At 74.7% G+C, this 57,671-nt stretch carries 46 protein-coding genes (1 of these 46 running past the window's edge); 10 read left to right on the forward strand and 36 right to left on the reverse strand.

The window, feature by feature from the left end; translation table 11 throughout:
* Positions 1 to 195: 195 nt before the first annotated feature.
* Positions 196 to 591 (reverse strand): nuclear transport factor 2 family protein, encoded by a 396-nt coding sequence (locus tag GJV82_RS08825; RefSeq protein WP_155098962.1) that lies wholly within the window; start codon positions 589 to 591, stop codon positions 196 to 198.
* 144 nt (positions 592 to 735) lie between these two features.
* Between GJV82_RS08825 and GJV82_RS08830 the strand changes: the two genes are divergently transcribed.
* Positions 736 to 1,524, forward strand: coding sequence for a helix-turn-helix domain-containing protein (locus tag GJV82_RS08830; protein ID WP_155098963.1), 789 nt, complete (start codon positions 736 to 738; stop codon positions 1,522 to 1,524).
* Positions 1,525 to 1,531: 7 nt separating this feature from the next.
* Here GJV82_RS08830 and GJV82_RS20725 read toward each other — a convergent pair whose 3' ends face one another.
* The 4 genes from GJV82_RS20725 to GJV82_RS08850 form a co-directional block, all read right to left on the reverse strand.
* Positions 1,532 to 2,125: a YdeI/OmpD-associated family protein gene (locus tag GJV82_RS20725; RefSeq protein WP_318657455.1), complete on the reverse strand. Its 594-nt coding sequence runs from the start codon at positions 2,123 to 2,125 to the stop codon at positions 1,532 to 1,534.
* Positions 2,126 to 2,252: 127 nt separating this feature from the next.
* Positions 2,253 to 4,382 carry an acid phosphatase gene (locus GJV82_RS08840; protein WP_155098965.1) on the reverse strand — a complete coding sequence of 710 codons (2,130 nt, stop codon included), beginning with the start codon at positions 4,380 to 4,382 and terminating at the stop codon, positions 2,253 to 2,255.
* A 202-nt stretch (positions 4,383 to 4,584) separates the two neighbouring features.
* Positions 4,585 to 8,070, reverse strand: a complete 3,486-nt coding sequence (locus GJV82_RS08845; protein WP_155098966.1) for a GH92 family glycosyl hydrolase — start codon at positions 8,068 to 8,070, stop codon at positions 4,585 to 4,587.
* Between the two features lie 79 nt (positions 8,071 to 8,149).
* Positions 8,150 to 11,794, reverse strand: coding sequence for a GH92 family glycosyl hydrolase (locus GJV82_RS08850; protein ID WP_155098967.1), 3,645 nt, complete (start codon positions 11,792 to 11,794; stop codon positions 8,150 to 8,152).
* Between the two features lie 138 nt (positions 11,795 to 11,932).
* Here GJV82_RS08850 and GJV82_RS08855 point away from each other — a divergent pair, with 138 nt between their 5' ends.
* Positions 11,933 to 14,683, forward strand: coding sequence for a DEAD/DEAH box helicase (locus GJV82_RS08855; RefSeq protein WP_318657456.1), 2,751 nt, complete (start codon positions 11,933 to 11,935; stop codon positions 14,681 to 14,683).
* 72 nt (positions 14,684 to 14,755) lie between these two features.
* Here GJV82_RS08855 and GJV82_RS08860 read toward each other — a convergent pair whose 3' ends face one another.
* The 3 genes from GJV82_RS08860 to GJV82_RS08870 all read right to left on the reverse strand — a co-directional run bounded on the left by GJV82_RS08860 (position 14,756) and on the right by GJV82_RS08870 (position 17,055).
* Positions 14,756 to 15,181, reverse strand: coding sequence for a carboxymuconolactone decarboxylase family protein (locus GJV82_RS08860; protein ID WP_318657457.1), 426 nt, complete (start codon positions 15,179 to 15,181; stop codon positions 14,756 to 14,758).
* A 58-nt stretch (positions 15,182 to 15,239) separates the two neighbouring features.
* Complete coding sequence (locus GJV82_RS08865; protein WP_155098968.1) at positions 15,240 to 16,256, reverse strand: GNAT family N-acetyltransferase; 1,017 nt, start codon at positions 16,254 to 16,256, stop codon at positions 15,240 to 15,242.
* 142 nt (positions 16,257 to 16,398) lie between these two features.
* Positions 16,399 to 17,055 (reverse strand): GNAT family N-acetyltransferase, encoded by a 657-nt coding sequence (locus GJV82_RS08870; protein ID WP_318657458.1) that lies wholly within the window; start codon positions 17,053 to 17,055, stop codon positions 16,399 to 16,401.
* Positions 17,056 to 17,127: 72 nt separating this feature from the next.
* Here GJV82_RS08870 and GJV82_RS08875 point away from each other — a divergent pair, with 72 nt between their 5' ends.
* Both GJV82_RS08875 and ybaK read left to right on the forward strand, forming a co-directional pair.
* A complete protein-coding gene (locus GJV82_RS08875; RefSeq protein ID WP_155098969.1) occupies positions 17,128 to 17,850 on the forward strand; it encodes a VIT1/CCC1 transporter family protein in 723 nt (240 codons plus the stop codon).
* Positions 17,851 to 17,875: 25 nt separating this feature from the next.
* A complete protein-coding gene (gene ybaK / locus GJV82_RS08880) occupies positions 17,876 to 18,379 on the forward strand; it encodes a Cys-tRNA(Pro) deacylase (protein ID WP_115942859.1) in 504 nt (167 codons plus the stop codon).
* A gap of 21 nt (positions 18,380 to 18,400) precedes the next feature.
* Here ybaK and GJV82_RS08885 read toward each other — a convergent pair whose 3' ends face one another.
* Positions 18,401 to 18,799, reverse strand: a complete 399-nt coding sequence (locus GJV82_RS08885; RefSeq protein WP_024840702.1) for a YccF domain-containing protein — start codon at positions 18,797 to 18,799, stop codon at positions 18,401 to 18,403.
* A 109-nt stretch (positions 18,800 to 18,908) separates the two neighbouring features.
* Here GJV82_RS08885 and GJV82_RS08890 point away from each other — a divergent pair, with 109 nt between their 5' ends.
* A complete protein-coding gene (locus GJV82_RS08890) occupies positions 18,909 to 19,658 on the forward strand; it encodes a YggS family pyridoxal phosphate-dependent enzyme (protein ID WP_155098971.1) in 750 nt (249 codons plus the stop codon).
* 24 nt (positions 19,659 to 19,682) lie between these two features.
* Here GJV82_RS08890 and murQ read toward each other — a convergent pair whose 3' ends face one another.
* The 8 genes from murQ to cimA form a co-directional block, all read right to left on the reverse strand.
* Complete coding sequence (gene murQ, locus GJV82_RS08895; RefSeq protein WP_024840700.1) at positions 19,683 to 20,639, reverse strand: N-acetylmuramic acid 6-phosphate etherase; 957 nt, start codon at positions 20,637 to 20,639, stop codon at positions 19,683 to 19,685.
* A complete protein-coding gene (locus tag GJV82_RS08900) occupies positions 20,636 to 21,943 on the reverse strand; it encodes an anhydro-N-acetylmuramic acid kinase (RefSeq protein WP_115943718.1) in 1,308 nt (435 codons plus the stop codon). The genes murQ and GJV82_RS08900 overlap by 4 nt, the downstream gene beginning before the upstream one ends.
* A complete protein-coding gene (locus GJV82_RS08905; RefSeq protein ID WP_155098972.1) occupies positions 21,940 to 23,616 on the reverse strand; it encodes a glycoside hydrolase family 3 N-terminal domain-containing protein in 1,677 nt (558 codons plus the stop codon). Before GJV82_RS08905 ends, GJV82_RS08900 begins: the two co-directional genes overlap by 4 nt.
* Positions 23,613 to 24,446: a carbohydrate ABC transporter permease gene (locus tag GJV82_RS08910; RefSeq protein WP_225873234.1), complete on the reverse strand. Its 834-nt coding sequence runs from the start codon at positions 24,444 to 24,446 to the stop codon at positions 23,613 to 23,615. Before GJV82_RS08910 ends, GJV82_RS08905 begins: the two co-directional genes overlap by 4 nt.
* 47 nt (positions 24,447 to 24,493) lie before the next feature.
* Complete coding sequence (locus GJV82_RS08915) at positions 24,494 to 25,501, reverse strand: carbohydrate ABC transporter permease (protein WP_024840696.1); 1,008 nt, start codon at positions 25,499 to 25,501, stop codon at positions 24,494 to 24,496.
* A 100-nt stretch (positions 25,502 to 25,601) separates the two neighbouring features.
* A complete protein-coding gene (locus GJV82_RS08920; RefSeq protein ID WP_155098973.1) occupies positions 25,602 to 26,909 on the reverse strand; it encodes a sugar ABC transporter substrate-binding protein in 1,308 nt (435 codons plus the stop codon).
* A 218-nt stretch (positions 26,910 to 27,127) separates the two neighbouring features.
* Positions 27,128 to 28,177, reverse strand: coding sequence for a lipoate--protein ligase family protein (locus tag GJV82_RS08925; protein ID WP_024840694.1), 1,050 nt, complete (start codon positions 28,175 to 28,177; stop codon positions 27,128 to 27,130).
* 78 nt (positions 28,178 to 28,255) lie between these two features.
* Entirely contained in the window at positions 28,256 to 29,914 is a 1,659-nt protein-coding gene (gene cimA, locus GJV82_RS08930) for a citramalate synthase (RefSeq protein ID WP_155098974.1), read from the reverse strand.
* Positions 29,915 to 30,243: 329 nt separating this feature from the next.
* Here cimA and GJV82_RS08935 point away from each other — a divergent pair, with 329 nt between their 5' ends.
* Positions 30,244 to 30,834, forward strand: coding sequence for a hypothetical protein (locus tag GJV82_RS08935; RefSeq protein ID WP_024840692.1), 591 nt, complete (start codon positions 30,244 to 30,246; stop codon positions 30,832 to 30,834).
* Between the two features lie 72 nt (positions 30,835 to 30,906).
* On the opposite strand, the gene GJV82_RS08940 is transcribed toward GJV82_RS08935, so the two are convergent.
* Complete coding sequence (locus tag GJV82_RS08940) at positions 30,907 to 32,040, reverse strand: branched-chain amino acid aminotransferase (protein ID WP_024840691.1); 1,134 nt, start codon at positions 32,038 to 32,040, stop codon at positions 30,907 to 30,909.
* A gap of 209 nt (positions 32,041 to 32,249) precedes the next feature.
* Positions 32,250 to 33,293 (reverse strand): 3-isopropylmalate dehydrogenase, encoded by a 1,044-nt coding sequence (locus GJV82_RS08945; RefSeq protein ID WP_115942863.1) that lies wholly within the window; start codon positions 33,291 to 33,293, stop codon positions 32,250 to 32,252.
* 131 nt (positions 33,294 to 33,424) lie between these two features.
* Between GJV82_RS08945 and GJV82_RS08950 the strand changes: the two genes are divergently transcribed.
* Complete coding sequence (locus tag GJV82_RS08950; RefSeq protein WP_155098975.1) at positions 33,425 to 34,642, forward strand: ROK family transcriptional regulator; 1,218 nt, start codon at positions 33,425 to 33,427, stop codon at positions 34,640 to 34,642.
* Positions 34,643 to 34,709: 67 nt separating this feature from the next.
* On the opposite strand, the gene GJV82_RS08955 is transcribed toward GJV82_RS08950, so the two are convergent.
* From GJV82_RS08955 to GJV82_RS09010, 12 genes are all read right to left on the reverse strand, one after another.
* Positions 34,710 to 35,252: an ASCH domain-containing protein gene (locus GJV82_RS08955; protein ID WP_024840687.1), complete on the reverse strand. Its 543-nt coding sequence runs from the start codon at positions 35,250 to 35,252 to the stop codon at positions 34,710 to 34,712.
* Between the two features lie 86 nt (positions 35,253 to 35,338).
* Complete coding sequence (locus GJV82_RS08960) at positions 35,339 to 36,016, reverse strand: cysteine hydrolase family protein (protein WP_155098976.1); 678 nt, start codon at positions 36,014 to 36,016, stop codon at positions 35,339 to 35,341.
* 457 nt (positions 36,017 to 36,473) lie between these two features.
* Positions 36,474 to 37,499, reverse strand: coding sequence for a ketol-acid reductoisomerase (gene ilvC, locus GJV82_RS08965; protein WP_024842106.1), 1,026 nt, complete (start codon positions 37,497 to 37,499; stop codon positions 36,474 to 36,476).
* A gap of 105 nt (positions 37,500 to 37,604) precedes the next feature.
* On the reverse strand, positions 37,605 to 38,129 hold the full coding sequence (ilvN, locus tag GJV82_RS08970; protein WP_155098977.1) for an acetolactate synthase small subunit: 525 nt from the start codon (positions 38,127 to 38,129) through the stop codon (positions 37,605 to 37,607).
* A gap of 56 nt (positions 38,130 to 38,185) precedes the next feature.
* The gene (locus GJV82_RS08975) at positions 38,186 to 40,099 is read right to left on the reverse strand and encodes an acetolactate synthase large subunit (RefSeq protein WP_024842108.1); all 1,914 of its coding nucleotides are present in this window, start codon (positions 40,097 to 40,099) and stop codon (positions 38,186 to 38,188) included.
* Between the two features lie 368 nt (positions 40,100 to 40,467).
* Positions 40,468 to 42,336, reverse strand: a complete 1,869-nt coding sequence (locus GJV82_RS08980; protein WP_155098978.1) for a glycoside hydrolase family 13 protein — start codon at positions 42,334 to 42,336, stop codon at positions 40,468 to 40,470.
* A 73-nt stretch (positions 42,337 to 42,409) separates the two neighbouring features.
* Positions 42,410 to 42,943: a hypothetical protein gene (locus GJV82_RS08985; RefSeq protein WP_155098979.1), complete on the reverse strand. Its 534-nt coding sequence runs from the start codon at positions 42,941 to 42,943 to the stop codon at positions 42,410 to 42,412.
* An 82-nt stretch (positions 42,944 to 43,025) separates the two neighbouring features.
* Positions 43,026 to 44,006: an NAD-dependent epimerase/dehydratase family protein gene (locus GJV82_RS08990; protein ID WP_318657459.1), complete on the reverse strand. Its 981-nt coding sequence runs from the start codon at positions 44,004 to 44,006 to the stop codon at positions 43,026 to 43,028.
* Positions 44,003 to 45,745, reverse strand: coding sequence for a class I adenylate-forming enzyme family protein (locus tag GJV82_RS08995; protein WP_155098980.1), 1,743 nt, complete (start codon positions 45,743 to 45,745; stop codon positions 44,003 to 44,005). The genes GJV82_RS08990 and GJV82_RS08995 overlap by 4 nt, the downstream gene beginning before the upstream one ends.
* Positions 45,742 to 47,013 carry a cytochrome P450 gene (locus GJV82_RS09000; protein ID WP_225873230.1) on the reverse strand — a complete coding sequence of 424 codons (1,272 nt, stop codon included), beginning with the start codon at positions 47,011 to 47,013 and terminating at the stop codon, positions 45,742 to 45,744. The genes GJV82_RS08995 and GJV82_RS09000 overlap by 4 nt, the downstream gene beginning before the upstream one ends.
* Positions 47,010 to 47,801 (reverse strand): glycosyltransferase family 2 protein, encoded by a 792-nt coding sequence (locus GJV82_RS09005; RefSeq protein WP_318657460.1) that lies wholly within the window; start codon positions 47,799 to 47,801, stop codon positions 47,010 to 47,012. Before GJV82_RS09005 ends, GJV82_RS09000 begins: the two co-directional genes overlap by 4 nt.
* Positions 47,798 to 48,895 carry a 3-oxoacyl-ACP synthase III family protein gene (locus GJV82_RS09010; protein WP_318657461.1) on the reverse strand — a complete coding sequence of 366 codons (1,098 nt, stop codon included), beginning with the start codon at positions 48,893 to 48,895 and terminating at the stop codon, positions 47,798 to 47,800. Before GJV82_RS09010 ends, GJV82_RS09005 begins: the two co-directional genes overlap by 4 nt.
* Before the next feature lie 128 nt (positions 48,896 to 49,023).
* Between GJV82_RS09010 and GJV82_RS09015 the strand changes: the two genes are divergently transcribed.
* On the forward strand, positions 49,024 to 50,346 hold the full coding sequence (locus tag GJV82_RS09015; protein WP_318657462.1) for a cytochrome P450: 1,323 nt from the start codon (positions 49,024 to 49,026) through the stop codon (positions 50,344 to 50,346).
* Positions 50,347 to 50,367: 21 nt separating this feature from the next.
* Here the strand turns inward: GJV82_RS09015 and GJV82_RS09020 are convergent, their stop codons facing one another.
* From GJV82_RS09020 to ilvD (GJV82_RS09030), 3 genes are all read right to left on the reverse strand, one after another.
* Entirely contained in the window at positions 50,368 to 51,162 is a 795-nt protein-coding gene (locus GJV82_RS09020) for a hypothetical protein (RefSeq protein ID WP_155098982.1), read from the reverse strand.
* A gap of 36 nt (positions 51,163 to 51,198) precedes the next feature.
* Complete coding sequence (locus GJV82_RS09025; RefSeq protein ID WP_155098983.1) at positions 51,199 to 51,873, reverse strand: 4a-hydroxytetrahydrobiopterin dehydratase; 675 nt, start codon at positions 51,871 to 51,873, stop codon at positions 51,199 to 51,201.
* 74 nt (positions 51,874 to 51,947) lie between these two features.
* Positions 51,948 to 53,648 (reverse strand): dihydroxy-acid dehydratase, encoded by a 1,701-nt coding sequence (ilvD, locus tag GJV82_RS09030; RefSeq protein ID WP_155098984.1) that lies wholly within the window; start codon positions 53,646 to 53,648, stop codon positions 51,948 to 51,950.
* A gap of 82 nt (positions 53,649 to 53,730) precedes the next feature.
* Here ilvD (GJV82_RS09030) and GJV82_RS09035 point away from each other — a divergent pair, with 82 nt between their 5' ends.
* Positions 53,731 to 54,321: a hypothetical protein gene (locus GJV82_RS09035; RefSeq protein WP_155098985.1), complete on the forward strand. Its 591-nt coding sequence runs from the start codon at positions 53,731 to 53,733 to the stop codon at positions 54,319 to 54,321.
* 66 nt (positions 54,322 to 54,387) lie between these two features.
* On the opposite strand, the gene ilvD (GJV82_RS09040) is transcribed toward GJV82_RS09035, so the two are convergent.
* The gene (gene ilvD / locus GJV82_RS09040) at positions 54,388 to 56,253 is read right to left on the reverse strand and encodes a dihydroxy-acid dehydratase (RefSeq protein WP_155098986.1); all 1,866 of its coding nucleotides are present in this window, start codon (positions 56,251 to 56,253) and stop codon (positions 54,388 to 54,390) included.
* 315 nt (positions 56,254 to 56,568) lie between these two features.
* On the opposite strand from ilvD (GJV82_RS09040), the gene GJV82_RS09045 reads away from it, so the two are divergent.
* Positions 56,569 to 57,156, forward strand: a complete 588-nt coding sequence (locus GJV82_RS09045; RefSeq protein ID WP_155098987.1) for a DoxX family protein — start codon at positions 56,569 to 56,571, stop codon at positions 57,154 to 57,156.
* Positions 57,157 to 57,177: 21 nt separating this feature from the next.
* Here the strand turns inward: GJV82_RS09045 and GJV82_RS09050 are convergent, their stop codons facing one another.
* A protein-coding gene (locus GJV82_RS09050; RefSeq protein ID WP_155098988.1) for a peptide MFS transporter crosses the window boundary here: on the reverse strand, positions 57,178 to 57,671 show its 3' portion. Its footprint extends 1,153 nt past the window's final position; only the last 494 of its 1,647 coding nucleotides appear in the window; its start codon lies beyond the right edge, outside the window — the gene reads right to left on this strand; it ends in the stop codon at positions 57,178 to 57,180.

Genomic DNA, 57,671 nt, shown 5'->3' on the forward strand with positions numbered 1-57,671 from the left:
CGAGCACTGTCCACGACGGATTACGGGACAGCCTCTACGCGGGCTACGGCGTCGAGCCCGACCCCGAGCGCATCGCCTACTACCGCCTGCTCTGGGACCTCTCGTGACCCGTCGGGCGAGGGACGGCCGCGACCGGTCCGTCCGGCCACGGCCGTCCCCCGCGCGGTGGTCCGCGTGCGCACCGACGTCCGGTGCTCACGCGTGGTGCGCCGCGAACCCGTCGGGGGCGCGGTCGAGGAACGTCGTCACCGACGACACGAGCCCGTCGGACCGCACGTGCAGCACGTCGGTGCCCGTCGCGAACTCGCTCCCGTCGGGCGCGACGACGCGCCAGCGCAGCCGCAACCGGTCGTCGTGCAGGTCGGGATCCGTGCGCGCCTCGAAGCGGTGGCCCGCGAGATGGCCGAGCAGCTCGGTCGCGAACGCGAGCACGGCGTCGGCCCCCTCGGCGCGCGTCACCGGGGCCACGTACTCGACCCCGCGCGCGAACGTCCGCGCCGCGCGCCGGTCGCGCTCGGCCGCGTCCGCGGTGTTCCAGAACTCCAGGTAGCGCTCGACCGCGGTCGCGGTGCGCGTCGTCGTCTCGGACATAATCCCTCCTCGGGTCGGCGCCTGGTCCGCGGCGCCCTGCGGTCCGGCGGACGGCCGGAGCACCACCGTCGGGCAGGCCGGCGCACCGTGTCGATGACCTCGGAGGTAGTTGGCGCGCGTCGCCGCCGGCGGCAGGGTGGGTCCATGGCACCCGTGGACGCACCCGTCGGATCGATGCTGCGCGAGTGGCGCGTGCGGCGTCGGCGCTCGCAGCTCGACCTCGCGCTCGGCGCCGACGTGTCGGCGCGCCACATCAGCTTTCTGGAGACGGGCCGCGCACGCCCCAGCCGGGAGATGATCGACCGCCTGTGCGACGAGCTCGACGTGCCGCTGCGCGCGCGCAACGACGTGTACCTCGCGGCCGGGTACGCGCCGCGGCACCGGGAGACGCCGCTGTCCACCGCCACGCTCGCGGCGGCGCGGCGCGCCGTCGACCTCGTGCTCGCCGGTCACGAGCCGTTCCCCGCGATGGCCGTCGACGGACGCTGGGACCTCGTGGCCGCGAACTCGGCCGCGGGCGCGTTCCTCGACGACGTCCCCGACCACCTGCGCGCACCGCGCACCAACGTGCTGCGGCTGACGCTGCACCCGGACGGACTCGCGCCGCGGATCGCGAACCTCGCCGAGTGGGGCGGGCACGTGCGCCGCCGCGTGCGGCGCCAGCTCGAGCGCACGGGCGACCCGGCGCTCGCCGCGCTGCTCGCGGAGGTCGAGGGGTACCTCCCGCCGCCCGACCACGGGCACGAGGACCGCGTGGCGGCGGGCGACGCCGTCGTGCCGCTGCGGCTCGCGACGCCCGACGGCGAGCTCGCCTTCCTCTACACGATGACGGTGTTCGGGTCCCCGCGTGACGTCACGCTCGACGAGATCGCGATCGAGTCGTTCTTCCCCGCCGACGACGCCACGGCGGCCGCGCTCGGCGTCGCGCGCTGACCGCCGTCTACCGGCGCGGCTGGTGCGCGGGGACGCCCTGCTCGGCGAGCTCGGCGGTCTCCGCGACGCGGCGCGCCCGGGTCTCGGGGCGCTTCGCCTCGACGATCCACCCGAGGACCGAGCGCCGGACGCCGGGCGTGAACGCGTCGAAGCGCTCGCGCGCGCCGGGGCGGGCCGCGAGCGCCGCGGCGAGGTCGTCGGGCACGACGAGCGCCTCGGCGTCGTCGTGCCGCGTCCACGACCCGTCGGCCTTCGCCGCCTCGACGACGGCGCGACCCGCGTCGGTCATGCGACCGTCGGACTCGACCCGCGCGACGCGCTCCTTGCTGAGCCGGGTCCAGCGGCTGCCACGCCGGCGCCGCGTGAACCAGAGCGCGTGGCGGTCGGCGTCGACCGTCGCGGCCTGCCCGTCGATCCAGCCGAACGAGAGGGCCTCCTCGATCCACGGCTCGTAGCCGTACGTCGGGCGGCCGCTCTCGCGCCGCCACGTCAGGAGCCACACCCCGGGTTCGGGGTCGTCGTGGTGGTCGGCGAGCCACGCCCGCCACTCCTGCGGCGTCTCGGCGTGGACCGCCGGCCGGCCCCGGTACTCCTCGGTCACTGCGCCTCCGTCGTCGGTGAGGGCACCAGCGTGCCCGACCGGTCGTCGGGGCGCCAGGGACCGGTCACGGCCGGGGTCGACCCGGGAGGCGCGCGCCGTGGCGCGGTCCGCCTCCCGGGTCGGTCCCTCAGCCGCAGGTCGGGACGACGACGTCCCGCGTGACCTCCTGGGTCGCGCCGCCCGTACCGGTCGCCGTGACGGTCACCGGCACGTCGTCGGTCATGTCCCGCACCGCGAACGACTGGTACGCGTTGGCGCCGGGGGCCACGGCGTCGAAGGCCCTCTCCCCCGCGCCGGCGGCGAGCGCGACGGCGAGCGCGCCGTCGGACACGTTGCGCGCGCGGACCGCGACGTAGGGCGTGCCGGCGAGGCACCGCGCGGACGTCTCGACGTCGACGAGCGGTGCCGTCGGACCGCCGACGACCTCGCCGTCCACGGTGAGCGTGCCGTCGGCGTTCACGACGACGTCCGCCGCCATGGCGGCCGCGAGGTCGAGGCGCTGCCACTCGGCCTCGCCCGCCACGTCGAGCGCGTAGCCCGAGTCGAGCGCGGTCGCCGCGAGGACGAGCCGGCGCTGGTCGCCCGTGAGGTCGGGGAACGCCGTGCGCAGCAAGTCCTCGGCGCCGGCGGGCACCTGGACCTCCCGGCCCGCCTCCCCGACGCGCGGGAACCCGTAGGTCAGGCGCTGCTCGTAGACGGCGAGCGCCTGGTCGGCGGGCAGGTAGTTCTCCTGGTCCTGCGCGCACGCCGCGATCTCGTCCCCGCACGCCCGCTCCAGCACCGTGACGAGCTCGGCGCGGGCCTGCTCGAGGAGCACCCGGAACTCGGGGTCCGACCACCGGAGCTGTGCGATGTTCTGCCCCGTGATGCGGCCGCCCATGACGTCGAGCGGGTAGTGGAACCCGAGCACGAGCCGGTTGTCGCCGTACTCCGACGTGCGCGCGAGGATCTGCGGGCCGAGCTCCGGCAGGAGCGTCGCGAGCACGGTGCCCTGCGCGTACCCGTGGTTGGTGTGACCGCTCGGGAAGGAGCCGTTGCCTCGCAGGCCCTCGTAGCTGCCGGCCGAGTCGAACGCGTTGACGTGCCCGCCCGAAGACGTGAAGCCGAGCCGGACGAACGGCCGCTTGTAGTTGTAGGCGGCCTTCGCGGGCTCGTGGTTGCCGACCGACTTCTCCACGCGACCGGACAGCAGCGCCTTCGTCTTGGGGAGCCGGCCGGCCGCGAGCGCGTCGCGGTAGATCGGCCCGAGCTCGCTGCCGAGCGCGTCCGCCATGGTCTCGTAGGCGGAGCCGCGTCCGTCGGTCAGGGCGCGCTGCACCTGCAGGTCCCCGGCGACGTAGGCGTTGTTGCGCGCGAGCGAGCCGAGGTCGTTGGCGCTCGTGGGCTGGCCGGGCTCGTTGGGCGAGAGGATCTCCGGGTGGTTCGCGCGCAGGTCGGCGAACCCGCGCAGCACCCAGGTGAACCAGTCCTGCCCGGTCGGGGCCGACGGCGTCGCGTCGGACGCGTAGGTCCGGTCGAGGACGTCCTGCGGGAACGGCATCGACGGGTCGTCGGTGGTGGAGAGCGCGAGGGAGAAGTAGACGTCCGAGCTCGTCTCGTTGCACTGGTGGATCTCGACCGCGATCGTGTTCTCGCCCGGGACGAGCACGTCGGCGGGGATGACGAGCGTCTCGCGCAGCGGCGCGGTCGCGCCGGCCTTGTCCTGGTACTGCAGGTTCCGCGTGATCATCGAGTCGCCCCACCCGGCGACGCGCTCGCCGTTGACGTACACGGTGGCGGAGTCGTCGTAGACGAGTGTCCCGCGCAGGCCGGTGATCTCGTCGAGCGTCGCCTCGTCGAGGGTCACGGTCGTGCGGAAGAAGTAGGCGGGCACGACGACCTTGGGCGTCTGCGTGATCCAGTAGTCGAGCAGGGTCGTGATGGTGTGGCCGCCGCCGATGCCGCTCGCGGTCCCGTTGACCGCGCCGAAGCCCGGCCGGCCGGTCTTCCACGCGGCGTCGTCGAACGCCGGGTCGGCCCACACGGTCCGGTCCGCGTTCCCCGCCGCCGGATCGGTGTTGTCGTCCAGGTAGCGCCAGGTCGTGCCGGCGCCGACCACCTCGGTCGGCGTGAATCCCTCGGCGGCGCGCGCCGCGGGCGCCTGGAGCGCCGCGGCGAGCACGAGCGCGAGCGTCGTGAGCGCTGCCAGCAGAGCGAGCGGCGCGGTGGTCCGGCGGTCGCGGGGTCGCGGGGCCGGGTACGTCGTCGTACCGGTCATGGGTCGTCCCTCTCGTCGATGTCGGTCGTGCGTGGGTGCGGTCGGTGACACCGACCGGGCGTGCGGTCGTGCGGGTACTGCGGGAACTGCGGGTACTGCGGGTACTGCGTTCGAGCGGTACAGCGGTACAGCGGTCGAGCGGTACGGCGGTCGAGCACGAGGACGGGCCCGCACCGAGCGGTCGGTGCGGGCCCGTCGTCGGTCAGGAGCAGCGCGGGACGACGACGGTCTGCGTGACCGTCTGCGTCCCTTCCTCCCCCGTGGCCGTGACGGTGACGTCCACGTCACCGGTCGCACCGCGGGCGGCGAACGACTGGTAGGCGTTCGCGCCGGGGGCGACGGCCGTGAAGGACCGCGAGCCCACGCCCGTCGTGAGGTCGACGTCGACGGCCCCCGTGGAGACGTTCGCGGCGCGCACCGCCACGTACGGGGTCCCGGCGAGGCAGCGCGGGGAGACCGTCACGTCCACGAGGTGCACATCCGTGGCCGGCTCGGTCGCGATCGCGAACACGTGCAGGTCGTCGACGTCGGGGAACGTCACGGCGACCACGCGCCGGCCCTCGGGGGCGGTGTACGGGGCGGTGGCGAACACGAACGCGCTGTCCTTGTCGCCGTTGCGCCGGTCCATCCTCGCGACGACCGAGTTGCCCTCCACGGGCGACCCGTCCGCGCTCGGCAGGACCCAGTCGCCGAAGCCAATCGTCGTGGTCGCGGTGCTGCCGTCGTCGAGCGTCACGACGGCGGTGCCGCGATGGGTCCCGTTGGTCGCCGCGCCCACGAACGCGAGCCGGCTCGTCGGGGCGTCGAGCCGCACGGTCTCGCCGGTGAGCGTGACCGAGTCGGGGCGCCCCACGGGCGAGGACGGCCACGTGAACGCCAGGCCGTCGACCTCGTGCACCGACCCGGGCGTGAGCCCGGCGGAGGCGAGCGCCTCGCGCGAGAACGAGTTGCCGGCCGCGTCGAAGTTCCCGACGCCACGGTTCGCCTCGGGCGCGGTGCCGACCGTGTCGTAGGCCGCGACGAGCGACCCGGGCGCGGCGACGAGGACGGTGAGGGGCACCTCGACGTCGTCGTCCCCGGCCGAGACCACGAGGCGCGCGTCGTGGTACCCGGACGCGACACCGGGACCCACCTGGACGGGGACCGTCCCGGTGAGGTGGCCCGAGCCGTCGTCGACGAGCGCGGGCTCGCCGACCCCGATGCCGTTAGGAGCGTCGACCGCGACGCGCACGTCCGCGGCGTCGGCACCGAAGAGCTGCACGGCCACCGACGCGTCGGCCGACCCGCCGGGCGCGACCGTCACGAGGCCCGGATCCGCCGCGGCGACGACGGCGGACTCGCCGCCGCGCCACGACGGCGGCGCGTCCTCGGCCGCGGTCCCCCACGTGGTGTCGCGCTCGGTCGACATCGCGAGCTCGACGACGCCGCCATCGTGCGCGACGTGGCGCGGCAGGGAGGTCCCGTCCCACGCGGCGCCGTCGACCGTGACGCCGCTGATGTACCGGGCGCCGCTCGATGCCCCGGGAGCACGCAGGTCGAGGGTGTCGCCCTCGCCGAGGTCGATCACGACGCGGTCGAAGCGCGGCGCGTTGAGCGCGAGGACGTCGGTGCCGGGCGTGGTCGGGTACAGGCCCATCGCGGCCCACACGTACCAGCCGGCCTGGGCGCCGAGGTCGTCGTTGCCGGGCTTGCCGTTCGGCTCGGGGCGGAACAGCGTGGACGTGAGCTCGTCGACGAGCTCGCTCGTGCGCCACGGCTGGCCCACGTAGTCGTACAGCCACGGGACGCCGAAGTTCGGCTCGTTGCCGATCCACAGGTACGGCTCGTTGGGTCCGGCGTTGTGCTGGGCGGTGAACGCGTCGAGCCGCTGCGCGGCGGCCTCGCGCCCGCCGAGCGCCTCGGTGAGCGCCGCGACGTTCTGCGGCACGAGCCACGTGTACTGCTCCGCGTTGCCCTCGTCGAAGCCCTCCTGACCGAACCCGCCGCCGCCCTGCGACCGCACGAACGTGCCGTCGTCGTTCCGGGCGCCTGCCTTGCGGGTCACGGGGTCGTGGACGTTCTGCCACCACTGGCCGCGCGCGGCGTACTCGGTGGCGACGTCGTCCTGGCCGAGCGCGGCCGCGAGCTGCCCGATCGCGAAGTCGGCGATCGACCACTCGAGCGTGATGGACGCGCCGACGACGCGGTGGTCGCCCCGGAACTCCTCGGTCTGCGGTGCGTATCCACGCTCGAGATACGTCTCGATCCCGCGCCGCTGCACGTAGCCGTTCGCGGTCGGGGCGGCGCTCGTCGCGCCCTTGACCATGTGCGCGAGCGCCGACTCCGCGTCGAAGTCGCGCGCCCCGAACGCGTACATGCTCGCGATGAGCGGCACCGAGGAGTCGCCCGTCATCTGGCCAGTGTGCTGGTTCGCGACGGGCCAGCGCGGCAGCCATCCGGACTGGTCGGCGACCTCGACGAGCGACTGCGCCATGTCCGACGCGCGGTCGGGCGCCAGCAGCGCCTGGAGCGCGCCGAGCGACCGGTAGGTGTCCCAGTCGGAGAAGTTCGCGTACCGCTCGTGCCCCTCGGGGGCCTGGTGGATCTCTCCGTCGAACCCGACGTACCGGCCGTCCACGTCGGTGAACGTGTTCGGGTGCAGGAGCGAGTGGTAGAGCGACGTGTAGAACATGGTGAGGTCGTCCTCGTCCTGCCCCGCGACGCGGACCTTGCCGAGCAGGTCGGACCAGGCGGCGCGGTTGGCGTCGCGGACGGCGTCGAAGTCGAAGCCCGGGATCTCGGCCGCGAGGTTGGCGCGCGCGCCCTCGACGCTCACGTAGGACATGCCGACCTTCGCGTGCACCGTCGCGCCGGGCGCGAAGGTGAGCCACGCGCCCGCGCCGTTGCCGTCGGCCGACGGGTCGCCGGGCGAGACGGTCGTGCCCTGCCACGTGCCGAACGCCTGCGCGTCCTGGTCGAGCTCGATCGCGAAGTACGTCGTGTGGGTGTTGTTCTTGCCGCAGAACCCGCCGCTCGTCACCGACCCGGTGACCGTGCGCGCGTCCTCGACCTGGACCGTCGCGTTGCGCACGCTCGCGAGCGAGCCCGCGGCGTTGACGATCACCTGCGACGCGGCGTCGCCCTCGGGGTAGTCGAACGTCAGCCCGCCCGAGCGGGTCGCGGCCGACAGCTCCGCCTCGATCCCCGACGACTGGAGCGTGACCGCGTACCGGCCGACCTCGGCGCTCTCCGCGTCGTGGCTGAACGCCTCCTTGCGGTCCCACGGGTACGGCCCGACGTCGCCCGTCACCGGAAGGATCGGTACGTCGCCGAAGATCCAGCACCCGGCGGCCGCGTGGGTCATGGAGAAGCCGCGGATCGCCTGGTGCGAGTACCGGTAGCCGGCGTACGCCCTGTCTCCGTTGCTCACGGAGACCTGGGTGTCGGGCGAGAGCTGCATCATGCCGAACGGCATCGACGGACCAGGGAAGTTGTTGATCTCCCCGACGACGCCCGTCGCCTGGCCGGTGCCGACGAACGGGTCGACGTGGGAGACGGGGTCCTCGACGAGGTCGGGTGCGGCCGCGACCGCCGGGGCCGCGAGGCCGACGGCGGGGGCGACCCAGAGGCCGGCGGCCAGGACCGCCGTGGCGGAGAGCGCGGCGACGGTGCGCCGCACCGTGGTGCGCGCGGGAGGTGTTCGAGACATGCGGTTCCTCACGGGACGAAGGAGCGGGAAGGAGCGGAGGACGGTGGTGCGGGACCGTGCGGCCCCGCGCCACCGTCGATCAGGAGCAGGCGGCGGCGTCGTACGCGGCCGTGACCTGCTGGGGTTCGCCGTCGGGCGTCGTCACGGTGACCGTGACCTCGCCCGCCTCGGCGGCGGCGGCGCGGGTGGCGAACGACTGGTAGGCGTTCGCCCCGGGCGCGACGTCACCGAAGAGCTTCGAGCCGTACGGGGTCGCGAGCTCGATCGCGGCGGGCTGCTCGCCGGTGTTGAGCGCGCGCACCGCGACGAAGACCTTGCCGCCGAGGCAGCGGGCCTGCGCCGTGACCTCGACCTGCGGCGCGGGGGCGACCCCCGTCGCGTCGGTCGCGATCGCGAACACGTGGAACCGCTCGTCGTCCGGCAGCGTGACCGACGTCAGGACCTTGCCGTCGGGGATCGCGACGGGCGCGGTGGCGTAGAGGCCGCAGCCGATCTTCTGCACGTTCTCGCGGTCGCCGCGCGCCCCGGCCTTCGCGACCGTGATGTTGCCGGGCTCGGGCGAGCCCGTGCACCAGTCGCTGAGGCGCACGTCGACGCTCTGCGACGTGCCGTCGGCGAACCCGAGGACGAGGCCGCCCCCGTGCGTGCCGTGCGTGCTCGTCCCGACCACCGAGAGGTGGCGGGCCGAGCGCAGGTGCTCGGGCACCTCGATGACCTCGCCGCTCGCGGCGACGTTGTCGGGCGCGCCCGCCGGCGGGGCACCGAGCGTGTAGGTGAGGTCCGTGCCCGGCACGGTGAGCTCGAGGCCCTGGACGGCGCCGAGGTCCGCGAGCAGGTCGCGCAGGAGGTAGGCGCCCGAGCCGTCGAGGTTCGCGTTGGCTGCCCCGGCGTCGCCGATGCCGACGTTGTCGAACGCGCCAGCGATCCACGACTCGCCCGAGACGACGACCTGCACCTCGCGCACCGCCTCGGTCCCTGCGGCGTCGCGCACGACGAGCCGCACCGTGTGGAGACCCGGCTCGGCGTCGGTGGGCGCGGCGAGCGTGACCGTGCCCTCGACCGTGGCCGGCAGGCCGTCGGACTTCGCGGTCCAGTCGGCGAGGTCGGTCGTCGCGGTGACCGCACCGTCGGACGTCACCTCCAGGGTCCCGCTGGACGTCCCCGCGCCCTGCGCGACGACCTGGACGGCGACGTCGGTCTGCCCGCCCGGCGTGAGGACCGGCTGCCGCGGCGTCGCGCCGACGAACAGGCGCTCGACCGTGCCGTCCGCGGGCACGACGGCGCCCGGCGAGGACGCGGGGTCGGTCGCCCACGCGGACGGCTCGGTGCCGACGGTCACGTCGAGCGTGCCGGCCGCGGTGAGCTCGTCTCCCGTGACCCAGGCACGGTCGAGCGGCTCGCCGCCGAGCGACACGGACTGCGTGTAGTGCGCGTCGGGGGCGACGCCCTCGGCGGTGAGGCGCAGTGAGTCGCGCCCGAACACCTCGGGGTCGAGCGTGATCGTCACGTCGTCGAACAGGGGGGTCGTCAGACCCCACAGGTCCGTGCCCGGGACGATCGGGTACACGCCGATCGACGACAGCACGTGCCACGCGGACATGGTGCCGAGGTCGTCGTTGCCCGTGACGCCGTCGGGGCCGTCGGTGAAGAGCGTCGCCGCCGCGCGCACGACGTCGGTCGTCTTCCACGGCTGGCCGGTCCACAGGTACACGTAGGGGGCGTGGAGGTTCGGCTCGTTGTTGGGGTTGTACGTCTCCCAGCCGTAGTAGTCGTACGTGCCGTTGACCCAGACCTCGCTCGCGACGCGCGCGGGGTCGGCGACGAGCTCGTCGTACGCGAAGAACGCGTCGAGACGGTCGATCGCGGCGTCGGTGCCGCCCATGAGGTCGAACAGGCCCGGCACGTCCTGCGGCACGAGCCACTGGTACTGGACGGCCGTGCCCTCGTGGAACCCGTCCGAGTGCGCGGGGTCCGCGTCGCCGACGAAGAAGCCGTCGGCGCTGCGCGCCCGGAAGTTGCTCGTGCGCGGGTCGAACACGTTGCGGTAGCTCTGGCCGCGGGCCGCGTACCGGTCGGCGTCCTCGTCGTGGCCGAGGCCGCGCGCCATGGTCGAGAGCATCGCGTCGGCGAGGGCGTACTCCATGGTCGCCGAGGCGCCGTGCTGGAGGTCGTAGTCACCCGGCTTGCCCGAGCGCGCGGGCTCGTGGGGGACGAACCCGTCGCGCAGGTACTCGACGTTCGCCGCGCGCCCGTTGAACGGCGAGTGGGCGGGCGGGACGCCGTCGGCGTTCTGCTGGAGGACGGCGTACGCCTCCTCCTCGTGGCCCGCGAGCAGGCCCTGCTGCCACGCGCTGACGAGGAACGGCGTCGCCGGGTCGCCGGTCATGATGTTCGTCTCGACCGTGCCGTAGCCCCAGCGCGGGAGCCAGCCGCCCTGCTGGCCCTGGCGCACGAGGGAGAGCGCCATGTCGGCCGACTCGTCGGGCGCGAGCAGGTACAGGAGCTGCTGCTGGGTGCGGTACGTGTCCCAGAGCGAGTAGTTCTGGTAGTACGTGAAGTCCGGTTCCGCGTCGTGGACCTCCTGGTCCCAGCCGCGGTAGCGCCCGTCGACGTCGGACCCGACGTTCGGCGCGAGGAAGCTGCGGTACAGCGACGAGTAGAACGTGCGCAGGTCGTCCTCCGCGCCCTGCGCGACCCGCACGAGGCCGAGCCGCTCCTCCCAGGCCGCACGCGCGGCGTCGTGCACGGCGTCGAACGTGCCGGCCTCGGCGGCGAGGTTCGCCGCCGCGCCCTCGGCGCCGACGTAGCTCATCGCGGTCACGGCCTCGACGTCGAGGTCGCCGTCGGTGGTGTCGAACGTGACGTACGCGCCGCGGCGGCCCTCGCCGCCGGACGCCGCGTCGGAGCCCGCGATGACGGTCTCGCCGTCCCACGTGCCGTGCGCGACGAAGGGGCGGTCGAACGTCGTGCGGGTCCAGATCGTCTGCGGCTCGGTGTCCTGGCAGAAGCCGCGCACGGTGATCCGGGTCTCGACCGTGCGGTCGTCGACCACGCGGACGTCCGACCCGGTCACGCGGTTGAGGGCCTGCCCGGCGTTGAGCAGCACGTTGGCCTGCGTCGTCGCCGGGAACGTGTAGCGCTGCACGCCCGTGCGCGCGGTCGCGGTGAGCTCGGCGTCGATCGTGCCCGCGGCCGCCTGGAGGCCGACGCGGTAGTAGCCGGGCGAGGCCTCCTCGTCGTCGTGCGAGAAGCCGAGCGCGTACTGGCCGTAGTCCGTCGACGTGACGGGGCCGGTCGTCGGGAGGACCGGGAGCGGGCCGCCGAGCCCGCAGCCCACGCCCGAGAGGTGCACGAGCGAGAAGCCGCGGACCGACGTGCGGTCGTAGTCGTAGCCGACGTTGTGCCCGTTGTCCGGCGAGAGCTGGACCATGCCGAACGGCACGGCCGCGCCGGGGTAGGTGTTGCCGTCGTCCTTGGTCCCGATGAACGGGTTCACGTAGTCCACGAGCGGGGCGTCGACCACGGCGACCGCCGTCGTGGCCTCGGCTCGTGCTGCGGACGCCGGGACGGGCGTGGCGTGCGCGGCGAGCGGGAGCGCGAGGCTCGCCGCCGTGGCGAGGGCGACGGCGGCGCTCGTGCGGCGCCGGGCTCGCGCCGGGCGTGGTGGTCCGGACCGGGACGGACGAGGACGGTGACCGGGCTCGGTCGCGCTGTCGGTGCGCATGTGGTGCTCCCCTTGCCCCCACGGCGTCGTGGGATCGTGGTCGTCGGTGACTCGCGGCATACCCTCGCACACGTTGACAGCGCTGTCGAGCCTGCCGGACCGACACCTGGTGCGCCCGACACCTGACAGACTCGTCCCGTGACCACCACGACCGGCCGCACCCCGGCTCTCCTCGCGCACGTGCCCGCCCCGACGGGCAAGGCCCCCGACCCGGACGCGCTCTACGAGGGGTTCACCACCTGGGCGACCGAGCAGGGTCTGGAGCTGTACCCGCACCAGAGCGAGGCGCTCATCGAGCTGGTCACCGGCTCGCACGTCATCCTGTCGACGCCCACGGGCTCGGGGAAGTCGCTCGTCGCGATGGGTGCGCAGTTCGCCGCGCTCGCCGCGCACCGGTCGGGCCGCGGCGGCCGCACGTACTACACCGCGCCGCTCAAGGCGCTCGTGAGCGAGAAGTTCTTCGCGCTCGTCGCGGCGTTCGGGTCCAAGAACGTCGGCATGACCACGGGCGACTCCGCCGTGAACCCCGACGCGCCGATCATCTGCTGCACGGCCGAGATCCTCGCGAACATCGCGCTGCGCCGCGGCGGCGGCGACGGCGCCGCTGCCGGACCTGTCGACGAGGACGCGATCTCCCAGGTCGTCATGGACGAGTTCCACTTCTACGCCGACCCGCAGCGCGGCTGGGCGTGGCAGGTCCCTCTGCTCGAGCTGCCGAACACCCAGTTCCTGCTCATGTCGGCAACGCTCGGCGACACCACGCGGTTCGTCGAGGAGCTCGAGGAGCGCACGGGGCGCCCCGTCGCCGAGGTCACCACGGCCGAGCGGCCGGTCCCGCTGCACTTCAGCTACGTCGTCGAGCCGCTCACCGAGGTCATCGAGGAGCTCGTCAGCACGCGCCGCGCCCCGGTGTACGTCGTGCACTTCACGCAGAAGGACGCCGTCGAGCGCGCGCAGTCGCTGCTGTCGATGAACGTCGCGACCAAGTCGGAGAAGGAGGCGATCGCCGCCGAGCTGGGCGACTTCCGCTTCGGCACCGGGTTCGGCAAGACGCTCAGCAAGTTCCTGCGGCACGGCGTCGGCGTGCACCACGCGGGCATGCTCCCCAAGTACCGGCGCGTGGTCGAGCGCCTCACGCAGGCCGGGCTGCTCAAGGTCGTGTGCGGCACGGACACGCTCGGCGTGGGCATCAACGTGCCCATCCGCACCGTGCTGCTCACGAGCCTCGTGAAGTTCGACGGCGAGCGCATGCGCCACCTCACCGCGCGCGAGTTCCACCAGATCGCGGGGCGCGCGGGCCGCGCCGGGTACGACACCGTGGGCGAGGTGCTCGTCATGGCGCCCGAGCACGTCATCGAGAACCGCAAGATGCTCGCCAAGGCGGGCGACGACCCGAAGAAGCTCAAGAAGATCGTCCGGAAGAAGGCGCCGCAGGGTTCGGTCAACTGGACCGACGCGACGTTCGAGCGCCTGCGCGACGCCGAGCCCGAGCCGCTGACGAGCCACTTCACGGTCACGCACGCGATGGTGCTCAACGTCCTCGCACGCACCGCCCAGCACGGCCGCCCGCAGCCCGGCGACGCGGACGCGGGCGACCCGCGCCGCGACCCCGTCGAGGCCATGCGGCACCTGCTCCTCGCGAACCACGACACGGAGTCCCAGCGCCGCGAGCACGTGCGCCAGACGTTCCGCATCTACCGGTCGCTGCGCGTCGCGGGAATCGTCGAGCGCGTGCGCGTTCCGGACCCGTCGCGCCCCGCGGGCTACCGCCCGAGCGTGCGCCTCGTCGGCGACCTCCCGCGCGAGTTCGCGCTCAACCAGCCGCTGTCGCCGTTCGCGCTCGCGGCGCTCGACCTGCTCGACGTCGAGGGCGCCACCCACGCGCTCGACGTCGTCTCCGTCATCGAGGCGACGCTCGACGACCCGCGCCAGGTGCTCTACGCGCAGCAGAACGCCGCCAAGGGCGAGGCGGTCGCCGCGATGAAGGCCGAGGGGTACGAGTACGAGGAGCGCATGGCGCTGCTCGAGGAGATCACGTGGCCCAAGCCGCTCGAGGAGCTGCTGGCGCCCGCGTTCGCGATGTACAAGCGGTCCAACCCCTGGGTCGCGGACGCCGAGCTCTCCCCCAAGTCGGTGGTCCGCGACATGGTCGAGCGCGCCATGACCTTCGCGGAGTTCGTGTCCGTCTACGGGCTCGAGCGCACCGAGGGCGTCGTGCTGCGCTACCTCGCGGACGCCTACCGCGCGCTGCGCCAGGTGGTCCCGGACGAGCACCGCACCGAGGAGGTGCAGGAGATCGTGGAGTGGCTCGGCGAGCTCGTGCGCGGCGTCGACTCGTCGCTCCTCGACGAGTGGGAGCGCCTCGCGCACCCGGTGGACGACGACGCGGACGGCGAGGTCGGCGACGGACCGCTCTCCGGGGCGGGGGCCGAGGCGCCCGCGCGCCCCGTGACGGGCAACCCCCGGGCGTTTCGCCGCCTCGTGCGCAACGCGCTGTTCCGCCGCGTCGAGCTCGCGGCGCGCGAGGACTACCGGGCGCTCGGCGCGCTCGACGGCCGCGCGGGCTGGGACGCGGACGCGTGGGGTGACGCCCTGGACCCGCTGTTCGAGGACCAGGGGGACGACGCGATCGGCATCGGCCCGGGTGCGCGCGCGGCAGCGCTGTTCCAGGTCGTCGAGGCGGGCGCACCGCTGCCCGCGGGCCACGAGGGCCGGACGGCGGAGCACGCCCCCGCAGGGGTCGTCCCGGCGGGCACGTGGCTCGTCCGCCAGGTGCTCGACGACCCGGCCGGCGACCACGACTGGGCGATCACCGCGAGCGTCGACCTCGCGGCGAGCGACGAGGCGGGCGAGCCCGTGGTGACGGTGCTCGCGGTCGGGCCGCTGTAAGTCCGACCCGCCCTCCGCGACCAGCCTTCCGCGGGCCCGGGTCCCCGTCGCGCCCGACGGGCGGGAGACCCGCTACGCGAGCGGCAGGAGGCCCCTCGCCGCGAAGACCCGCTTCGCGGCGGCCGTCGCGTTGAGCGCCCGCGGGAACCCGCAGTAGACGGCGGACTGCAGCAGCGCCTCGACGATCTCCTGCGGTGCGAGCCCGACGTCGAGCGCGGTGCCCACGTGGATCTCGAGCTGCGGCTCGCACCCGCCGAGAGCGCAGAGCATGCCGAGCGTGACGAGCTGGCGGTCGCGCGCCCCGAGCCCGGGGCGGGCGTAGACCTCGCCGTACGCCCACGCGGCGACCTGGTGCTCGAGCTCCGGGGACACGTCCCCGAGCGCGTCCCGCAGCGCCGCACCGGCGCCCGGGTTGACCGCGTCGAGCACCGCCCTCCCCTGCTCGTAGCGTTCGGCGCGCGTCGTCGCCCGGTCCTGCGTGCTCTCCCCCTGCGTCACGAGGCGCAGCGTAGGCGAGCGCCCGCGCGCGACGGCGCCCGGTCTCGCAGGGCGGCCGTCACGCCTCGCGGCGCCGGTCGCGGCGCGCGGGCAGGTGCTCGAACCCGGCGGCGACGTACGTCGCGACGCCGCCGGCGTTGGCCGCGGGCGTGGCGACGAGCGCGCTCGACGCGCCGAGCGCGCGCAACGCGGCCAGGCCCGCGAGCGTCGCGGCCCGGCCGAGGCCCCGGCCGCGGTGGTCGGCGTGCACGCCCAGGGGCTCCACCAGTCCGGGGCGGCCCGCGCCCGCCGACCACACGCCGATGACGGCCGCGGGCTCGTCCGCGGCCTCGACGTCGTGCACCAGGAGGCACCGCGCGTCCGCGAACGGCAGCCCGGCGGCGAGCGCGTGCCAGCGCTCGGGCGCGGCGCGGGCGCCGCCGAACGCCGAGCGCAGCACCTCCGCCCACGCGGGCGCGTCCGCCGNCGCGGCCTCGACGTCGTGCACCAGGAGGCACCGCGCGTCCGCGAACGGCAGCCCGGCGGCGAGCGCGTGCCAGCGCTCGGGCGCGGCGCGGGCGCCGCCGAACGCCGAGCGCAGCACCTCCGCCCACGCGGGCGCGTCCGCCGGACCGACGACGCGCGCCCGCACGCCCGGGTCCTCCACGGGACCCGTGAGATCACGGCGCAGCAGCGCCCACGGCTCGTCCTGCGCCCAGCGCGCGTCGGCAAGACGCTCGTCGACGAGCGCGCCGACCGGCGACTCGACGGACACCGGGCCCGGGCCGAGGACGCCGCAGGCCGGGTCGGCGGCGTCCGCGGCGATCCGCCGGGCGAGCTCGTCGTCGCGCAGGAGGTCCGGCGCGACGCCCAGGCGCAGGAGGTCCGGCCCGTCGAGCAGCCCGACGGCGACGACGCGCCCGTCACGGCGCCACGTGCGCAGCGCGGCCGCGGTCGCGGTGGCGCCGAACCGCCAGAACCATCCGACGTCGCCCGGGTGCAGCTGGAGCGGGGCGGCGTCATCCTGCCACGCGCGCACCGCGTCCAGGACCTCGCCGAGCTGTTCGACCCGCGGCGTCGCGGTCTCGATCACCATGCCTCGATGAGACACCACGCCACCGCGCGGGCGCGCCCTCTTTTCGCGCGGAGGGCCACCGCCGCACGGGGTTCCGCCGCCCGGGTCCCGCCGCCGGGGGTCCGCCGCCGGGGGGTCCGCCGCCCGCGAGCCGGTCGCGCGGTCAGGCGCCGCGCGGCCGCAGGTCGCGGCGCAGCACCCGGCGCCGCACGGTCGGCCGCGCGACCTCCTCGAGCCCCGCGGCACGGAGCGCCTGGACGCTGCCCACCGAGTTCTCGCCCCACGTGATCGGGGCACCCGACGGGTCGAGGATCGGGTAGCCCTCGACCGCGGCCGCGCCGCGCGCGCGGGCGAAGTCGACGGCCGCGCGCGCGAGGTCGTACGTGAGGCCCAGCCCGCGGAACCCCGCGCGCACGACGAAGCACGCGACCGCCCACACGTCCGGGTCGTCCTTGTCCTGGGCGTCGCCTGCCGCCCGTCCGGTCCAGGGCACGGGGCTGCCGCGCAGGCGCCGGAACGAGGGGCGGGGCCCGACCGCGACCCACCCCGCGGGCTCGCCGTCGAGGAACGCCACGAGGCCGCTCGTCGTCGGGGCGTCCGGGTCGTCGCAGCTCGTCTGCTCGTGCAGGAGCCGCGCGCGCTCCTCGGGCGGCGTGGCGTACCAGACCCGGTCGCCGAGCACCTGGCGCTGGCACCAGCACGTCGCGGGGTAGCCGCGGTCGCCGAACACGGCCGCGAGGTCGTCCCACGTGACCTCGTTCGCCGGGCGCACGACGACGGCCCCGGGCCTGCCGGGGTGCGCCGCGCCGGGTGCCGCCACGGTCCGACCGTACGCCGACGCGCCGGGCCGCGCACCGGCGTCGGGACCTCCCGCCGGCCCTACAGTGTGCTCATGAGCGACGCACCGCGACCGGGCGAGCACCCCGACGAATTGCACCGACCGAGCACGGGCTCACGGCTCAACCGGCTGCGCGCCGGGGTGCTCGGGGCGAACGACGGCATCGTGTCGACGGCCGGTGTCGTCGTGGGCGTCGCGGCGACGAGCACGTCGGTCCCCGTCATCGCGACGGCCGGCGGCGCGGCGCTGCTCGCCGGCGCGCTGTCGATGGCCGCGGGCGAGTACGTCTCGGTGAGCACGCAGCGCGACACCGAGAAGGCGCTGCTCGCGACCGAGCGCCGCGAGCTCGCCGAGATGCCCGACGCCGAGCTCGACGAGCTGGCCGGGATCTACGAGGCGAAGGGCCTGACGCCGGACCTCGCGCGGCAGGTCGCCGTCCAGCTCACCGAGCGCGACCCGCTCGCGGCGCACGCCGACGCCGAGCTGCACATCGACCCGGACGAGCTCACGAGCCCGTGGGAGGCCGCGCTCGCGTCCGTGGTGTCGTTCACCGTCGGCGGGCTGCTGCCGCTCGCGGCGATCCTCCTCGCCCCCGCGGGCGTGCGGATCCCGCTGACCTTCGTCGCCGTCGTGCTCGCGCTCGTGCTCACCGGCTGGGGCTCCGCACGGCTCGGCGAGGCGCCCACGCGGCGCGCGACGGTGCGCACGGTCCTCGGCGGCGCGGTGGCGATGGGCGTGACGTACGCGATCGGGTCCCTGCTCGACGTCAACGTGTAGCGCACCGCTGCGGCAGAATCGGCGCGTGGCCAAGAAGTCGAAGTCGTCCGCGCACGCCGGGACCCCCGCGGTCGCCCTCCTCGAGCGCGAGGGCGTCGCGCACACGCTGCACCCGTACGAGCACGACCCGTCGAGCGACCTGTCCTACGGGCTCGAGGCCGCCGCCGCGATCGGGGTGCCCGCCGAGCGGGTGTTCAAGACGCTGCTCGCCGTGGTCGACGGCGGCCCCCTCGTCGTGGGCATCGTGCCGGTCGACCGTCAGCTCGACCTCAAGGCGCTCGCGAAGGCGGCGGGCGGCAAGAAGGCGACGATGGCCGAGCCCGCCGCGGCCGAGCGCGCGACCGGCTACGTCGTCGGCGGCATCTCGCCGCTGGGCCAGAAGCAGCGCCACCGCACGTTCCTCGACGACAGCGCGCTCGTGTTCGACGCGGTGTACGTCTCGGGCGGGCGCCGGGGCCTCGACGTCGGTCTCGCGCCGTCGGACCTGCTGCGCCTCACCGGCGGGACCGCCGCCCCCGTCGCCCGGTAGGGCGGGCGGCGACCGTCGCGGTCAGCGCTGGTAGGCGGCGAACGGGGCGTCGGTCGGGACGACGTCCTTGCCCAGCGGCAGGAGCGAGACGGGGATGAGCTTGAGGTTCGCGATCCCGAGCGGGATGCCGATGATCGACACGAAGAGCGGGATCGCGGTGACGACGTGCCCGATCGCGAGCCAGATCCCTGCGACGAGCACCCAGATGACGTTCCCGATCGTCGACCATGCGCCCGCGGTCGGCTTGTCGACGACGGTGCGGCCGAACGGCCACAGCGCGTAGCCCGCGATGCGGAAGCTCGCGATCCCGAACGGGATCGTCACGACGAGGATGCAGCAGATGATGCCCGCGACGACGTACCCCAGCGCGAGCCAGAGCCCGGCGAACACGAGCCAGATGATGTTGAGCAGTGTCTTCACGGCACCGTCCTTTCGCGACCATTCTCGCCGACCGCGGCCCCGGTGCCGATCGGGGACCACCCTGAGACGACCCGGGTCCTGCGGGCACCGTCCGACCTAGACTGACCGCATGCCCCTCCCCGAGCCGCCGTCCGTGCTGCCCGCGCAGGTCGCGCACAACCTCGCCCGGGTGCGGGACCGGGTGGACGCCGCGGCGCGCGCGGCGGGGCGTGCGCCGTCGGACGTCCGGCTGCTCGTGGCGACCAAGACGCAGCCCGCCGCCGCGGTGCGCGCGGTGGTCGAGGCGGGAGCGGACCTGATCGGCGAGAACCGGGTGCAGGAGCTCGTCGCGAAGGCGCCGGACCTCGCCGACCTCGTCGCCGCGGGGCGCGTCGAGGTGCACATGATCGGACACCTCCAGCGCAACAAGGTCAACCAGGTGCTCGCGACGGCGACCGGCGTCGAGAGCGTGGACTCGCGCGCGCTCGCCGAGGCGCTGTCGGTCCGCTGCGCGCGCGACGGCCGCGTGCTCGACGTCCTGGTCCAGGTGAACGTCTCGGGGGAGGAGTCCAAGTCGGGCGTGCGTCCCGACGACGCCGCCCCCCTCGCGACGGCGGTCGCCGCGCTCCCCGGCCTGCGGCTCGCGGGGTTCATGACGATCGGCGCGAACTCGCCCGACGAGGCCGAGGTCCGTTCGGGGTTCGCCCGCCTCCGGGAGGTGCGCGACGCCGTCGTGGGCTCGGGCGCGCCCGGCACCGCAGGCGCCCGTGAGCTGTCCATGGGCATGAGCGGCGACCTCGAGCTCGCGGTCGCCGAGGGCGCGACGATCGTCCGGGTCGGCACCGCCGTCTTCGGCCCGCGCCCCGCCCCTGCCCGCTGACACCCGCGGAGGCCTGTCCGGGGTCTACCGCGCGGGGAGCGCCCCGAGCCGGGCGAGCGCGCCGCGCACCCCCGCGACGCCGTCCCCCGCGAGCGCCTCGCGCGCCGCGTCGGCGTCGACGCCCGCGAGGAGCATGACGAGCGCCACGTGCACCTCGCCGTCGGCCTCCTGCAGCACGTCCTCGCACTCGGGTGCGCCGAGGCCCGTGGCCTGGACGAGCATGCGCACGATGCGGGCGCGCAGCTTCTGGTTGGTCGGGCGCACGTCGATCATGAGGTTCGAGTACGTCTTGCCGAGGCGGATCATCGTCGCCGTCGAGAACGTGTTGAGCACGAGCTTCTGGGCCGTGGCGGCCTTCATGCGCGTGGAGCCCGTGACGACCTCGGGGCCCGTGTCCACGAGGATCGCGACGTCGACGCCCTCCGCGAGCGGCGCGCCGGGGTTGGCCGAGACGAGCACCGTCCGCGCACCGCGCTCGCGCGCGACGTCGAGCGCGCCGCGCACGTAGGGCGTCCGGCCGCTCGCCGCGAGCCCGACGACCAGGTCGTGCGGCCCGACGGCGTCGACGTCGGCGCGCCCGAGCGCCACGTCGTCCTCTGCCCCCTCGACCGCGAGCATCATCGCGCCGACGCCGCCCGCGAGGTGGGCGACGAACCACTCCTCGCCCACGCCGTAGGTCGGCAGGAGCTCGACCGCGTCGAGCACGCCGAGGCGGCCCGACGTCCCCGAGCCGACGTAGTGCACGCGCCCGCCCGCGCGCAGCGCCTCGACCGCGAGGTCCACGGCTCGCGCGATGTGGTCACGCTGCGCGCGCACGGCGTCCGCGACGCCCGCGTCCTCGTCGGTGATGAGCCGCACGACGTCGGCGGTGGGCAGCAGGTCGACGTCGGTGGTGCGCGGGTTGCGCTCCTCGGTCGGTGACGCGAGGCGCACGAGCGCCTGCCACTCCTCCGTGCTCGTGGCGAGGGTGGGGTCGGTCATCGGGTGCTTCCCTTCGTCGAGCCCGTCAGCGGGCTCTTGGCGCGCGGGCCCGGCAGCAGCCCGTGCGGAGTGTTGGCGAGCGCCAGTCGGCGCACGGGCCCGCTCGCGGCCTGCCACGGCAGCGGCGTGGGCGGCGTGAGCGAGCCGAGCACGACGGCACGCCGCGCTCCGGTGGCCCGCCGCCGGTGCTCGCCCGCGGCCGTCCCGGGCAGCCCGTGGGCCGAGAGGAAGCCGAGGAGAGCGAAGAGGTAGGCCTCCTTCGCGTCGACGGGCAGCCCGAGGGTGTCGGACGTGACGACCTCGCACGCGTGGGGCAGGCGCTCGGCGAGCGCTGCGCGCAGGCGGTCGAGCAGCACGGGGTTGCGCGCCCCACCGCCGGACGCGACGACGCGGCGCACGTCGTGCCCCGCGAGCGCGTCGGCGACGCTCACCGCGGTGAGCTCGGTGAGCGTCGCGACGAGGTCGGGCCCGGTGAGGCCGGGGCGCACGGCCGCGAGCCGGCGCTCGGTGTACGTGGTGTCGAAGAGCTCGCGCCCGGTGGACTTGGGCGCGGGCGCGGCGAAGTACGGGTCGTCGAGCAGCGCCGCGAGCGCGACGGGGTCGACGGTGCCTCGCGCGGCCAGCGCGCCGTCCTCGTCGTAGGCGAGGCGGCCGTCGGTGAGACGTGCGACCGCGACGTCGAGCAGGCAGTTGCCGGGCCCGGTGTCCCAGCCCGTGACCGGGTCGTCGACACGCCCGACGAGGGAGACGTTCGCGATCCCGCCGAGGTTGAGCGCCGCCGTGAGCCCGGCGTCGGGCGCGCCGTCGGTGCCCGTGGTGTCGTCCTCGCGACCGAGCCACAGCGCGTCGAGCACGCTCACGAGGGGCGCGCCGTGCCCGCCGGCGGCGACGTCGGCGACGCGGAAGTCGCTGACGACGGGCCGCTTGACGTGCTCCGCGACCCACGCGGCGTTGCCGAGCTGCAGGGTGCCGCGCGCGCGGGCGCCGACGACCCAGTGGTAGACGGTCTGCCCGTGCGACGCGACGAGGTCGACGTCGCCGCCGGCCACGTCGTCGATCGCGCGGCGGCCCGCGCGGCCGAGCTCCTGGCCGACGAGCGTGTCGAGCTGCGCGACCTCCGCCATGTCGACCGCGGCCGGCGGCAGCGCCGCGAGGATGCGCTCGCGCAGCGCGCGCGGCCAGGCGTACTCGGTGTGGCCGAGGGGACGCATGCGCAGCACGCCGTCGTCGCCGAGGGTGAGGTCGGCGGCGGCCGCGTCGATCGCGTCGACCGACGTGCCGGAGGACAGCCCGAGGACGATCATCGGGACCCCTCCCCCGGCGCGGTGGCGGGCCGGCCGCGCAGGAGCGCGACGGCGGCGCGTGCGTTCGCCCGCCCCGTGCCGCACGCGACCACGACGACCGCGCGCGGGGCGCCGTCGGCGGCGGGCAGGTCGGTGCCGAACCACTGCTCGACGGCGCCCGGGAATCCCGTGTGCACGACGACCGCGCCGGGGCGCGCCGCGAGCAGCTCGCCGAGGCGCGTCCGCTCGCCCGAGCCGAGGACGGGCTCGCGCGTGAGCACGAGCAGGGGCCGGTCGCTCGCACGCACCGTGGCGACCGCGTGCGCCCACGCGTCGGCGTCGGCCGGGCGCAGGTGGCGCACGTCCGGCCCGAACGCCTCGTCGAGCGCGCGCTGGACGTGCTGCGCGGTGCGGCCCGCGGCGTGGTCGAACCGGAGGCGGAGGTCGACGACGTCGGGCGTGCCGGTCACGACAGGTCCGTCCGCGGGCACCGGCCCGGCGAACCGGACGGCGCGCGCGGCGACCTCGGCGCCCACGCGGCCGAGCTCGTCGAGCGCCGCGAGCGCGGACTCGGGCGACGGCACGACGCCGCTCGCGGCCTGGCGCGCGCGGACCGCCGCCCGGGCGCGCGCCGTGCGGTCCGCGGACTCGCGCAGGCGGTCGAGCGTGACGCGTCCCGCGGTGACGGCGTCGACGAGCGCGTCCTGCGCCTGGCGGAACAGCGCCTCGTCGTCGCGGCCGACGGTCGTGCCGAGGCACAGCAGGTCGGCACCCGCCTCGACGGCGCGCACCGCGACCTCGCCGATGCCCGCGACGGCCCCCTCGGCGCCGAACGCCGCGACGGCGCCCATGTCGAGCGCGTCCGTGACGACCGGCCCCTCGAAGCCGAGCTCGCGCACGAGCGCGCCGACCGCGGGCTCGAGCGTGGCGGGCAGCGGCCCGAGCGCGGGGACGACGACGTGGGCCGTCATGACCGCGTCCAGCACCGCGTCGTCCGCGGGCGACGCCGGGTCGCGCCGGGTCATCGTCGCGACGAACGGGGGCAGGTCGCGCGCCCGCAGCTCGTCGGCGCTCGCGTCGACGACGGGCAGCGCGAGGTGGGAGTCGACGTTCGTCGCGCCGTGCCCCGGGAAGTGCTTGCCGCACGCGCCCGCGCCGCCCGCGTGCAGGCCGCGCACGAACGCGGCGCCGTGGCGCGCGACGAGCGCCGGGTCCGCACCGAACGACCGGACGCCGATGACGGGGTTGTCCGGGTCGGAGTTCACGTCGAGGTCCGGCGCGAGGTCGAGGTCGACGCCGGTCGCGGTGAGGAGGCGGCCGAGCGCGACGCCTACCCGCTCGGTGACCTCGACGTCGTCGACGATCCCGAGCGCCGCGTTGCCCGGCAGGCTCGATCCCGTCGCGGCCTCGAGGCGCGACACGTCGCCGCCCTCCTCGTCGATCGCGACGAGCAGGTCTGGCGACGCCCCGCGCAGGCGCGCGGTGAGGCGGGCCGTCGTCGCGACGTCGGGCGTGTTGTGCCCGAACAGCACGACCCCGGCCAGCCCGTCGCGCGCGGCCTCGGCGAGCCACGCCGGCGGGTCGTCCGTGCCGGTGAACCCGGGCAGGAGCACCCCGTTGACGGCGCGCACGACGTCGCTCGCGGCCGGGCGCGCGCGCTCCGGCGACGGCGTCGGGCGGGTCGTGCCGCTCATCCCTTCACCGACCCCGCGGTGAGGCCCGACGACAGGTTGCGCTGCACGAGGACGAAGAACACGAGGACGGGCAGCGTGATGATCGTCGACGCGGCCATGACCGCGCCCCAGTCGGTCGTGTTCTCCCCGAAGAACTTCTGCAGGCCGATCGGCACGGTGTACTTGCTCGACTGCTGGAGGAACGTCAGCGCGAAGATGAACTCGTTCCACGCGGTGATGAAGGAGAACACGCTCGTCGCCACGACGCCGGGCGCAACGAGCGGCACGAGGATCTTCCAGAACATGCGCCCCCACGACGCGCCGTCGAGGTACGCGGCCTCCTCGAGCTCGACGGGCACCGCGGCGACGAAGCCGCGCAGGGTCCAGATCGCGAAGGGCAGCGCGAACGCGAGGTAGACGATCGTCAGGCCCAGGAGCGAGTTGAGCATGTTGAGGTTGCGCATCTGCAGGAACAGCGGGATGACGAGGGCCTCGAGCGGGACCATCTGCACCATGAGGATGAGCACGAGCATCGACTTGCGGAACCGGAAGCGGAACCGGCTCACCGCGACCGCGGCGAGCAGCGCCACGACCGACGACGCGAGGACCGTGCCGAGCGCGACGAGGACCGAGTTGCGCAGGTAGTGGCCGAACCCGCCGTCGTCGATGACGCTGACGAAGTTGTCCCACGTGACGCCGGCCGGCAGGAGCCGGGCGCCGCGCGTCGCGGCCTGCGGGTCGATCGCGGACGAGAACATCCAGTACGCGGGGAAGAGCGAGAAGGTGAGGAGGGCGACGAGCCCGACCGTCTTCGCGGCGGCGACGCCGGGGCGACGGGGACGCGCGCGCAGGGTCTGGCCCGCCGGCGCGGCGGTGGGGGTGTCGACGACGGCGGCGCTCACAGCTCCTCCTCCTTGAACAGGGTGCGCATGTACACGAGCGTGATGCCGAGCAGGATGAGCGTGAGCAGGACCGCGATGGCCGAGCCCATGCCGTACTTGCCCTGCGCGAACGACTCGATGTACGACCACACGCCGAGGTTGAACACGTCCTTGTTGCCGCCGTTCCCGCCGGGCATGAGGTAGATCTGCGTGAAGACCTTGAAGTCCCAGATGGTCGACAGGATCGTCACGACCGCGAACACCGGGCGCAGGATCGGCGCGGTGATCGACCAGAAGCGGCGCCACGCGCTCGCGCCGTCGACCTTCGCCGCCTCGTGCAGCTCGTTCGGGATCGTCATGAGTCCCGCGAGCACGGTGATCGCGACGAACGGGAAGCCGTGGTGCACGACGTTGAGCGTCGCGATCGCGTAGAACGACAGGCGCTCGGTGAACCAGTTCACCGTGCCGGGCTCGATCGCGCCGACGCCCTCGAGCACCGAGGCGACGAGGCCGTTGAGCGGGTCGAAGATCCAGACCCACACGTACGTGCCCGTGATCGCGGGCACGGCCCAGGCGACCATGATCGCCGTCGCGCCGACGCCCCGCCAGAACCCGCCGAGCGTGTTGAGGAACAGCGCGACCGCGGTGCCGAGCGCGACCGTGAGCACGACGCACGCGAGCGCGAAGAGCACGGTGTTCGGCAGGACCGTCGTCCACAGGTAGCTGTCGCCGAGGATGTCGGCGTAGTTCTGCAGGCCGACCCAGTTCGACTCGCCGCTCGCGATCTGGCGCAGCCCGTAGTCCTGCAGCGAGAGCAGGACGACGCGCACGAGCGGCCACAGGAGCAGCACGCCGAGCACGACGAGCCCGGGCGCGAGGAGCAGCCAGGGGCGCAGCGGGGAGCGGTGGCCGAGGCCGCCGGCGCGGCGCCGGCGCGTGCCCGTGGGCGCGGTGCCCGACGTCGGCCGGTCGGCCGGGGCGGCCGGGTCCAGCGAGGCGCCGGGCGCGGCTCGAAGGTCTGCCATGGGGATGAGGTCCTGTCGGTGGTGCGTGCGGGGCCCGGCCCCGGGGAGGCCGGTGGCGGCGTCCGGCCGCGGGCTCGGGCCCGCGGCCGGACGCGTCGGCTCAGGAGCCGAACGTCTCGTCCATGTCGGCGGCCGCGGTGTCCGCCGCCTCCTGGACGGTGGCGCTGCCGGAGAGGATGGACTGGAGCATCGTCTCGAGCGTCTTCTTGCCCTGGATCTGCCCGTAGAGCGGCGTCACCGGGACGGAGCGCCCGGCCTCGACCATCTGCTGGGCGAACGGCGCGACCATCGGGTCGTCCTCCTCGATGACCTTCTCGAGGAGCGACGTCTGGCCCGGGAAGTAGCCGGACTGCTGGCCCCACGCCTCGGCGAACTCGCCGGTGGTCATCATCTCGACGAACGTCCACGCGAGGTCCTGCTTCTCGGACGCCTCGAACACACCGAGGTGGGAGCCGCCGAGGAAGGAGTCGGACAGGCCCTCGGTCTGGCCGGGGATCGGGAAGGCGCCGATCTTGCCCTCCATGTCCGGCACGTCGGAGACGATCTTGCCCGGCGTCCAGCTCCCGGAGATCATCATGCCGACCTGGCCCTGCTCGAACGCGGCGAGGAGGTCCGTCTCCTTCCACGTCGTGGCCGCGGCCGTCGAGAACCCGTGCTCGGTCGCGAGGCCGGTGTAGAACTCGAGGCCCTCGACCGACTCGGGCGAGTTCACCTCGGAGGTCCAGGTGCCGCCGTCCTGCACCGCGAGGTCGCCCCCCGCGCCCCAGATGAACGGCATCGCGCCGTACTGGCTGTCACCGGCGACCGGGAACGGGATGATCTCGGGGTTCGCGGCCTTGAGCGCGTCCGCCGCGGCGACGAGCTCGTCCCACGACGTCGGGGCCTCGATGCCCGCGGCCTCGAAGAGGTCGGCGCGGTAGACGACCGAGCGCACGCCCGCGTACCACGGCATGCCGTATACGCCGCCGTCGAGCGTCGCGGACTCGACGAGGCCCGGGACGAGGTCGTCCTCGAGGCCCGCCTCGGCGATGCGGTCGGAGAGGTCGGCGAGCGCGCCGACGTCGGCGAACTCGCCGGTCCAGGTGGTGCCCACCTCGGCGACGTCGGGCGTCGTGCCGCCCGCGATCGCGGTCGTGAACTTGTCGTGGGCGCTGGCCCACGGCTGGAACTCGATCTGGAGGTCCGCGCCGGTCTCCTTCTCGAACGCGGCCGTGACCTCGTCGAAGAACGCGTCGGCGTCGGGGTTGGTGCCCTCCATGATCCAGACGGTGAGGGTCTCGCCCGAGAAGTCGGCGGCCTCGTCGCCACCGGTCGTCTCGGAGCCGGACCCTCCACCGGAGCCGCACGCGGCCAGGCCGAGCGCGAGGACGAGGGTGCCCGTGACGGCCACCGTGCTGCGTCGCTGCATGCCGTGACACTTCCTTTCTGTCGGCCGCAGGGGGACGGCCGGGTCGTGTGCCCTGACGGGGCCGCGCGGGCCGGTCGGCTCGCGCGGTGTGAAACTTACTTCCATCAGTGGACGTATGCGTGAAGATTACTGCCACGCCCGCGCGAACGGAAGCCAGGGCGAGAGATGTTGCACGTTCTTAACAATCACCGGGGACCCGTGGCGGACCCCCGGGGTCGTCACGGGACGCGCGCGGTCCACTCCGGCGTCGAGAACTTCGTCCGGGCGAGCTCCTGGGCGCGCTCGCGCTCCTCGGGCGTGACCTTGCCCTCCACCGTGCGGTACCGGGACCGGAAGTGCGCCTTGAACGCCTCGATGACGTCCTCGCGGGCCATGCCCGTCTGCGACCGCACCGGGTCCACGCGCTTGTTCGCGCTCGTCGTGCCCTTGTCGGAGAGCTTCTCGCGCCCGATGCGCAGCACCTCGAGCATCTTGTCCGCGTCGATGTCGTACGCCATCGTCACGTGGTGGAGCACCGCTCCCCCGCGCAGGCGCTTCTGCGCGGCGCCGGCGATCTTGCCCGCCGGCGAGGCGATGTCGTTGAGCGGCTTGTACGTCGCCTCGACGCCGAGCTCGGCGAGCGCGCCGAGCACCCAGTCGTCGAGGAACGCGTAGGAGCGCTCGAAGCTCAGGCCCTCGACGAGCGAGCCCGGGACGTACAGCGAGTACGTGATCGTGTTGCCCGGCTCGACGAACATGGCCCCGCCGCCCGAGATGCGGCGTACGACCGTCACCCCGTGGCGCTCGGCACCCTCCGGGTCGACCTCGTTGCGCAGGGACTGGAACGACCCGATGATCACCGCGGGCGAGGCCCACTCCCAGATCCGCAGCGTCGGGCCGCGGCGGCCCGCGTCGAGCTCCTCGGTGAGCACCTGGTCGAGCGCGAGGTGCATCGCGGGCTCCTCGGGCCCCTCGTGCACGATCTCGAACGTGTGGTCGCTCCAGCCGGTCGCGTGCCCCAGCGCACGGCGGACCGCGATCGCGACCGCCTCGGGCGAGAAGCCGACCATCGTCACGTCGTCGCCGAGCGCGCCCTGCACCGCGCTCGCGAGCTGCGCGACCGTCGCCGTCTCCGGCATGCCCGTCAGCGCGCCGTCGATGTCCTCGAGCGCGTCGTCCGGCTCGAGGAAGAAGTCGCCGCTCACCGCGACGCGGGCGAGCCGCCCGGCCTCCACCTCGACGTCGACCGCCACGAGCTTGCCACCGGGGACCTTGTACTCACCACGCACCCGACCACCCTAAGCCCGCCCGCCGTCGGCTCGGGGCGCGGGGCGCCGACCGGGCGAGACGGCGAGGTCACGGGCCGGTCAGCGCGGGTCGACGCCCGCGTGCACCAGGCCGTAGATCGCGGAGTCCGTCAGGGCCTCCCACGCGGCCTCGATGAGGTTCGGCCCGACGCCCACCGTCGACCACGAGGTCGACCCGTCCGTCGTCTCGATGAGCACGCGCGTGACCGCGTCCGTGCCCTGCTCGGTGTCGAGGATGCGCACCTTGAAGTCGATGAGCTCGAACACGTCGATCTCCGGGTAGACGCGGCCGAGCGCGAGCCGCAGCGCGTGGTCGAGCGCGTTCACCGGCCCGTTCCCCTCGCCCGTGGTGACGATGCGCTCGCCGCCGGCGTGCAGCTTGACCGTCGCCTCCGCCGTCGCCTCCGTGCCGCGCGAGCCGGCGCGCTCGACGATCGTGCGCCAGCTCTCGACGCGGAAGTACGGGGGCCGCTCGCCCGTGAGCTCCTCGCGCAGCAGCAGCTCGAACGACGCGTCCGCGGCCTCGTACGTGTAGCCGCGCGCCTCGTCGTCCTTGACGCGGTTCGTCACGCGCGTGAGGAGGTCGCCCTGACCCGAGAGGTCGAACCCGAGCTCGCGGCCCTTGAGCTCGATCGACGCGCGGCCCGCCATGTCCGACACGAGCATGCGGATGTCGTTGCCGACCGCCGTCGGGTCGATGTGCTGGTACAGGTCCGGGTCGACCTTGATCGCGCTCGCGTGCAGGCCCGCCTTGTGCGCGAACGCGCTCGCGCCGACGTACGGCTGGCGCGCGTACGGGGAGATGTTGGTGATCTCGCTGATCGCGTGCGAGATGCGCGTGACCTCCTCGAGCCCCTCGCCCGTGAGGGTGCGCAGCCCGTGCTTGAGCTCGAGGTTCGCGACGACGGTCAGCAGGTCGACGTTGCCCGTCCGCTCGCCGTAGCCGTTGACCGTGCCCTGCACGTGCGCGGCGCCCGCCTCCACGGCCGCGAGCGTGTTCGCCACCGCGCACCCGGAGTCGTTGTGGGCGTGCATGCCGAGCAGCGTGTCGCCCGGCAGCGCGTCCCGCCCGTGCGGCAGGCCCACGGCGTCGCGCAGCTCCTCGACGATCTCGGCGACCCACGTCGGCAGCATGCCGCCGTTCGTGTCGCACAGGGCCACGACCTCCGCGCCCGCCTCGAACGCGGCCTGCACCGCGGAACGCGTGAACGCGGCGTCGTGACGGTACCCGTCGAAGAAGTGCTCGGCGTCCACCACGACCCGGCGACCCTCGCCCACGAGGAACGACACCGTGTCGGTGATCATCGCGAGGCCCTCGTCGGGCGTCGTGCGCAGCGCGCGCTCGACGTGCCGCACGTCGGACTTGGCGACGAGCGTCACGACCGGCGCCTCGGAGTCCACGAGCGCGCGCACCTGCGGGTCGTCCCACGCGCGCAGCCCGGCCTTGCGCGTCGCGCCGAACGCCGCGAGCACCGCGTTGCGCAGGTCGAGCTCCTTGGCGGCGCGGCGGAAGAACTCGGTGTCCTTGGGGACCGCGCCCGGCCAGCCGCCCTCAATGAAGCCGACGCCGAGCTCGTCGAGGAGCGGGGCGATCGCGAGCTTGTCGGCGACGGACAGGTTCATGCCCTCCTGCTGCGCGCCGTCGCGCAGGGTCGTGTCGTACACGTGGAAGACCCGCGCCTCGCGGTGGCCGGTCGCGGGGGTCGTCGCCGAGGTCATGGTGCCTCTTCCTGCCGTTCGTCGTGCGGGCGCCCGTGCGCCCGCCGTTCTGGTCCGTCTCTCCCAGGACGCCGGGCCGTCGCCCTCGTGAGGCCCTCAGGCCCGGCGGCCTGCCGCCGGGCGGGGGTGGTGCCCAGCAACAAAAAGACCCCCCGAGGGTGCGGGAGGTCTGCGCGTCCGGAAGGTGCTTCCGGGCGCGCTACTCGATAATGAGCTGGGAGACGAGGTGTGTCACAGGGCACATGGTGCCACAGGTTCCGCGACGATGGACACGAGCGTCCATCCACTGAGCCGCCCGCCGGCCGGCGGCGTGCGAGCGAGGAGTGACGATGAGCGACCCGACACCCGGCGGGTACGACCCGCAGAACCCCCCGACGCGCCGCTACGGGCAGCCGCCCGTCCCCGGCCAGGCCCCGCCGCCCGCGGTGCCGCCGTCCGCGGCGCGCGGCGACTTCCCGCCGCCGAGCACGCCGGTGAACCCCGCGGACCCGCGCCTCGGCGTCGAGGCGGGCCGCTTCTGGGCCGGAGCGGCCGCGACGGCGCTCGTCGCGGCGCTCATCGGGCTGCTCGGGGTGATCATCTTCGAGCGGATCTTCGACATCACGCTCGTGCCGCCGCCCGACCTCTTCGGCACGGGGTCGCGCCAGGCGGCCTGGGCGATCGACGGCGCGATCCTCGCGCTGCTCGCCGCGGGCGTGCTGCACCTGCTGATCCTCAGCACGCCGCGGCCGCGCGCGTTCTTCGGCTGGATCATGGCCCTCGTCGTGGTCGTGATCGCCGTGCTGCCGTTCGCGTGGTCGAGCGACACGACGGCGGCCGCCCTCTCCGGCCTCATCAACCTGCTCATCGGCGTCGCCGTGTGGTCGCTGCTCGCAGGCGTCGCGGGACGGACCATCGTCGCCAGGCCGCGCACCGTCTGACGCCCGGCCCGGACGACGACGGGCGGCACCCGTGCGAGGGTGGCGCCCGTCGTCGTGCGGTGCGGGTCGTGCTCAGGCGAGACGGCGCATCCAGCCGTGGCGGTCGGCCGCGCGGCCCGTCTGGATGTCGGTGAGCTCCGAGCGGATCGTCATCGTCAGCGACCCGGCCTCGCCGCCGCCGATCGTGAGGTCGAAGTCGGAGCCGGCGAGGCGCCCGATGGGCGTGATGACCGCGGCGGTGCCGCACGCGAACACCTCGGTCACCGAGCCGTCGCGGATGCCGGCCAGCACCTCGGCGAGCGGGATGCGGCGCTCGACCACGTCGTGTCCGCGGTCGGTGAGCAGCCGGATGATCGACGAGCGCGTGACGCCCTCGAGGATCGACCCGCTGAGCTCGGGCGTCTCGACCGAGCCGTCCGCCTTGACGACGAACACGTTCATGCCGCCGAGCTCCTCGAGGTACGTGCGCGTCGCGGAGTCCAGGAAGCAGACCTGCTCGCACCCGTGCTGCTGCGCGACGACCTGCGGGAGCAGCGACGACGCGTAGTTCCCGCCGCACTTGGCGTCACCGGTGCCCCCGGCGCCCGCGCGGCTGAACTCGCGGTCCACCCAGATCGACACGGGCTTCACGCCGCCCGAGAAGTACGGCCCGACGGGCGAGGCGATCACGAGGTACTCGGCCTCGAGCGACGGCCGCACGCCGAGGAACGCCTCCGACGCGTACATGAACGGGCGCAGGTACAGGCTCGCCTCGTCGCCCGTGGGGACCCAGTCCACGTCGGTGCGCACGAGCGCGGTGATCGAGCCGAGGAAGTCGTCGACCGACAGCGCGGGCAGCGCGAGGCGGTGCGCCGAGCGGGCGAAGCGCGCGGCGTTCGCCTCGGGGCGGAAGGTCCACACCGACCCGTCGGCGTGCCGGTAGGCCTTCATGCCCTCGAAGATCTCCTGCGCGTAGTGCAGGACGGCGGTCGCCGGGTCGAGCAGCAGGGGGCCGTACTTCTCGATGCGGCGGTCGACCCACCCGTCGGTCGAGTTCCAGCTGATCCTCGCCATGTGGTCCGTGAAGACCGTCCCGAACTTCGGGGCCGCGATCGCGGCCTCGCGCTCGGCGGGCGGCGTCGGCGAGTCCGTGGGGCGGACGTCGAAGAGGGCGACGAGGTCGTCCTCCGAGGACGACGGCTGGTGCTGCGCTGCGAGGGTGCTCATCATGAGGCCTTTCACCTGGCGACCCGGGTGGTCTCCGCCTAGTTTTCCACGACCGTACGGCTCGTGCGGCCGTCCGCGCGAGGGGACGACGACGGCAGGGGCGTCACCGGGTCAGAACGGGAGGGATCCGGTCCTGGGGCGATGACGACCGAGGTGCGGGGACTGCGGGCGAACCGGTGCCAGGGCCCTGGACGGACCCGGACGGCGTGTCAGCCGGCGACGCGAGCGGCGAGCTCGCGGCCCACCTCGGCCGTCGAGCGTACTCGGCTCCCCCGCTCGGCGAGGTCGGCCGCGACGGCCGCCTCGACGCGCTTCGCCTCGTCGCCGAGGCCCAGGTGGTCGAGGAGCATCGCGACCGAGAGGACGGTCGCCGTGGGGTCGGCCTTGCCCTGGCCCGCGATGTCCGGCGCCGAGCCGTGCACCGGCTCGAACATCGACGGCGCGGTGCGGTCCGGGTTGATGTTCGCCGACGCCGCGAGGCCGATGCCGCCGGTGATCGCGGCGGCCTGGTCGGTGAGGATGTCGCCGAACAGGTTGTCGGTCACGATGACGTCGAACCGCGACGGCTTCGTCGTGAGGAAGATCGTCGCCGCGTCCACGTGCAGGTAGTCCGTGGTGACGTCGGGGAACTCGGCGTTGACGGCCTCGACCGTGCGTCGCCACAGGTGCCCGGCGTGGACGAGCACGTTGTGCTTGTGCACGAGCGTGAGGTGCTTGCGCGGGCGCGCCTGCGCCCGGGCGAACGCGTCGCGGACGACGCGCTCGACGCCGAAGGCCGTGTTCACGGAGACCTCGGTCGCGATCTCGTGCGGCGTGCCGGTGCGCAGCGCACCGCCGTTGCCGACGTACGGGCCCTCGGTGCCCTCGCGCACCACGACGAAGTCGATCTCGCCCGGGTCGGCGAGCGGCGACGTCACGCCCGGGTACAGCTTGCCCGGGCGCAGGTTGACGTAGTGGTCCAGCGCGAAGCGCAGCTTGAGCAGCAGACCGCGCTCGAGCACCCCGGACGGGACGCTCGGGTCGCCGATCGCGCCGAGGAGGATCGCGTCGTGGCCGCGGATCGCGTCGAGGTCCGCGTCGGTGAGCGTCTCCCCCGTCGCGTGCCAGCGCCGCGCACCCAGGTCGAACGGCGTCGTGGAGACCTTCACGTCCGAGCCGGCCACCGCCGCCTCGAGCACGGCGAGACCCTGCTCGACGACCTCGGTACCGATACCGTCGCCGGCCACGACTGCCAGATCAATGGTGCGCGTCATGCCGGCGAGCCTACGCCCTCAACCACTCCTCGGGACGGCAGTCTCACGTCTCGGACGCGAGTCGAGTTGCGCGAGACGGCACGGGCAGGCACTATTAGGAAACTTTCCTAAAGCCCGTCCGAAGGACCGCCATGACCGCGCCCACCTCGTCGAGGATCCCCGGGACCCCCGGCCTGCTCCGCACGATCAACGACCGCGCGGCGCTGGAGCTCCTGCTCGACTCCGGCCCTCTCACGCGCTCGCAGATCGGCGACCGCACGGGCGTCTCGCGGCCGACCGCCTCGCAGATCGTCGCACGGCTCGAGCAGAGCGGCCTCATCGAGCCGACCGGGTCCGTCCAGGGGGCGCGCGGGCCCCAGGCCACCCAGTACGCCGTGCGCACGGACGTGCTCGTCGGGCTCGCGCTCGACGTCGTGCCGGACGGCGTCCGCGCGAGCGTCGTGGACGCGCTCGGGCGCACTCTCGGCGAGACGACCGTCGCCTCGGGCCCCGACCGCTCGGCGGCCGCCGACGTCCGCACCGCGCGCGACGAGGCGTGCGCGGCCGCCGGCATCCCGGTCTCGCGCGTCGCGGCCGCCGTCGTCGGCGTCCAGGCGGCCGTCGCGCCCCGCACGGGCGACATCGCGCTCGTCGGCGAGCTCCCCGGCTGGCCGCGCCAGAACCTGCGCGGCCACCTCGAGGACGTCCTGGGCGTCGGGGTCCGCGTCGAGAACGACGTCAACCTCGCAGCGATCGCCGAGCGCGACGCCGGGCGCGACGAGCAGAGCTTCGCGCTCCTGTGGCTCGGCGAGGGTATCGGTCTCGGCGCGTGGCTCGACGGCCGGCTCCACCACGGCACCGCGGGCGGCGCCGGCGAGATCGGCTACCTGCCCGTGCCCGCCACCGGCGTCGACGACTCCGTCAACGTCCAGGACCTCGTCGGCGGGCTGCGCCTCGTCGAGCTCTGCGCACGCACGGGGGTGCCCGGCGTGACCGAGGAGACCCCCTACGCCGCGGCGGTCGACGCGATCCGCGAGCACGCGGGCTCCCCCGCCGTCCACGACCTCGTCGAGGACCTCGCACGGCGCGTCGCGATCGTGCTCCAGCCGGTCGTCTCCATCCTCGAGCCCGACGCCGTCGTGCTCGGCGGACCGACGGGCGTCGCGTGCGGCGCGGCGCTCGCCGAGACCACGGTCGCCGCGCTGCACGCCACCGACCAGCGTGCAGGGACGGTCGTCGCGAGCGCCGTCCCCGAGCTCGCCGTCCTGCGCGGCGCCCGGTCCGTCGTCGCGCAGGACGTGCGCACCCTCCTGCTCGCCGCGGCAGGACGACCGGACCACCCGGTCGTCGCGCCCCCGGTCCCGGGGTAGACCTCTTCACCTGCCCCGCGAGCGGTGGCCCGCCGACCGTGGCACGGCGGGCCACCGCTCACCCCGCTCAGCGCGGGTAGCGCAGCTCGAACCGCTCGCACACGAGCGGCATGTCGGGCGAGAACTCGCGCTCGAGAACGCGCCGGAAGTACGTCTCGTGGCCCGCGCGCCACGCCTCGAGCGAGCGGTCGTCCTCCCCCTCGGCGCGCGCGAACTCCGCGTCGACCTCGTCGAACGGGACGATCTCCACCGACGTCGTGCGGATCAGCGCCCGGGGGTGACCCTGGCCGTCGAGCAGGATGGAGAGCTCGCCGACGCGCGGGACCTGCTCCCCCGAGTCCTCGTACTCCCACAGGGCCGACGACGTCGCGGTCTTCTCGCCCGTGAGCACCGCCTCCAGCAGGTCGTCCGCCAGGGCCGGGTTGTCCCCGAACGACCACGCCGGCGGCGGCACCGTCTCGGCCACCGTCGTCCCGGTGACGACACCGACGCGCGCCATCCCGGCGCTCGGCCGGGCCAGCTCCCAGAACGCCAGGATCTCTGCCCCACGCTCGTCCACAGCCGTCACGTCCTCGGCCACCGGCTCCCCCTCGTCCGCTTCACGGGTCATCACCCTATCGTCGCGCACCCGAGGGCGATCTGCCCGGTCTCTCGCCATTCGTCCCCGTCGTGTCGCGGACGCGAGAGCCCGCACGGTCACCCCGCGTCGCGCGCCACCGCCGCGACGACGTCCCGCACCGGGCGCAGCACCACGCCCAGGCCCGCGACCTGCGCGAGGCCCTCCTCGGTCGTCCCCGACACCGCGTCCGGCACGACGACGACCCGCAGGTCTCGCTCGCTCGCGTCGGTGACCGTGGCGCGCGGGCAGTTCGGGAAGTTGCACCCCACCACGACCACGGTGTCGACCCCCCGCTCGCGCAGGAGCTCCTCGAGCGGGGTGCGGTAGAACGCGCTCCACCGCGGCTTCCACAGGGCCACCTCGTCCGGCCCCAGCTCCTGGGCACGCCCGGCGAGCAGCGTGGGCGGGTCCAGCGGGGGCGCGCCCGCCGGCACGAGCTCGGGAAGGATCGCGGAACCCGGCGAACCGGGCCGCACCACGGGCGCCCCGGCCGCGACCGCAGCGCGCCGCACCCGGTCCACGTCGTCGCCGTCGTACAGCCGCACCACGTGGACCACGGGGCGCCCGGCGCGCCGGTACGCCTCGACGAGCGAGACGAGACCCGGCACGACCGCCCGCGTGCCGGCGACCGGCGTGCTGCCGCCCTCCGCGAAGTCGACCTGCGTGTCGATCACCAGCAGGGCCGACGTCCCCCAGTGCGGCGCCAGGAACGGGTCCACCCCTTCGTCCCGCGTCGCAGCCGCCGTCGTCGTCATCGCTCTCCTCCGTCGGGTCCAGATGGTGCCGTCGCCCGTCGCCGGCCCCACGCCGGGCGGCGGCCCGACAGCACGAGGAGGGGGCGGCGGCGTGCGCGATCGTGGCAGCCCCGGCGGGAGGCCGAGGATCGAGGCCGGATGGTCGATCGCGCGCGCCGCCGCCCCCTCCTCGAGACGAGCGACGACAGTCAGGTCAGCGTGCGGCGCTGCCCTCGGTACTCACGGTCGGGCAGACACCTCCCGCCGACTACGGCAAGGGCTCCTTCGTCGCCCTGCCTGCGTCAGCGTGCGGCGCTGCCCTCGGTACTCGCGGTCGGGCAGACACCTCCCGCCGACTACGGCAAGGGCTCCTTCGTCGCCCTGCCTGCGTCAGCGTGCGGCGCTGCCCTCGGTACTCGCGGTCGGGCAGACACCTCCCGCCGACTACGGCAAGGGCTCCTTCGTCGCCCTGCCTGCGTCAGCGTGCGGCGCTGCCCTCGGTGTAGTCGGCGTCCTGCTGCTTCCACGCGAACAGCGAGCGCAGCTCCTTGCCGACCTTCTCGATCGGGTGCTGCGCGGCCTTCTCGCGGAGCGCGGTGAACTCCGGCGCGCCGGCGTCCTGGTCGTCGATGAAGCGCTTGGCGAACGCGCCGGACTGGATGTCCGCGAGGACGCCCTGCATGTTCTCCTTGACGTGCGCGTCGATCACGCGCGGGCCCGAGACGTAGTCGCCGTACTCCGCGGTGTCGGAGACGGACCAGCGCTGCTTGGCGATGCCGCCCTCCCACATGAGGTCGACGATGAGCTTGAGCTCGTGCAGCACCTCGAAGTACGCGATCTCCGGCTGGTAGCCGGCCTCGGTGAGGGTCTCGAAGCCGTACTGGACGAGCTGCGACACGCCACCGCACAGGACGGCCTGCTCGCCGAAGAGGTCGGTCTCGGTCTCCTCGGTGAACGTCGTCCTGATGACGCCGGCGCGCGTGCCGCCGATCGCCTTCGCGTACGACAGCGCGACGTCCCAGGCCTGGCCCGACGCGTCCTTCTCGACGGCGATGATGTCCGGGATGCCGCGGCCCGCGACGAACTCGCGGCGCACGGTGTGGCCCGGCGCCTTCGGGGCGACGAGGATGACGTCGACGCCCTCGGGGGCCTCGATGTAGCCGAAGCGGATGTTGAAGCCGTGCGCGAACGCGAGCGTCTTGCCCGTGGCGAGGTTCGGCTTGATCTCGTCGTTGTAGATCGAGCGCTGGTGCTGGTCCGGCGCGAGGATCATGATCAGGTCGGCCCACGCGGCGGCGTCCGCCACGGACTTCACCTCGAAGCCCTCGTCCTGGGCCTTCGCGACGGACTTCGAGCCCTCGCGCAGGGCGACGACGACCTCGACGCCGGAGTCGCGCAGGTTCTGGGCGTGCGCGTGGCCCTGGCTCCCGTAGCCGACGATCGCGACCTTCTTGCTCTGGATGATGGACAGGTCGGCGTCGTCGTCGTAGAACAGCTCAGCCACGATGGATCTCCTCGGTTCTTCGGTGGGGGTGCGGTGTCTGCGGGGTGGGACGTGCCCGGTGCGCACCGACGCCCCGTGGGGTCTCGGTGCGAGGGTAGGCGATGGTCAGGCCGAGCGGACCACGCGTTCCAGCGCGCGGTCGGTGATGGAGCGGGACCCGCGCCCGACGGCGACGGTCCCCGACTTCACGATCTCGCGCACGCCGTAAGGCTCGAGGGCCCCGAGCAGCGCGTTGAGCTTGTCGGCGGTGCCGGTCGCCTCGACGGTCACGGCGTCGGGCACGACGTCGACGACCTTCGCGCGGAAGAGGTTGACGACCTCCAGCACGCCCGTGCGGTTCGCGCCGTCGGCGCGGACCTTGACGAGCAGGAGCTCGCGCTGCACGGACGCGGCCGCGTCGAGCTCGACGATCTTGATGACGTTGACCAGCTTGTTGAGCTGCTTGGTCACCTGCTCGAGCGGGCGCTCCTCGACGTCGACGACGACGGTGATGCGCGAGATCTCCTCGTGCTCCGTGGGGCCCACGGCGAGGGAGTGGATGTTGAAGGCGCGGCGTGCGAACAGGCCGGCGACGCGCGTGAGCACGCCGGGCTTGTTCTCGACGAGCACCGAGAGGGTGTGGCGGGACATGGCGGGTCAGTCCTCCCGTGACAGGGGTCGGATCGAGGCTGCGTGGCGCACCGCGCTCAGTCCTCTCGGTCCCACGCGGGCGAGATGCCCCGCGCGTACTGGATGTCGTCGTTGCTCACGCCGGCGGCGACCATGGGCCACACCATCGCGTCGCGCGAGACGTTGAAGTCGACGACGACGGGGCGGTCGTCGATCTCCATGGCGCGCTTGATCGCGGCGTCCACCTCGCCCATGGACTCGACGCGGATGCCCTCGCACCCGTACGCGTCGGCGAGCTTGACGAAGTCGGGCACGCGCGCCGTCCCGTGGCCGGTGTGGAGGTCGGTGTTGGAGTAGCGCTGGTCGTAGAACAGCGTCTGCCACTGCCGGACCATGCCGAGCGAGCTGTTGTTGATGAGCGCGACCTTGATCGGGATCTCGTTGATCGTGCAGGTGGCGAGCTCCTGGTTGGTCATCTGGAAGCAGCCGTCGCCGTCGATCGCCCACACGGTGGCGTCGGGGCGGCCGACCTTCGCGCCCATGGCCGCCGGGACGGAGAAGCCCATCGTGCCGAGGCCGCCCGAGTTGAGCCAGGTCCGGGGGTGCTCGTAGCGGATGAACTGCGCAGCCCACATCTGGTGCTGCCCGACGCCCGCGACGTAGATCGACTCGGGTCCGGAGAGCTCGCCCAGGCGCGAGATGACGTACTGGGGCGCGAGGTGGCCGTCCTCCGGCTCGGAGTAGCCGAGCGGGTACGTCTCGCGCCAGTCGTCGATCTGGCGCCACCACGCCTCGACGTCCGGCTTGCCCTTCGCCTCGTGCTCGCGCTCGAGCTCGGGCAGCAGGTCGGAGATGACCTCCTTGAGGTCGCCCACGATCGGCACGTCCACGTCGCGGTTCTTGCCGATCTCCGCGGGGTCGATGTCCGCGTGGACCACCTGCGCGTGCGGCGCGAAGCTCGACAGCGCGCCCGTGACGCGGTCGTCGAAGCGCGCACCGAGGGACACGACGAGGTCGGCCTTCTGCAGGGCCGCGACGGCGGGGACCGTGCCGTGCATGCCCGGCATGCCCAGGTTCTGCGGGTGCGTGTCGGGCACCGCGCCGCGCGCCATGAGCGTCGTGACGACGGGCGCGCCCGACAGGTCGACGAGGCGGCGCAGCTCGGCGGACGCGTCGGCGCGGATCACGCCGCCGCCCGCGTACAGCACCGGCCGGCGCGCCGACGCGAGGAGGCGCGCGGCCTCCTTGATCTGCTTGCTGTGCGGCTTCGTCACCGGGTGGTAGCCCGGGAGCTGCACGTCCTGCGGCCACGAGAACGTCGTGCGGGACTGCATCGCCGACTTCGCGATGTCCACGAGCACGGGGCCCGGGCGGCCGGTCGAGGCGATGTGGAACGCCTCGGCGATGGTGCGCGGGATCTCGTCGGGGTCGGTGACGAGGAAGTTGTGCTTGGTGATCGGCAGCGTGATGCCGACGATGTCCGCCTCCTGGAAGGCGTCGGTGCCGATCGCGGACGCCCCGACCTGGCCGGTGATCGCGACGAGCGGGATCGAGTCCATGTTCGCGTCGGCGATCGGGGTGACGAGGTTGGTCGCCCCGGGGCCGGAGGTCGCCATCGTGACGCCGACCTTGCCCGTCGCGTGCGCGTACCCCTGCGCGGCGTGGCCGCCGCCCTGCTCGTGCCGCACGAGGATGTGCCGCAGGCGCTGGGAGTCCATGAGCGGGTCGTACGTGGGGAGGATCGCACCGCCCGGGATGCCGAAGACGACCTCGGCGCCGACCTCCTCGAGCGAGCGGACGATCGACTGCGCGCCGGTCATCTCCTCGCCCTGCGAGGCGCCGGCGGACGCGCCGGCCGGACGCGCCGTCGCGGCGCGCCGGGCGTCGCCGCGCGGGGCGACGGACGCGGGCGTCGGGGCGGGCTTCGGCGCCGCGGGTGCGGGCGCCGCGGCGCCCGGTCGCGGAGGTGCCGGGGTGGGTCCCTGGGCCATGGTGTCTCCTGCGTGTCGTGGCCTCGGCCCGGCGGGCGCCCCGTGGGGGCGCGCCGCCGGGAGCCGGAGCCGACCGTGGTGGTGCGGTCGTGCTGGTCGCGGGGTGCGGTGCCGGTCCTCGCGGGTCTCGCGGGGTGCGGCGCTGCGGTGGCCGGGGTGGGGCCGTCCGCGGTCGGTGTGGGGTTGTGGTGGCAACAAAAAACCCCTCGAACCCGGGATGTCGGGCTGGACGAGGGGTGAGCGCGCTGACGAAGCCTGGTGGCGTGGCCTCAGCCGGCGCGCTCAGGAAGTACTACGAGAAGGATCGTCTGCACGGCATGGGACTGTACGCCCATGTTTCGGGGATGTCACGTATCGAGGCGGCCGTCTCACGCGCTGGGACGCGCAGCGAGGTCGCGCACGCGGCGCAGCACCAGGCCCTCCCACGCGGCGAGGTCCGCGACGGCGCCCGACCGGCCGTCGTCGTGCCGCTCGGGGTGGGTCGTGAGCAGGACGGACGCGTCGCGCCACCCCGCGAGCACGTCGGCGGGGACCTCCTGCGGTGTGCCGCCGACGTTGACGACGACGAGCAGCTCGTCGCGCGTGACGGTCCCGTCCGCGCGGGGCACGTCGAGCGCGCGCGTGAACGCGTAGATCGCGTCGTGCTCCGGCAGGAGCATGCGGAAGTCGCCGAGCGCGACGACCGGCTCGTCGTGCCGCAGCGCCACGAGTCGGCGGTAGAAGTGCAGCACGGAGCCGCCGTCCGCCCAGGCGGCCTCGGCGTTGATCGTCGCGTGGTTCGGGTTGACCTCGAGCCACGGGGTGCCCGTGGTGAACCCGGCGTTCGCGGTCGCGTCCCACTGCACGGGCGTGCGCGCGTGGTCGCGGCTCGCGTGCCCGAGGACCGCGAGCATCTCGCCGTCGGTCCGCAGGCGCGGCCCGCCCGTGCGCCCCGTGAGCTCGCGGAAGTACCCGAGCGACTCGACGTCCTGGTACTGGTCGATCCGCGTGAACGGGGCGTTCGTCATGCCGAGCTCCTCCCCCTGGTACACGTAGGGGGTGCCGCGGTGCAGGTGCAGCAGGAGCGCGAGCGCCTTCGCGGACGCGACGCGGTGCGCGGGCGAGTCGTCGCCGAAGCGCGAGACCACGCGCGGCTGGTCGTGGTTGTCCCAGTACAGGGCGTTCCAGCCGCGCTCGGCGAGCCCGGCCTGCCAGCGGCCGAGCGTCGCCTTGAGGTCCGCGAGCCGCCACCGGACCGGGTCGTAGCGCGTCGCGCCGTGGTCGATGCCCATGTGCTCGAACTGGAACACCATGTCGACCTCGCGGCGCTCCGGGTCCGTGTAGCGCACGCCGTGCTCGACCGTGACGCCGGGCGTCTCCCCCACGGTGAGGATCTCGCGTCCCTGCGCGAGGTAGGGGGCGAACACCTCGCGGTGCATCTCGGCGAGGAACTCGTGCACGCGCGGGCCGTCGGTGTAGTGCGGGCTCCCGTCACCGTACGTGCCCCAGTGCACCTCACCGTCGGGCAGCGAGCCGTCGGGCGCGACGTCCTTGGAGATCAGGTTGATCACGTCCATGCGGAACCCGTCGACGCCGCGGTCGAGCCACCGCCGCATCATGGCGTGGACGGCCCGGCGGACCTCCGGGTTCTCCCAGTTGAGGTCGGGCTGCTTGGTGTCGAACAGGTGGAGGTAGTACTCCCCCGACGCCGGGTCGAACCGCCACGCGCTGCCGCCGAAGAACGAGCGCCAGTTGGTGGGCTCGGCCCCTGGGGCCCCGGGCTCCATCCCGGGACGCGCCGGGCGCCACCAGTACCAGTCGCGCCGCGGGCTCTCGGGCGACGACCGCGACTGGACGAACCACGGGTGCTCGTCGCTCGTGTGGTTGACGACGAGGTCCATGACGAGCTTCATCCCGCGTGCGTGCAGGCCCTCGATCAGGGCGTCGAGGTCCGCGAGCGACCCGAACAGCGGGTCGACGTCCTCGTAGTCGCTGATGTCGTACCCGTTGTCCGCCTGCGGCGAGCGGTACACCGGCGACAACCACACGACGTCGACCCCGAGCCGCTCGAGGTGGTCGAGCCGGCGCGTGATGCCGGGGAGGTCGCCGACGCCGTCGCCGTCGGTGTCCTGGAACGACCGCGGGTACACCTGGTAGACGACGGCCCGCGTCCACCAGGGCGCGTCGCCCGGTGTCCCGGCACCGGGCCACCCGCCGCGCGGTGCGTCGTCGGTCGCGGTCCTGGCAGCCTGCGTCATCGCCCGTCCTCTCGCGTGGTGCCTGCTCCCACCCTGCCCGACGGCGCCCGACGACGCGCGCCCGCACGCGTCGTCACGTCCATGCGACGGCGTCGAGGAACGGGCCGAGCACCGCCGCGGTGTCCGCCAGGTCCTCGCCGTCGAGCTGGGCGAGGACCATGGCCGAGCGCTCGCCGCCGGCCACTCCGACGAGCACCTTGCGCGGTGCCCCCGGCGTGGCGAACGAGCAGTCGACGACGGGGCGCGGCGCCCCGAAGGTCGTGTCGTCGTGGAGCCGCTCGCAGACGCCGCCCTGCCGGGCGATGCCGACGGCCACGGAGAGCATCGTGTCCTCGGACCCGACCTCGGCGTCGCCCGCCCAGACGATGAGCTGCTGCTCGTCGTCGTCCGCCGCGGTCGCCGCGAAGACGACGCCGTCGGGCAGCTCGTCCCCGACCGGCTCCCACCCGTCCGGCACCACGAGGCTCAGTCCGCCGTCGACCGTCACCCGCTCCTCCGGCCCGGGCGACGGGCTCGACGCGTCGCTCACCGCGACGCGCAGGAGCCCGCACCCCGCGAGGGTCAGGGCGGCGAGCAGGACGACAGGACCACGGAGGAAACGGTGCATTCCGCCAGTCAAGCAGCCGGGAGACCCCGTTCCGCCGTCGTCCACAGGCCCGGTTCGGGGGCGTCCGCCGTCGTGCGCACGCTCACCACGAGCCGGCTCCCGCGAACGACGTCGGGGCCGGCTCGACGCCCAGCACGTCGCGCAGCACGGCGAGGTCGTAGGTGCGCTCGAGCGCGAGGTGGCTGAGCGAGTACCGCGTCAGACGCGGCGGCTCGGGGCGGCGCAGGCGGCGCGCGACGGTCTCGACCACGCCCGCGAGCGCCCACGCCGGACGGACGGGTACGGCGACGACCCGGACGTCGGTGCCGCGGCGGCGCAGCGCGTCGACGAGCGCGTCGCGCAGCACGACCGGCTCGGCGTCGGCGACGTTCGCGACGAGGATCCCGCGGGTCGCTCCTGCTCCCCCGTGCCGCGCACGCGCCGTCGCGTCCGGGAGCGCGACGGCGGCGCGCACCGCCGCGACGAGCGTGTCCACGTGCGTGAGCGACTGGAGCACGCGACCGCCGCCGGGCAGGACGAGGCGGCCCCGGCGCACGGCGCTCTCGACGCGCGGCAGGAGCGTCGTGTCCCCCGGCCCGTACACGGCGTGCGGTCGCAGCACGACGACGGCGCCGCGGTCGGGGTGGCGTGCGGCGTCGCGGGCGAGCGCACGCTCCGCCTCCGCCTTCGTGGTGCCGTAGGCGTCGAGGTACCGGCCGACCGGCGCCTCCTGCTCGCGCACTCGCACGCTCGGCCGGTACGGGTCGTACACGCTGCCCGAGGACACGTGCACGAACCGTGCGCCCGGGAAGGTCGCGCGCACGGCGAGCGTCCCGTCGACGTTGGTGGCGCGCGCGACGTCGAGCGCGCACCAGTCGGAGACGGCGGCGCCCGCGTGCACGACGGCGTCCGCCGCGGGCGGGTCGGCGAGCGGCCCCGCCGTGAGGTCCCACGCGAGGTGGCGGGCGCCGTCGACCCGGGCGTCGCGTCGCGACGTCGTCCACACGTCGTGGCCGTCCGCGACGAGCCCGCGCGCGACCGCGCCTCCGACGAACCCCGACGCGCCGGTGACGACGACCCTCACGCGGACGCGCCCTCGGCGGAGCGCGCCGCGACCGCCGTCGCGGGGACGAACGGTGCGGCGGCGCGCGCGAGCGCCGCCCGGTCGGGCTTGCGGGAGCGCCCGGCGAGCGGGACGCGGTCGGCGACGAGCACGACGTCGGGCAGCGCGTCGTGGTCGAGCACGTCCGGCAGCGCGGCGCGCACCCGGGCGACGAGCGGGTGGTCGGGGTCGAGTCGGACCGCCGTGCCGTCGTCGGCCCGCGGACCGCGTGCCGCGTGCCCCGGGGCGTCCGCCGCCGCGGTGAGGACCAGCGCCACGCGCTCGTCGCCGTCCACCTGGGGCACGCCGACGAGCAGGGCCTCGGCCACGCCGTCGAGCGCGGCGACACGCGGTTCGAAGAGGCCGGGGTAGATGTTCGTCGTGCCGCGGATGATCATGTCGCGCGTGCGTCCCACGAGCACGACCCGGCCGCGGCCGTCGAGGCGCGCGAGGTCGCCGGTGCGGTGCTCCGCCGCGCGCGGGCCCGCGCCGCGGGCGGGGGCGTCGAGGTCGTGCAGGTAGCCGGCCATGAGCGACGGGCCGGACAGCACGAGCTCGCCGACCACGGCACCGTCGTCGGCGGGGTCCGCGTCCTCCACGGGGTCGAGCCGCGCGACCGTGCCGGGCAGCGGGACGCCGACGAGGTCGCCGTCGCCCGCGTGCGCGAGCTTCTCCTGCGCCTCGACCACCGCGACGGGCAGGATCTCCGTCATCCCGTACACCGCGACCCACCGCGTGCCGGGCAGCACGCGCGTGGCGCGCTCCAGGAGCGCCCGCGTCACGGGTGCGCCCCCGACGAGCGCGACGCGCGGGCCGCGCGCGGGCACGACGCCGCCCTCGACCGCGTCGAGCAGCGCGGTGACGTCCGCCGGGACGAGGTAGGTCCCGGCGGCACCGTCGAGCTGACGCGCGAACGTCGTGATGTCGCGGCTCGGCGGGTCGGCGGGCACGGACCACGTGGCGCCCGCGAGCAGCGCCGGGACGCCGAGCAGCATCTGGTCGGTGTGCACGACGTCGCCCGGCGCGAGCGCGAACACGTCGCGCAGCAGGTCGCACCCGGCGAGCAGCGACCCGGCGGTGTGCACGACGGCCTTGGGCTGCGCCGTCGTGCCGGACGTGAAGACGGTGAGCGCCTCACGGCCCGGGTCGAGCGCGGGGAGCGCGTCGCTGTCGACGCGACCCGCGGCGAGGCGGCGCGCCGCGCGCGACCCGCGCGGGACACCGGGCAGCCAGGGCCCGGCGTGCACGTGGCGCAGCGGCAGGCTCGCGTAGTCCGGCAGGAGCAGCCCGCGCGACCGGGCCAGACGGCGCAGCGGACCGCGCGAGACGGCGTACAGGAGCGACTCGGTCGTCGCGAGCGACGGCCCGGCGGCGCCCACGCGGGCCGTGAAGAGCTCGGGCGTCGAGCCCGGGTCCACGAACACGACCGTGCCGCCGGCGCGCACGACGCCGAACGCGAGGACGACGCCCGCGGGCCGGGGCCGTACGGAGAACAGTGCACGGTCGCCCGGGGCGAGGCCGTCGGCCGCGAGCGCCGTCGCGGTCGCCTCGACACGTCGCGCGAGGTCGGCGTACGTGGTCTCCTCGCGCACGCGGGCCCCGCGCCGCCCGGGGCGGGTCCAGCGCCGCAGCGCGACGGCGTCCGCCGACGCGTGGCCGGGCGCGCCCCGCGCGAGGATCGGGGCGAGCAGGTGGCGGGTCGCGTCGTCGGGCGTGGTCACGCCGCCTCCCGCGCGGTCGGCCGCCGCGTGGCGTCCGCGCCGCCGCCCGTCGCACGGACGACGAGCGAGCGGTACGCGGGGATGAGCACGCCGCGCGCGACGGCGCGCTCCACGACCTCGAGGCCGCGCCCCGCCTCGGCGACGGGCCGCAGCGCGTCGAGGACGGCGTCGACCTGCGCCATGGCCAGCGGCATGCCGAGGCAGAAGTGCGGGCCGGCACCGAACCAGAGGTGGCGGACGTCCGGGTCGACGGGCGTGTCCGGGTCGAACGGCCCGGCGTCCTTGCAGCACGAGACCGTCGCGATCACGACGCGGTCCCCCGCGCGCACGCGCACGTCGCCGACGGTCGCGTCCGCGCGAACGGAGCGCAGCATCGCGGGCGTCGGGGCGGTGACGCGCAGCGCCTCCTCGACGACCCGGCCGCGCAGCGTGGCGTCGCCGGCGCCCCCGGCCGCGAGGAGCGCGGGGAGCCAGCCCGTGTCCGCCGTGAGCGCGACGAGTCGCGGCACGAAGGACTGGATCGTCTCGGTGCCGGTGAGGACGAACGCGCCGACGGCACCCAGCGCCTCGTCCTCCGAGAGGCCGAGCTCGCGCATGCGCCCCGGAACGGTCGAGGGGTCGCCGTCGCGGTAGGCGTCGCGGGCGGGCGCCGACAGGCGCGCGAGGACGGCGCGCGCGTGCCGCACCTGCCCGGGCGTGAGGCTGCGCCGGTGCAGGCGTACGAGGCCGACGACGGACTGCGCGGCCGTCATCGCGTCGCGCACCGCGGCGTCGGTCGGGGGCAGGCCAGTCATGGCGCAGATGACCGTGCCCGCCATGGCCGCGGTCTCCGCGACGAGGTCCACGCGCTCGCCCGCGAGGAGGCGCGGGGCGAGCCCGGCGAGGACGTCGGGCACGCTCACCGCGACGAGCTCGCGCACCGCGCGCGGCGTGAACAGCCCGGACAGCGCCCGCCGGAGCCGCGCGTGATCGGCTCCCTCCATGTTGAGCAGCACGGACGGGCCGAGCACGGGCGTCCACAGGTCCGACGGCGAGCCGGGGCCGACCTTGGTGAAGCGCTCGGTGTCGAGCAGCACGGCGCGCGCGGTCGCGGCGTCGGACACGACGACGCCGATGCCGGGGACGCGCACGACGGGCCCGCGGCGGCGCAGCGACCGGATCGCCGGGTAGACGACGGGGTGCGCGCCGCGCTGGACCCGTTCCTCCCAGCGCATCGCCGCGGCGAGCGCCGCGGACCCGGCCGCGACCGGCGCGGCAGCCGCCGTCATCGGATGTCCACCACCTCGGGGCGGTACCGGTGGTCCGCGTACCAGCGGAGCGTGCGGACGAGCCCCCAGGCGTGCGCTCGACGCGTCGACGCGCGCACCACGACCTCGCGGTGCGCGCCGTACCGGCGCGTGAGGCGGCGCACGGCGTTGACGAGCGCGCGGTCCTCGTGGACGTCCTCGATCGCGGTGCGCGGGAAGCCGCCCGCCTTCTCGTAGAGCTCGGCCGTGATCGCCATGTTGCAGCCCGGGGCCATGACGTACGGGCCGAGGTAGGACGGGTCCTGGTTGCCGGGCCGGAAGCGCCCGAACGTGCTCGCGACGCTCACCGCCGCGGACAGCACGCCCTGCTGGACGCGCGAGACGGGGCGGTCGTCGGTGCGCGGCACGAGGCGCCCCGCGACGAGGTCGTGACCGCTCGCGAACGCCGCGCGCACGCGGCGCGTCCAGTCCGGCAGCGGCAGGCAGTCGGCGTCGGTGCGCGCGAGGTGCGTGGCACCGCCCGCGATCGCGGCGCGCATGCCCGTGTCGGCCGCCGCGCCCGTGCCCTTCTGCGGCTCGTCGACGACGCGCCACCGCGTCATGCCCCACGCCGCCGCGGTCTCGCGGACGAGGTCCCCCGTGCCGTCCGACGACCCGTTGTCGACCACGACGAGGTCGAAGTCGGTGTCCTGCTGCGCGCGCAGGGCCTCCAGCGTCGCGACGATCCCGCGCGCCTCGTCCCGCGCGGGCACCACGACCGCGAGGCGCTGCGGCCCCGTGACGTGCCCCGCGAACCGGCGCGCGCTCACAGCCGCACGACCGTGGCGCCGATGCTGATGCCGCCCGCGAGGCCGACGAGCACGACGACGTCGCCCGGGCCGACGCGGCCCGTCTCGAGCGCGGTCGCGAGCTGGAGCGGGAGCGTCGCGGACGCGACGTTGCCGTGGTCGGCGACGGTCACGAGCGTGCGGCCGGTGGGCAGGCCGAGGGCCGCGTGCACGTCGTCGAGGTACGCGACGGCGACCTGGTGGACCGCGACGAGCGCGACGTCGTCCCACGTGAGGCCCGCGCGTCCGAGCGCGTCGAGGACGACGCCGGGGCCGAGCGCGAGGAACGCGTCCCGCAGGCGCGAGCCGTCGATCTCGAAGTAGGTGCGCTCGAGGTCGCGCGGGTGGGCGGTGCCGCCGCCGGGGAGCATGCCGACGTCCCAGTGCGTGGACTCGGCGCCGAACGCGCTCGCGAGGATGCCGCGGGGCGCGGGCGTCCCGGAGGCGTCGCGCGCGTCGGCCTCCGCCGGGGTCGCGCGCCGCACGAGGACGGCGGCCCCGGCGTCGGACATCGTGTACCCCGGCGCCGAGAGCAGGTAGGTGGCGCGGTCCGGCACGTCCCAGCGCACCGCGCGCGACGGCGCCTCGCCGCACGCGACGAGCACGGTGCCGTAGCGGCCGGTCGCGATGAGCGACTCGGCGACCTCGACCGCGTTGAGCACCGAGTTGCACGCGTTCTTGACGTCCATGACCGGGGACCGCACGCCGAGCTTCGCCGCGACGATGTGGCTCGTCGCCGGCTCGACCATGTCCTGGCTCGCGGACGCGAAGAGCAGCAGGTCCACGTCCGCGGGCGCGAGGCCCTCGGTCGCGAGCAGCTTCTCGGCCGCCGCGACCGCGAGGTCGGACGCGTCCCAGTCGTCGGGCAGGACGTGGACCCGGCGCACGCCCGTGAGGCGCGAGACCATCGGAACGCGGGGGGCCGCGCCGGGGTTGCGGGCGGCGAGCGCGCGCTCGGCCTCGCGCACGTCGACGGTCCGTTCGGGCAGGTGCACCCCGACGGCGGCGATCACGGCCGCGGGCCGCGCCGGTGCGAGGAGCGGGCGGGACGCCGCCCCAAGAGAGTTGTCAGGCACCCGCGACACAGTAACCAAGCGCGTCCCCTCCCAGGGCCGTCGCCCACAGGTTCCGATGGGGTGAACTGCCCATCCACAGGCGGACGCCCACGGGGTCGTCCTGGCGCCGCGTGCGCCAGACTGGCCCGGTGACCGCCACGACGACCCCTGCCGCCACGACCACGGAGCGCCGACGCGCCGCGCCCACCACGCGCCAGGAGCTGCGCGTGCTCGCCGCCGCCCGCCCCGCGATGGCGGGCGTCCTGCTCGCGGGCGGCGCGCTCGCCGGGCCGCGGCGCGACGGCCGGGGCGGGCTGCGCAAGGTGCCGGGGCTCGGCTGGGTCACCGCGGACCCGACGGTCGGGCGGCGCGTCCTCACCGACCACCGGCACTTCACGATCGTCGGCGAGGGCGGCGTCGGTCACCTGTGGGCGCAGATCCTCGGCGACTGGGTCCTCGACCTGTTCGACGGCCCGGGCCACCACGACCTGCGCACGCGCTCGCGCGAGCTGTTCACGGAGGCGAGCGCCGCGGCGCTCGTGGACGGCGCGTGGTCGGCCGCCCTCGACGACGCGCGCTCGACGCTCGCCGCAGGCGGGACGGTCGACGTCGGCAGGCTCGCCCGCGTGCTGGTGGGCCGCATGATGATCTCCCTGCTCGGCATCCCCACGCCCGGCGGGGCGTCGTCGCCCGGCGGCGCGGACGCCGTGCCGAGCGACGACGACGCGCTCGCGGCCTTCGCGACGGGCGAGCGCCTCGCGTCCATCGCGCTCGGCAGCGCGGGCTCGACCTACCTCTCGGCCGAGCAGGTCGCGGCCGCGCGGGAGATCGTCGCCGAGCTCACGCGGGGCGTGCCCGACGGCTGGCGGCACGCGCCCACGGACCGCCTGCTCGGCCGGTGCCGCGAGCTCGGCCTCGGGCTGGAGGAGACGACGGGGCTCGCGAGCCTGCTCATGGTCGCGGGCACGGAGACGTCGGCGTCCGCGATGGCGCGCACGACCGCGCTCCTCGTCGACACGGGCGAGCAGCACCGGCTCCTGCGCCTGCTGGCGGACGAGCGGGCCCGTCCGGTCGTGCGCGCCGCGGGCGAGCCCGACGTCGTGGAGAACGCGGTCCGCGAGGGCCTGCGCGTGACGAGCCCCGCCTCCGTCATCGGCCGTGGCGTGTCGGCGGACGTCGAGGTCGCGGGCCGCACGCTGCGCGCCGGGGAGCGCGTCATGATCCTCACGTGGGCGGCCAACGCCGGGGTCGGCCCGTTCCGCGCGGACCGCCCCTACGTGCGCGAGACCCGCCAGCTCTGGTTCGGCGCCGGGCGTCACCTGTGCCTCGGGGCCGCGCTCGCGCGCGCCGAGATCGCCGCGCTGCTGCACGCGCTGTGGGACGACGGCGCGCCCCTGCGCGTCGTGTCGCGCCGGGCGAAGCGGCGGGTCCTCGTGCCCGGGTACGACGAGCTCGTCGTCGCGCGCGCCTGACCACCGCACGGACGCGGGGCGTCAGCCCTGCGGAGTCACGCTCCACGCGCCCGCGGTCTTCACGGCCAGGACGCCGGGCAGTACCAGGTCGAACGTCTCGGTGAACGCCTCCGAGTCGCCGAACATGCGCGACGCCTCGCGCGTGACGCCGAAGTACCGTCCCTGGAACGAGTCGCCCGGACCCGCGGGCGTCCAGGACACCTCCGCGCTCGTGGCGGTGCCGTCCAGGCGCAGGACCGTCGAGCCCGTGCCCTGCTGCGCGCCCGTCACGGGCGGCAGGTCGTTCCAGCTCTCGAGCCGGACCGACCAGTCCCCCGGCGTCTCGAGCCAGATCGACTGCTGCGGGTCCGAGTCCTCGAACACGTCCATGAGGTAGGACCCGGTCGCCTCGCCGAGCGTGCCGGGGTACGGGGTGACCTCGGTCGGCGCCATGAAGGCCCGGGTCCCCGCGCAGTCGCCGCAGTCGAGGTGCACGACGACGGCGAACTCGCCGTCGCGCACGAACGTCACGGCGGCGCTGCCCGTCCCGCTCGCCGTGGCGGGCGCGCCCGCCGCGACCGTGCCCGCGTCGACCGCCTGGGCGGGCGGCTCCGTGGGCCGGTCCGCGAGCGGGTCAGTGGCCTCCGTCGGCTCCTCGGTGGGATCCTCGGTCGGCTCCTCGGTCGCGTCGGTGGCCGTCGACGCGCTCGGCGGCGCGGTGGACGGCTCGGCGTCCGGGCCGGCCGTCGAGCACGCGGTGAGCGTCGCGGCGGCGGTGAGGGCGACGACGAGCGCCGTCGCACGACGGCGCGGGGGTCGTGTGCGGGAGGGGATCATCCGGACAGCCTCTCAGACCGCCTCGGCGGGTGCCGGTCAGTCGCGCGCCTGCCACGTGCACACGCACGCCTCGTTGCCCTCGGCGTCGGCGAGCACCCAGAACGCGGGAGCCCGGCGGTCCGAGACCAGGTGCCCGCCCGCGGCGATCGCCGCGGTGACGCGCCGCTCGGCGACGTCGTGCGGCACCGTCACGTCGACGTGGATCCGGTTGCGCTGCTCGCGCGGCGCGTCCATCTGCTGGAACCAGAACGCCGGGCCGTGCGCGGTCGGGTCGTGCAGGTCGGGGGCGGGGAGCCCCGGGGCGCCCTCGTCGTAGCCCAGGACGGCGCGCCAGAACGGCTGGACCGCGGTGCCGACGAGCGTGTCGACCGCGACCTCCAGGCTCTGCACCGCCGTCGGGTCCGGCCGCAGGTCGAGCTCGCGCGCCGCGGCGGAGATCTGCCGCGCGAGCGCGACGTCGCGGTGGCTGATCCCGCCGACGTCGTGGGACGTGAGCCGCACCGTCACGGTGCCGTAGCGCAGGTCGACGTCCGGGTGGTGGTTCGCCGCCTCCGCGAGCTCGCCGATCGCGTCGACGAGCTCGATCCCGGCCGTGAACGACCCCGTCCGGTACAGCGCCTGGACCGTGCCGAGGATGACCCGCCAGTCCTCGACGCCGTCGCTGTCGTGGAACTGCCGAGCGGTGATGCGGTCGTCCGCGGTCTCGGTCATGCCGGCCTCCGGTGTGCGTCGCTGCGGTGCTCCGACCACGCTAGCGGGCGCCGGCGACACCCGCGCGTGCCCGGCTACTCGAGGATCGCGCCGCGCGACGCCGACTGGACGAGCTTGGCGTACTTGGCGAGCACCCCGCGCGTGAACGTCGGCGGCAGGGGCGCCCACCCGTCGCGGCGCGCGGCGAGCGTGTCCGCGTCGACGAGCAGGTCGAGCGTCTTGTTCGCGACGTCGAGCCGGACCCGGTCGCCGTCGCGCACGAACGCGATCGGGCCGCCGTCGACCGCCTCGGGTGCGACGTGGCCGACGCACAGGCCGGTCGTGCCGCCCGAGAAGCGGCCGTCGGTGAGCAGCAGGACCGTCTTGCCGAGCCCCGCGCCCTTGATCGCGCCCGTGATGGCGAGCATCTCGCGCATGCCCGGGCCGCCCTTGGGCCCCTCGTACCGGATGACGACGACGTCCCCGTCCGTGATCGTGCCGTCCTCCAGGGCGTCGAGCGCCGCGCGCTCGCGCTCGAACACGCGCGCCGTGCCCTCGAACACGTCCTCGTCGAACCCGGCGGACTTCACGACGGCCCCCTCGGGCGCGAGCGAGCCGTGCAGGATCGTGATGCCCCCGGTGTGGTGGATGGGATCGTCGAGCGCCCGCAGGATCCTGCCGTCCGGGTCCGGCGGGTCGATGTCGGCGAGGTTCTCCGCGACGGTGCGTCCCGTGACGGTGAGCGCGTCGCCGTGCAGCAGCCCGGCGTCGAGCAGGGCCCTCATGACGACGGGCACTCCCCCGATCCGGTCGACGTCGTTCATGACGTAGCGCCCGAACGGCTTGAGGTCGCCGAGGTGCGGCACGCGGCTCGCGACCCGGTCGAAGTCGGCGAGCGTGAGGTCGACCTCGGCCTCGTGCGCGATCGCGAGCAGGTGCAGCACCGCGTTGGTCGACCCGCCGAACGCCATGACGACGGCGATCGCGTTCTCGAACGCCTCCTTCGTCATGACGTCGCGCGCCGTGATGCCGAGCCGCAGCAGGTTGACGACGGCCTCGCCCGAGCGGTGCGCGAACGCGTCCCGGCGCCGGTCCGCCGAGGGCGGAGCCGCCGAGCCGGGCAGCGACATGCCCATCGCCTCGGCGACCGACGCCATCGTGTTCGCCGTGTACATGCCGCCGCACGCACCCTCGCCGGGGCAGATGGCGCGCTCGATGCGGTCCACGTCCTCCCGGCTCATGAGCCCGCGCGCGCACGCGCCGACGGCCTCGAACGCGTCGATGAGCGTGACGTCCTTCTCCGTGCCGTCGGACAGCTTGACCCAGCCCGGCATGATCGAGCCCGCGTAGAGGAACACGCTCGCGAGGTCCAGCCGCGCCGCCGCCATGAGCATCCCGGGGAGCGACTTGTCGCACCCGGCGAGCAGCACGGTCCCGTCGAGCCGCTCCGCCTGGACGACCGTCTCGACCGAGTCCGCGATGACGTCGCGGCTCACGAGCGAGAAGTGCATGCCCTCGTGGCCCATCGAGATGCCGTCGGAGACGGAGATCGTCCCGAACTGCAGCGGGTAGCCGCCGCCCGCGTGCACGCCCTCCTTGGCGCCCTGCGCGAGCCGGTCGAGCGACAGGTTGCACGGCGTGATCTCGTTCCACGAGCTCGCGATGCCGATCTGCGGCTTGCCGAAGTCCTCGTCGCCCATCCCGACGGCCCGGAGCATCCCGCGCGACGCCGTCGCCTCCAGGCCGTCCGTGACCTGGCGGGACCGCGGCTTGAGGTCGAACTGTTCGGTGGTCATACCCGAGTATCACCTCCGGGCGTGACCTGGGCCACGACGACGCACGGGCTCCCGGCACGCCCGGTGCGGCAGGATGCCGTCCGTGACTCCCGCAGCCCCGCACGGCGCCCGTCCGCGCGCCGCCCGACGCCCCCGGTCCCTCGCGCTCCTCGTCGCCCTCGTCGTCGCCGCGACGACGGCGTGCACCGCCCCGGCGCCTCCGGACGACGCCACGACCACGACGACCCCGACGTCGCGAACCTCCCCCTCGGAGCCTGCCGCGACGGAGCCGCCCGAGACCGAGGAGCCGCCCGCGCCCGACGACGCCGGCGACGCGCCCGGCGCCACCGAGTCGCCCGAGGAGGCGTTCCGCGCGTGGCTCGCCGCGAGCCGTGCCCCGGACGTCGAGGTCGCGTGCGGCTACATGGAGCCCGCGCTCGTGGACCGGATGGTCGCGGAGATGACGGCGCAGGGCTGGCCGGGGATCACCGACTGCGCGTCGATGGTGACGACGACCGCCGCGCTGTACGCCGCGCTGGGCTCCGTGGCCGAGGTCGAGATCCAGGTGCGCGAGGAGCGCCCCGACGCCGTCGTGCTCGGGGTCGTGTACGCGAGCGGCAGCTGCGGCAGTGCGGTGATGCTCCCCGACGGCCCGAGCTGGACGATCGGCGAGCAGTCGCAGGAGGAGTGCTGACGCACCCGGTACCGAGGACCACGACGGGCCCGCACCTGGCGAGGTGCGGGCCCGTCGTCGTCGGGTTCAGCGGCTGCGCGTGATGAGCGACACGTCGCGCACGGCGCCGCGGTCGGCGGACGTCGCCATGGCGGCGTACGCCTGGAGCGCCGGCGAGACGTAGCGGTCGCGGTCGACCGGCTGCCACGGGTTCTCGCGCGCCTCCATCTTGGCGCGGCGCTCGGCGAGCACGTCGTCCGGCACGTTGAGGCGGATGAGGCGCGTGTCGACGTCGATCTCGATCTCGTCGCCGTCCTCGACGAGGCCGATCACGCCGCCCGCGGCAGCCTCGGGCGACACGTGGCCGACGGAGATGCCCGACGACCCGCCGGAGAAGCGGCCGTCGGTGATGAGCGCGGTGACCTTGCCGAGCCCGCGGCCCTTGATGAACGACGTCGGGTACAGCATCTCCTGCATGCCCGGGCCGCCCGCGGGGCCCTCGTAGCGCACGACGACGACGTGGCCGGGCTGCACCTGCTTGGTGAGGATCTTCTCGACCGCCTCGTCCTGCGACTCGCAGACGAGCGCCGTCCCGACGAAGTGGAAGACGTCCGGGTCGACGCCCGCGGTCTTGAACACGGCGCCGTCCTCGGCGAGGTTGCCGCGCAGCACGGCGAGGCCGCCCTCGGCGGTGTACGCGTGCTCGAGGTCGCGGATGCAGCCGTTCGCCGCGTCCGTGTCGAGCGACTCCCACCGGTTCGACGTCGAGAACGCCTGCGTCGTGCGCACCCCGCCGGGGGCGGCGTGGAAGAGCTCGACGGCGCGGTCGGTCGCCTTGCCGCCGCGGACGTCCCAGTCGTCGAGCCACGCGCGCAGGGTCGGCGTGTGGACGCTCGTGACGTCGTGGTCGAGCAGGCCGGCGCGGTCGAGCTCGCCGAGGAGCGCGGGGATGCCGCCGGCGCGGTGCACGTCCTCCATGTGGAAGCTCGGGTGGTTCGGCGCGACCTTCGACAGGCACGGGACGCGGCGGCTGATGCGCTCGATGTCGGTGAGGTCGAAGTCGACCTCGGCCTCCTGGGCCGCGGCGAGGATGTGCAGCACGGTGTTGGTCGAGCCGCCCATCGCGACGTCGAGCGCCATCGCGTTGGAGAACGCCGCCTTGGTCGCGATGGAGCGCGGCGCGACGGAGTCGTCCTCGTCCTCGTAGTAGCGCTTGGCGAGCTCGACGATCGTGCGGCCCGCCTCGAGGAAGAGCTCCTTGCGCGCGGCGTGCGTCGCGAGCGTCGAGCCGTTGCCCGGCAGGGACAGGCCGAGCGCCTCGGTGAGGCAGTTCATGGAGTTCGCGGTGAACATGCCCGAGCACGACCCGCACGTGGGGCACGCGTTCTCCTCGACCTGCGCGAGCGCGGCGTCGGACACGCCGTCGTCGGCCGAGTAGTTGATCGCGTTGACGAGGTTGAGGGGGGTCCTGGCGACGCCGTCGGCCACGACCGCCTTGCCGGCCTCCATGGGCCCGCCGGACACGAAGATCACCGGGATGTTGAGCCGCAGCGCCGCGTTGAGCATGCCGGGCGTGATCTTGTCGCAGTTCGAGATGCACACGAGCGCGTCCGCGCAGTGCGCGTTGACCATGTACTCGACCGAGTCGGCGATGAGGTCGCGGCTCGGCAGCGAGTAGAGCATGCCGCCGTGGCCCATCGCGATGCCGTCGTCGACGGCGATCGTGTTGAACTCCTTGGACACGCCGCCCGCCTCGCGGATCGCGGACGCGACGAGGTCGCCCATGTCCTTGAGGTGCACGTGGCCGGGGACGAACTGCGTGTACGAGTTCGCGATCGCGATGATCGGCTTGCCGAAGTCGTCGGCGCCCATGCCGGTCGCGCGCCACAGGGCGCGGGCACCGGCCATGTTGCGGCCGTGGGTGGATGTCCGAGAGCGCAGCGGGCGGCTCATTCCGGGTCAGCTCCTTCGACGGGGGGCCGCGACCGATCCTCCGGCCGCCGGGTCACATTACGCCTCCCGGCACGGCCGCGGGCGAGGCGTCCGCCTCGTGGTCGTCGCGGTACCTACGTAGCCGTAGCAGGGCTACGTGATGTCCACGCGATCCGGACGTAAGGGTTGAACCGCCGGATCCGCCCCTGCCACCGTGGTCGGGCACGCACGGCCGGCGACCGCCGCGGCTCTCGACGACGAGCGGCACCGCGCGGCGCAGCCCGCGGGGCCCCGGCGCCGGCCGTTCCTCAGACCGCACACCCGAGGGGGCACCTCATGTCCACGTCCACCGCTCGCACCGCGCCGCCCGGCGCGTCGCCCGTACCCCGCCGCGCCCCGGCCGGTCCCGTCACGCAGCACGACGTCGTCACGCGCGCGCCCGCCCGCGTCGCCCTCGCGCTCGCTCGCGTCGGCACCGCCGTCGTCTTCCTCTGGCCGTTCGCGGACAAGCTCCTGGGGCTCGGGTACGCGACGCCGCGCGAGCGCGCGTGGCTCGCCGGCGCCGCCCCCACCCAGGGGTACCTCGAGCACGGCGTCCGGGGCCCGCTCGCGGGCGCGTTCACCGCGACGTCCGGGCCCGTCACCGACTGGCTGTTCATGCTCGGCCTGCTGGGCGTGGGCCTCGCGCTCCTGCTGGGCGTCGGGCTGCGCGCGGCCGCGGTGAGCGGCGGTCTGCTGTTCGTCCTGCTGTGGCTGTCGCAGTGGCCGTTCTCGCCCGGCTCGAACAACCCCGTCGTCGACCAGCACGTCCTCGTGGTGCTCGTGCTCGCCGTGCTCGCGACGACCCTCGCGGGCGACACGTGGGGGCTCGGGCGCCGCTGGGCCGCGCTGCCCGCCGTCCGTCGGGCGCCCTGGCTGCGCTGACCCGCGCGCGGCCGGGGCCGGTCAGGCCCCGGCCGTGTGCGCGCCCTCGAGCTCGTCGGCGTGGCGGATGTGCCGCGTGACCCACGGCGCGAGCGCGAACAGCGCGAGCGCGAACACGAGCGTCACGGCACCGATGCTCCCGAAGTACGCGGTGTCCGAGGCGCCCTCGGTGACCTGCACGACCTGGGCCGTGATCGCCTGGCCCGCCGCGGGCGCGAGGAACCACAGCGCCATGGCCTGCGACCGGAAGGCCCTCGGCGCGAGCAGCGTCGTGGCGGCGAGGCCCACGGGAGACAGGCACAGCTCGCCGAGCGTCTGGATCACGTAGACGAGCACCAGCACCCACGCGGGCGCCTTGCCGTCGCCGACGACGGCCGACGCCGCGGCGAGGAAGAGGAACGACACCGACGCCAGCGCGAGGCCGATCGCGAACTTGTTGGCCGTCGTCGGGCGGTCGCCGGTCCTGATCCAGATCCACGCGAACACCGGCGCCAGCAGGATGATCGACAGCGGGT

Source organism: Cellulosimicrobium composti, assembly GCF_009711085.1.
In the GTDB taxonomy this organism is placed as follows: domain Bacteria; phylum Actinomycetota; class Actinomycetes; order Actinomycetales; family Cellulomonadaceae; genus Cellulosimicrobium; species Cellulosimicrobium composti.

Excerpts from the sequence above, each read along its gene's own strand:
- GJV82_RS08980 (WP_155098978.1), bottom strand. The coding sequence starts at position 42,336 with ATGACGCAGGCTGCCAGGACCGCGACCGACGACGCACCGCGCGGCGGG.
- GJV82_RS09025 (WP_155098983.1), bottom strand. The coding sequence starts at position 51,873 with ATGACCGAGACCGCGGACGACCGCATCACCGCTCGGCAGTTCCACGAC.
- GJV82_RS08950 (WP_155098975.1), top strand. The coding sequence starts at position 33,425 with ATGACCGCGCCCACCTCGTCGAGGATCCCCGGGACCCCCGGCCTGCTC.
- GJV82_RS08985 (WP_155098979.1), bottom strand. The coding sequence starts at position 42,943 with ATGCACCGTTTCCTCCGTGGTCCTGTCGTCCTGCTCGCCGCCCTGACC.
- GJV82_RS08945 (WP_115942863.1), bottom strand. The coding sequence starts at position 33,293 with ATGACGCGCACCATTGATCTGGCAGTCGTGGCCGGCGACGGTATCGGT.
- GJV82_RS08960 (WP_155098976.1), bottom strand. The coding sequence starts at position 36,016 with ATGACGACGACGGCGGCTGCGACGCGGGACGAAGGGGTGGACCCGTTC.
- GJV82_RS08825 (WP_155098962.1), bottom strand. The coding sequence starts at position 591 with ATGTCCGAGACGACGACGCGCACCGCGACCGCGGTCGAGCGCTACCTG.
- ilvN (WP_155098977.1), bottom strand. The coding sequence starts at position 38,129 with ATGTCCCGCCACACCCTCTCGGTGCTCGTCGAGAACAAGCCCGGCGTG.
- GJV82_RS08935 (WP_024840692.1), top strand. The coding sequence starts at position 30,244 with ATGAGCGACCCGACACCCGGCGGGTACGACCCGCAGAACCCCCCGACG.
- GJV82_RS08900 (WP_115943718.1), bottom strand. The coding sequence starts at position 21,943 with ATGATCGTCCTCGGGCTGTCCTCCGGCACGTCGGTCGACGCGATCGAC.
- cimA (WP_155098974.1), bottom strand. The coding sequence starts at position 29,914 with ATGACCTCGGCGACGACCCCCGCGACCGGCCACCGCGAGGCGCGGGTC.
- GJV82_RS08845 (WP_155098966.1), bottom strand. The coding sequence starts at position 8,070 with ATGTCTCGAACACCTCCCGCGCGCACCACGGTGCGGCGCACCGTCGCC.
- GJV82_RS09000 (WP_225873230.1), bottom strand. The coding sequence starts at position 47,013 with ATGACGGCGGCTGCCGCGCCGGTCGCGGCCGGGTCCGCGGCGCTCGCC.
- GJV82_RS08830 (WP_155098963.1), top strand. The coding sequence starts at position 736 with ATGGCACCCGTGGACGCACCCGTCGGATCGATGCTGCGCGAGTGGCGC.
- GJV82_RS08890 (WP_155098971.1), top strand. The coding sequence starts at position 18,909 with ATGCCCCTCCCCGAGCCGCCGTCCGTGCTGCCCGCGCAGGTCGCGCAC.
- murQ (WP_024840700.1), bottom strand. The coding sequence starts at position 20,639 with ATGACCGACCCCACCCTCGCCACGAGCACGGAGGAGTGGCAGGCGCTC.
- GJV82_RS08975 (WP_024842108.1), bottom strand. The coding sequence starts at position 40,099 with ATGGCCCAGGGACCCACCCCGGCACCTCCGCGACCGGGCGCCGCGGCG.
- GJV82_RS08955 (WP_024840687.1), bottom strand. The coding sequence starts at position 35,252 with ATGACCCGTGAAGCGGACGAGGGGGAGCCGGTGGCCGAGGACGTGACG.
- GJV82_RS08905 (WP_155098972.1), bottom strand. The coding sequence starts at position 23,616 with ATGAGCGGCACGACCCGCCCGACGCCGTCGCCGGAGCGCGCGCGCCCG.
- GJV82_RS08920 (WP_155098973.1), bottom strand. The coding sequence starts at position 26,909 with ATGCAGCGACGCAGCACGGTGGCCGTCACGGGCACCCTCGTCCTCGCG.
- GJV82_RS08850 (WP_155098967.1), bottom strand. The coding sequence starts at position 11,794 with ATGCGCACCGACAGCGCGACCGAGCCCGGTCACCGTCCTCGTCCGTCC.
- GJV82_RS09045 (WP_155098987.1), top strand. The coding sequence starts at position 56,569 with ATGTCCACGTCCACCGCTCGCACCGCGCCGCCCGGCGCGTCGCCCGTA.
- ilvD (WP_155098984.1), bottom strand. The coding sequence starts at position 53,648 with ATGACCACCGAACAGTTCGACCTCAAGCCGCGGTCCCGCCAGGTCACG.
- GJV82_RS08915 (WP_024840696.1), bottom strand. The coding sequence starts at position 25,501 with ATGGCAGACCTTCGAGCCGCGCCCGGCGCCTCGCTGGACCCGGCCGCC.
- GJV82_RS08840 (WP_155098965.1), bottom strand. The coding sequence starts at position 4,382 with ATGACCGGTACGACGACGTACCCGGCCCCGCGACCCCGCGACCGCCGG.
- ilvD (WP_155098986.1), bottom strand. The coding sequence starts at position 56,253 with ATGAGCCGCCCGCTGCGCTCTCGGACATCCACCCACGGCCGCAACATG.
- GJV82_RS09020 (WP_155098982.1), bottom strand. The coding sequence starts at position 51,162 with ATGATCCCCTCCCGCACACGACCCCCGCGCCGTCGTGCGACGGCGCTC.
- GJV82_RS08940 (WP_024840691.1), bottom strand. The coding sequence starts at position 32,040 with ATGAGCACCCTCGCAGCGCAGCACCAGCCGTCGTCCTCGGAGGACGAC.
- GJV82_RS08875 (WP_155098969.1), top strand. The coding sequence starts at position 17,128 with ATGAGCGACGCACCGCGACCGGGCGAGCACCCCGACGAATTGCACCGA.